Source organism: Citrobacter sp. MNAZ 1397 (genome assembly GCF_023613995.1).
In the GTDB taxonomy this organism is placed as follows: domain Bacteria; phylum Pseudomonadota; class Gammaproteobacteria; order Enterobacterales; family Enterobacteriaceae; genus Phytobacter; species Phytobacter ursingii.
This window is the reverse complement of the sequence record NZ_JAKIVH010000005.1, coordinates 1-56,161: the sequence shown is the minus strand read 5'-3', so window position 1 is coordinate 56,161 and position 56,161 is coordinate 1. Positions and strand designations below refer to the sequence as shown.

Sequence of the window (56,161 nt, the reverse complement as noted above, 5' to 3'; positions counted from 1 at the left end):
AGCCAGGAGAGAAGCAGCAACCCCAGCGAGACGGTGGTTGTCAGATGAGCTTTGCCTTTGTCCGCCAGGCTGCCAAAAGGACGCGCGCCCAGTGCACCTGCGGCTCCCACCAGCCCAAACAGGCCTATCACCCCTTCTGAGAAGTTAAAGGGGGGGGACGCAAGCAGGAAGGCCATGGAAGTCCAGAGGATGCTAAAGTTGGCGAAGGAGAGGCAGCCCAGCAGGGCGCGGGTGCGCAGCACCTTCTCTTTAGCAAACAGTGAGAAGATCGACCCCAGAAGCTGCGGGTAATTCAGGTGAGTGTCCTGTTTGACCTTTGGCAGACCACGCCACAACGCAATTGCCATGATGACCATCAGCACGCTGGCTACCCAGTAGACCGTGCGCCAGCCGCCAAGGCTTGCCAGCAAGCCGGCAACGGTTCGCGCCAGCAGAATACCCAGCAACAAGCCACTCATAATCGTGCCGATGACCTTGCCACGTTTTTCCGGTGCGGCAAGGGTAGCGGCCAGCGGGACGAGGATTTGCGCCACTACCGAGAAAAGCCCTGTCAGCGCGGTGCCAAGAACCATCATCCCCAGCGTGGAACTGCTGGCCGTGATCAACATTCCCCCCGCAGCCAGCAGGGTCATACAGACGATGAGCCGCCTGCGCTCAAACATATCGCCCAGGGGCACCAGGAACAACAAGCCTGCGGCATAGCCGAGTTGGGCTGCGGTGACAATAAAGCCAGCCTGATCGGGGGAGAGTGAGAAGGCGCGAGCTATCGCATCGAGCAGCGGCTGCGCGTAATAGTTGCTGGCGACGGAAAGACCAGTGGCGATGGACATAAGCGCTATCAGCGCCGGGCTAAGCCCATGATGGTGTTTGTTCATTTTGCTGGAATGATTCATTAACTGATTATTTTCGTGGATACCAATAATAACGAATGAAGATAAAAAGAGGGGAGGGATCGCGTGTCGGTTAGTGCGGTCAGGTGGGTGTGATGCGCTCTGATGCATTCATCCTGAGGGAGAGGTAGACCGGATAAGGCGCTTGCGCCGTATCCGGGAAGTGTCCCCGGTAACACTTCTGTATGACCGGGGCTATGGCGAAACCAGGATGCCGGGTAAACGGCGATTAAAAAACCACTTTCTTTATTTACTTCTGTGCGGCCAGCGCCTCTTTCACCCAGCCGTCAAACTGCTGCTGGTGGGCTTTGATCCAGCCATCAACATGCCCCTGAATATCTGCTTCGGAAGCGTGACCGGCATGCATCATCGCATTCTGCGCATTAATATCGGCAATCGGCAACTTCATCACGGAGAACAGTTTCGCTGCCGCCGGGTTTTTCTCGGCCCAGGCTTTATTGGCGACAATGTGCATGGTGTTCACCGGGAAACCGTAGTTCATGCCGTTAGGCAGTTTGGTGTCGATATTTTTCTGCTCGCCCGGCAGAGAAGAGAAGGGCACCTGCAGCCAGACCACATCTTTCCCCGGTTTCAGCACATCACTGACCCAGTACGGCGTCCAGGTGTAATAGAGCACGGGTTTGCCTTCTTTGAAGCGAGTGATGGTATCGGCCATCATCGCCGCATAATTGCCCTGGTTATGCACCACGGTATTGCTCAGCCCAAAGGCGTCAATCTGGTGGTTGATCACCGCTTCACAGCCCCAGCCCGGCGTACAGCCAGTCAGGTCTGCTTTGCCGTCACCGTTGGTATCAAACAGTCTGGCGATTTTGGGATCTTTAAGCTGGTCGATGCTTTTGATTTTGTACTGCTCGGCGGTTTTCTTATCGATCAGATAACCCTGCGCCGCACCGGTCACAAATGTCCCTTCACGGTAGAACTTTTTATCCCCGCCTGCCGCCGCATACATATCGTCGTGCAGTGGCTGCCAGTTCACGGCGGTAAAGGTGACATCCCCTGCGGCCATAGAGGTGTAGCCGACGTTGTAGTCCACTTCACTCGGTTTATTGACGGTATAGCCGAGTTTTTCCAGCCCGCGGCTGACTAATAAGGTCTGGAACGCTTCTTCGGAGATGGTGCTCTGAAACGGCTGCACGGTGATGCCCTTGCCTGGCAGATCGGCCGCGAATGCGCTGGTGGAGACAAGGGTGGCAAACGCTGTGGCGAGAATGATGTTCTGTCGCATCGTTGTTATTCCTTAATTTGACGCCCTTCATACTTCACGTCGCAGATGTATTGACGTTCTCGTTCACCCCGGTCACCGACTTCTGTAAGTTCCTGGAGGTTCACTGCAGCATCGCTTTCCTGCAACGTGAATGATTGTGGGCAAAAGTGTGAGCGTTAGCTCGCCCGGAAAGTCTGTGTTTCCGGGCGGCTACATCGTTACTTAATGAACGGGCGAGTAATTAACCCAAGCGGGCCGGTGCTGTACCAGCGACGATTACCCCGGCTGCGGGCATCGCGACCCATCGCCTGCGTCAGGCGGTCGAGGATGATGGCGAGGATAACAATCCCCACGCCACCGACGGTTGCCAGTCCCATATCGAGACGGCCAATACCGCGAAGTACCATCTGGCCAAGCCCGCCGACGGCGATCATCGATGCGATCACTACCATGGAGAGGGCAAGCATAAGCGTCTGGTTGATCCCCGCCATAATGGTGGGCATGGCCAGTGGTAACTGTACTTTGAACAGCATCTGACGCGGACTGGCGCCAAATGAACGTGATGCTTCAATCAAATCTTCCGGCACCTGGTTAATACCCAGGATCGTCAACCGCACCACCGGAGGAAGGGCAAAGATAATGGTCACTACCACACCCGGTACGTTGCCGATACCAAACAGCATGACAATTGGCACCAGATAGACAAACGCAGGCGTTGTCTGCATGGCATCGAGCAGGGGACGGATTATCTTCGCCGCACGTTCGCTGCGCGCCAGCCAGATACCAAGCGGTAAGCCGATAATGATGCAAAACAGCAGGGCGGTCAGTACCAGTGCCAGCGTGACCATCGCCTGCGACCAGGCGCCGATTGCGCCAATTAAAATCAGTGACACCAGCGCTGCGATGCCCATTCCGGCACTGCTGATTTGCCAGGCGATCAATGAAAAGACGATGATCGCCACCGGCGCTGGCATGCCCAGCAGTAATTGCTGAAAGGCGCTTAAAATGTAATCTACCGGTACGCGGATGCCCTGGAACACCGGACGGAAGTGGGTGACGACCCAGTCGATCCCCTGCGTGACCCAGCTGTCCAGCGGGATCAGCGTCTTATGGAACGGATCCATAATATTGAAATGCTCTGGTGCAGGCGCCGGGGCGTTGGCGAGCCAGTCGGCTCCGCTGCCGTCCGTCGGTGTGGGGGATGATCCCCATGCGTCAGTCGATTGTGCCGCGCTGTCGGTTGCCGGTGCGCTCTCCCACGGGTTATTTTGATCAGCCATTGTTTGCCCCCTCGCGATCTAAAGCCTGTAGCAGCATCCGTTTGGAGATGATGCCGACGTACTGTTGTTCTTCACCGACCACGGGTACCGCGCAGGGCGCCTGGCCAACATGAGAGAGCAATTCGCTGAGCGGCGTTTCCGCTTCTACGGCAAGCGGGGAATCGATTAACGCCGCATCGATACCCTGGTTCTGGCTCAGCGCCGTTTTCAGAGAATCGATGGAGACAATGCCGACAAATTTATTTCCGCGTTCAATGACATAACCGTACTCACGGTCTTCATCCTGCAACATTTTCAGTGCTGAGCGTGGGCCAAAACCTGGCGTTCTGCGGATAAGGCCAACTGGTGTGCGACGGGCAATATCTTTTGCGCTAAATACTTGGCTAATATCCACGCCACGGAAGAAGGTTCGCACATAATCATTTGCCGGATTATTTAATATTTCATCCGGTGTTCCGACCTGAACGACTTCGCCGTTTTGCATAATAGCAATCCGATCGCCAATACGCATTGCTTCATCCAGATCGTGGGAAATAAATACCACGGTGCGTTGATGGCGCGACTGTAATTTCACCAGCTCATCCTGCATCTCGGTACGAATTAATGGATCGAGCGCTGAGAAGGCTTCATCCATTAATAGAATATCGGGATTGATGGCTAATGCGCGGGCCAGACCCACACGCTGGCGCATACCGCCAGAGAGTTCATCAGGATAAGCATGGGCATAATTTTCCAGCCCGACCTGACGCAATGCGTCTAATGCTTTTTCCTGACGTTCGCTGGCGCTGACACCCGCTAACTCCATGCCAAACGCAGTGTTGTTTAACACTGTCAAATGCGGCATCAGGGCGAATGACTGGAAGACCATCGCAATCTTTTTCCTGCGCACCTCACGGAGTTCAGCATCAGATATTTTGGCGATATCCACGCCATCAATCAGTACCTGCCCGCGGGTGGGTTCAATCAGGCGATTGAGAAGGCGTACCATTGTGGACTTACCCGAACCGGATAATCCCATGATGACAAATATCTCGCCTTCTTCAATGGCCAGACTGGCGTCTTTGACGCCAAGCGATAGCCCTGTTTTTTCCAGAATTTGTTCTTTCGAAAGTCCTTTTTCAATATATTTGAAAGCTCGCTGTGGATGCTCACCAAATACTTTGTAAAGGTTTTTAACTTCTAATTTAATTGCCATGCAATAGAACGGTTCCTGTTATTTATTTATGTCGATATGTTACCTGATGCGAATAATTGACCGCGTATACCCTAACATACTGAGATTCTGTGACAACCCTCCATTCCCGTATTCGTGGAATTTGACAAGTGCGAAATCGCCTGAATTTCCCATGAGATAAGGGCTGAGCGGTGACTGAATTTTTATGAGATTTTTCTCGTTTTGGCGTTGAATTTTGATATTGCACACGTTGTTTCAGCAGAATATGACGGAAGAATGACGCCGGAAATAAGGGTGAATATTCGCAGAGAGGATGGGGGAATTATATTTGCCAGGTACCAGTCCCGGATAGCGGCGTAAACGCCTTATCCGGGCTACAAAACCGTAGCCCCGGTAAGCGCAGCGCCACCGGGGATATTTCAGCTTACTGGAACATTAAAAATCCCAGTCCTCGTCCTCGGTTTCCACTGCTTTGCCCATTACATAAGACGAGCCGGAACCCGAAAAGAAGTCGTGATTTTCGTCGGCTCCAGGCGAGAGCGCCGCCAGAATCGCCGGATTGACTTCCGCCATGTCCGCCGGGAATAAGGGCTCATAGCCAAGATTCATCAGCGCCTTGTTGGCGTTGTAACAGAGGAAGGCTTTAACATCCTCCGCCCAGCCGGAATTGGCGTATAAATCTTCGGTATAGGTCACTTCGTTCTCGTAGAGATCCATCATCAGATCCAGCGCGAAATTCTTGAGTTCTTCACGCTGTTCAGGGCTGACGGTTTCCAGCCCTTTCTGATATTTATATCCAATGTAATAGCCATGGACCGCCTCGTCGCGAATGATCAGACGAATCAGATCCGCCGTGTTGGTCAGCTTGCCGCGACTGGACCAGTACATCGGCAGCCAGAAGCCTGAATAGAACAGAAATGACTCCAGGAACACGCTGGCAATTTTCTTCTTCAAGGGATCATCGGCACGGTAATACTCCAGAATCAGCTGAGCTTTACGCTGTAGTGCCGTGTTTTCTTCACTCCAGGCATAGGCAGCATCCACATCTTTTGTCTGACATAGCGTGGAGAAAATCGAGCTGTAAGAGCGCGCATGCACGGCTTCCATAAAGCTGATATTCGACAAGACCGCCTCTTCATGTGGCGTCAGGGCATCGGCCATTAATGTCGGCGCGCCCACGGTATTCTGGATGGTATCAAGCAACGTCAACCCGGTAAAAACACGGATCGTCAGCTGCTGCTCCGCGTGGCTCAACGTTTGCCAGGCAGGGATATCGTTCGATAGCGGTACCTTTTCCGGAAGCCAGAAGTTACTGGTAAGGCGGTTCCAGACCTCAAGATCTTTATCATCCTGAATTTTATTCCAGTTAACTGCGCTCACCCGTGATAGTGGTTTCATCCTTTTCTCCTTACAGCGCGCAGGACACGCAGCCCTCGATTTCAGTACCTTCCAGCGCCAGCTGGCGCAGGCGGATGTAGTACAGGGTCTTGATGCCTTTTTTCCACGCATAAATTTGTGCTTTGTTGATATCGCGCGTGGTGGCGGTATCCGGGAAGAACAGCGTCAACGACAGCCCCTGATCCACATGCTTTGTGGCTTCGGCATACGTGTCGATAATCTTCTCCGGCCCGATTTCATAGGCATCCTGGTACAACGCGAGGTTTTCGTTGGTCATAAACGGGGCCGGGTAGTAAACGCGCCCGGTTTTGCCTTCCTTGCGAATTTCAATTTTCGACACGATCGGGTGAATACTCGAGGTGGCGTGATTGATGTAGGAGATGGACCCGGTAGGCGGCACCGCCTGCAGGTTCTGGTTGTAAATACCGTGGCGCATCACGTTCTCACGCAACTGCTCCCACATATTGCGATCAGGGATGGTGATGCCGCTTCGGGCAAAGAGCGCACGGACTTTCTCTGTTTTCGGCTGCCAGTCCTTTTCCAGATACGGCTGGAAATACTCCCCACTGGCATAGCGTGACTGTTCAAACCCGGCAAAACGCTGGTTGCGTTCACGGGACATCATCATTGAGGTGTTCAGCGCATGCCAGGTGATGGTGTAGAAATAAAAGTTGGTGAAATCCAGTCCCTCTTCGCTGCCGTAGGCAATGCCTTCACGCGCCAGGTAGCCGTGCAGGTTCATCTGCCCCAGGCCAATGGCATGTGATGCCGCATTTCCGGCTTCTACTGAGGGAACCGAGCGGATATGACTCATACTGGAGACTGCGCTCAGGCTACGCACCGCCGTTTCCACCGTGCGGCCAAAATCAGGCGAATCCATGGTATGAGCGATATTCAGCGAACCGAGATTACAGGAGATATCATGACCAATATCCACGTAATCCAGATTCTCACCCAGCCTGGATGGGCTGTTGACCTGCAAAATTTCGGAGCACAGGTTGCTCATATTGATACGCCCGGCAATCGGATTGGCGCGGTTCACCGTATCTTCAAACATGATGTACGGGTAGCCCGATTCGAACTGGATTTCGGCCAGTGTCTGGAAGAAATCGCGGGCATTAATGTATTTCTTGCGTACGCGATCGTCAGCAACCAACTGGTCGTACATTTCGCTTACTGCAATATCACCGAAGGGTTTGCCGTAGAGGCGTTCCACGTCATAGGGCGAGAACAGCGCCATCTCGGCATTCTCTTTCGCCAGACGGAAAGTGATATCCGGGATCACTACGCCCAGTGAGAGCGTTTTAATACGGATTTTTTCGTCGGCGTTCTCCCGTTTGGTGTCGAGGAAACGCAGAATATCCGGGTGGTGCGCGTTGAGGTAAACGGCACCGGCACCCTGACGCGCACCGAGCTGGTTGGCGTAAGAGAAGGCGTCTTCGAGCATCTTCATCACCGGAATGACGCCTGACGACTGGTTCTCAATGCGCTTAATCGGCGCGCCGGCTTCACGCAGATTAGAGAGCAAAAAAGCGACGCCGCCGCCGCGTTTGGACAACTGCAGCGCTGAGTTCACCGCGCGACCTATCGACTCCATATTGTCTTCAATACGCAGAAGGAAGCAGGAGACCAGTTCGCCTCGCTGTTTCTTGCCGCAGTTGAGGAAGGTGGGCGTCGCGGGCTGGAAACGCCCTGTAAGGATCTCATCGGTGAGTTGCTGCGCCAGGGCTTTATCACCCTGTGCAAGGGTTAGCGCCACCATGCACACCCGGTCTTCAAAGTGTTCGAGATAACGCTTGCCGTCGAAGGTTTTCAGCGTATAGCTGGTGTAGAACTTCCACGCACCGAGGAACGTCTGGAAACGGAAACCACTGGCATGTGCGCGAGCAAAAAGGTCGACCACGAAAGCGCGATCATAACGTGCCAGCACGCTTTCATCGTAATAGCCTTCCTGTACCAGATAATTCAGACGTTCATCCTCGCTGGTGAACGTGACGGTATTGGGCAATACGTGACCCGTGTAGAAGGCATCTACCGCCTGGTGATCTTTATCGAACTGAATGCGGCCCGCTTTATCGTACAGATTCAGCATGGCGTTCAGCGCATGGTAATCCGGTGCGGTTTGCATCACGCGCTCTGCGGTTGTCGTTGCCAAAATTCGCTCACTCCTTTACGCACGTTTTCAATGTCCTGTTGGGTTCCCATCAGCTCAAAACGATAGAGAAACGGCACGTCGCATTTCTGCGAGACCACATCGCCCGCTCGCCCGTAGGCCTCGCCAAAATTGCGATTGCCGGAAGCAATCACACCGCGAATCAGGGCCCGGTTATGCTGATCGTTTAAAAAGCGTATAACCTGACGCGGTACGGCACCTGCCGTACCGCCGCCGCCATAACTGGGAACGACAAGGATATAGGGGGCGTCTACCTGGATGCGCTCACGCTCATTGAGTGGAATACGCACCGCTGGCATCCCCAGCCTCTCGATAAACCGCTGCGTGTTTTCCGAGCTGCTGGAGAAGTAGACGAGGATGCTCACGCGCTGGCCACACGCGGCGCGGTATGCAGACGGTTAATCATATCCGGGCGGAAACCAGACCACCGCGTTTCACCTGCAACCACGACCGGTAACTGACGAAAACCCATTGCGCGCAGTTCATCCGCAGCCTCCGGTACCAGATCGACGTTCACCATTTCGAATTCAAGGCCACGGCTCTCCATCGCCCGTTTTGTGGCGTGGCACTGTACACAGTCATTTCGAGTGTAAATAGTAATGCGCATGATTCGTGTTTCCATTTAAAATAAGAAAACGGCGCGAAGATTCGCGTCAGTCGTGTGTTTGTTGCTAACAGGAATACTAGATGTAGTTAATAAAACTTTCAACCACACAACATATAGGAAATTAAGATAAGTTTTTCCGGGTTGATGAGCGCAACGAGGAGGGCGTGGTGTATGCGTAAAACATGCCTGCTGCAATAAAAAACCCCGCACGTGCATCACGTCCGGGGTTGAGGAGGGGAGAGTAAACGGGATTAACGGCGGTTACAAATCAGCGCGCCCAGGAAAATCCCGACGGCGGCGACGGCTCCCAGTGCATAGACCGGATTCTCTTTAACATAGGAACTTGCACAGCTTACCGCGTCACGGGCTGCCTGATGTGTAGGTGTCCGACCATGCAGACGTGCCCTGGTCTCTCTTAACAGCGCCTGCGCTTTACGACGCGCGGTATCCGCTTCGTCTTTTGCATCGCTACCCAGAGACTTCAGCACATCTTCCAGGCTATCAGCCAGTTTGTGAACATCATTCTGGATATCCTGAACGCCATCATCTACATCACTGCGATTAGGTCTGTTAAACATCGGATCCTCCTTTGTTTTCGATGTGAATTTCAGTTTAGACCATAATTTTGTGCAGCTAATCACCGAAACGGCATTTGCCCTCGTTTATGGACTTTTCTGAAAGCGTTGCTAATGCTGAGTAATGTAAGGTTGCGATGCAGTAAAAAGATGACGAGGAAAAAATATGTATTTACGACCCGATGAGGTGGCACGCGTTCTTGAGAAAGTGGGATTTAAAATGGATGTCGCTACACCGAAGACCTATGGTTATCGCCGTGGGGATAATTACGTGTATGTTAATCGAGAGGCGCGAATGGGACGTACGGCGCTCATCATTCACCCCACGCTAAAAGAACGAAGTCTGTCCCTTGCGGAACCTGCCTCGGAAATCAAGACGTGCGATCACTATCAAAACTTCCCGTTATATTTAGGCGGGGACGCGCAGGAACATTACGGTATTCCCCATGGTTTCAGTTCCCGACTGGCGCTTGAGCGTTTTTTATCGGGCCTGTTCGGCGAGTTTCAATAAACAGTGACAGGCACAGGCCTGTCACTCTACCCTCAGGCTTTCGCCTGCTGAAAGCTCACACCAAACAGACGGCGGCAGTAATCCAGGAAGTAGCCATACAGCGCGCCCATCAGCATTGACAGTACCGCATTTGAGCTCACCGCTGCGACAATTTGATGCCAGTCGGCGCCGACAGTCAGCAAAATAGCGACATATACCGGTGACTGGAAGGTGACATAGGCTACAACATCGGCCAGTGTCCGCATCCCGCTTTTCGGGCTAATACGGCGGGCATAACGCATGATCGCATCACGATACAGACCATAAGGCCAGGCAATAATAATGTTGACCGGAATAGCAACCAGACGTGATGAAAGTGACTGCTCGAAGGTCATTCCAGAGAGGAATATTTCAATGAGCATGTTCACTACCGAACAATAGACAACCATTGCAAAGGTGTCTGCCACGGCATGACGCAGGCGGGACTGCGAAGAGAACATGGTACTGCTCCTTGAAAAGATAAAATAAGCTGATACCGGACGGTAACTAGCAGTTTGCGGTAGTTCATTTGATGGTGCTAGATTATCTGTCTGGATATAAACTAACAACTAGCTAATAATTTTTATTTATTTTGTTTTTCTGGATAAATCGCTCTGCTTTTGTCTGTTTTTTGCGCATTTCATTATTTTTGTTGGGGTGGAAAATAAAAGTATTTAATATCATTAGCTTATGGCTGACTTGTGAAGTTATTCACAAAACCACGCATCGTGGCAATAACCACTTTCAGCAAACAATCCTTTCGCTGTGTTCGCAATTCAAGTAGTAGCATTTTTTATGCTAAACAAACGCTTTTGCCAGTGTTAAATGCTGTTTATCTGACTGGGTAACTATGCGGATTCTTTGCATAAAGAAAGGTGATGGAGGCTGGGAATAGAGAGTAAGTTGCGGTGAGGGGCTCACCGCAAAAAGGGGGTTAGCAGACGCCGAAATCGCCCTCTTCTTTATAAAGAGAGACGTCAGCCGTTTTGAGCGTAATTTTTTCTGCCGCGTCATTGTGCACCGGTACGGCGACAATTTGGTCCTCATGCACTTCAATGACTTTTAGCTTCGGCCCGCCGATACGCGGCTGCACAACATCACCAACACTAATCATATTGTCCTCCTTAATTCCTTGTCATTAAACCTTAGCGCGAACTGCCCACAAGGTACAGTTGGGCCTGATTATGGTTGCTATTGATGAAATGTTGTTTTGCGTAAAAGAGGGTAAAAGCACAAGGCATCGCTGGCGGCGCCATATAAAAAGACTAACCTTTAAAATTAAATGCTTTTTTTACAATCACCTGCATGTGTATCGCAATGGAGTAGTTATGGGTTTTTGGCGTATTATTTTTACAATTATTCTTCCCCCGCTGGGCGTACTCATTGGCAAAGGCTTTGGCTGGGCTTTTATTCTCAATGTTATTCTGACGCTGCTTGGCTATTTCCCCGGTTTGATTCACGCTTTCTGGGTCCAGTTACGTGACTAACAGGCGAAGGGCGAGGTCATTCGCCCTTATGTTTTCATAACTCATTGTTAAATCAGTATTTCCTCCTGTTTTTTGTGCAAATCCGTAAAGTTCTTCGCCGTTGAGACGATAAAAAATACGTTTGGCATTAATTCTAAGGAGAAGAGATGAGCATTAAGGATGTCAGTTCGATGGCCAGTTTGAGGGCTATGCCTGCTACCCGCCAGGAAACGATACATGCCATGACGGGAAAAAACGTTGATCCTGTGGATTCCTTTGAGGTTAGCCTGTCGCCGGAAGCGATGGCGCAAGCGAGGGATAATTCAACGCCGCCGACTCAGGAGGAGAGGGACGCGAGCGCCCGTGAGGTACTCAACCTGCGTAATCAGGCGATAGCGCGTATGCCAACGGGGCCGAGTCTTGCTAGTGATTTCTATACCGATCCCGCCACCGCCAATGACGCGGTCAGTTTTCAGGCCTTTTTCCAGAACGCCACGGTTAGCGCCGATGAGATGGCTGACGCACTGCATAAAGCCCTGAGCTCCCCAACCCAAAGTGGGGATTACACCACCAATGCGATGGATCTGGCCTTAACCCAGGCCAAATTGAATCTGGTGGTGCAGAAGTATGTGACGACGGATTATCAGAATGAGGCCAGCGCATTTGTTGCCCGGTTTATTGGTGAGAAGTCGTCACAGGCCGATCAGATGACCAAAGTGGTCCTCACACAGGCGAACAGATTGTCAGAAAGCCTTGGGGATCGCGACCAGGCTCAGCATCATCAGGATGCCATCGCGCAACTGACGGAAGGCACGCATCCTTCTCAGAAGATCCGCAACGAAATGCTGAGCCTCACCGCCAGCACGACAGACAGTGAGGCCTGGTTTTCATCAATTAATAACTGGGTTGAGCAAAACCGTTCGTTGCCGTACATCCTTGAAATCGAGAAAGGCCATATCAGCGCACTACATGAACAGTGGCAGAGTTTTGTCGCGGACCTGAAAACGGATGTCTAATCCACCGTCCCTCATTGACGGATGAGGGGCGATTAATATCCCACGGTATAGACGCGCCCTGTCTGCACGCCTTCAATGCTGCGGCGATAAGCCAGTGCCACCCGTGCGGCCGGCACGCTCTCAAATCCCGGAAAGAACGGGCCGTAGGCTTCTTGCGATTCGCTCAGCATGGTTGGGCTGACCACATTTATACGCTGTCCGCGTATCAGTTCGCATGCCGTGGCTTTCACAAAACCTTCCAGCGCCGCGTTAACCGTAGTGGCATTCACCCCTTGTGCGATGGGCTCCTGGCCGACAATACCGCTGGTGAGCGTAATCGAGCCTCCATCCCGTAGATAATGTTGCCCCGTCAGCGTCAGACGAACCTGGCCGAGTAATTTATCCTGCAGGCCAATCGCAAAATCCCGGGTGGTCATTTTCTCCAGCGGACCAAAGAAGAGGTTGCCGGTAGTGGCGACGATGGCATCGACCCTTCCCACATTTTCAAACAGTGCTGCCACGCTTTCATCGGACGTGATATCGACATGGACATCTCCGCTGGTGCGCCCCGCGCGGATAATTTCATGCTCACCCTGGCTCAGTTCGTACTCAACTGCCCGACCTACGGTGCCACTTGCGCCAATCAGTAAAATTTTCATCGTTATGCTCCTCGGTTGCTGGAGTGGCTATTCTTTCGCTAATTATTTATAAGATAAATGAGCTAAACGTTAATTGATTACTAAGTGTGGGTTAGTAATATGGATAAGTTGCGCAGTATGGAAGTGTTCGTTACCGTTGCGGATTGCGGCAGTTTCACCCAGGCGGCAGGCCAATTGACCCTGTCGGCGGTGATGGTGGGGAAATACATTAGTGCGCTGGAGGAGCAACTTGGCACAAGGCTGGTGGAGCGTAATACCCGGCGGCAAAGTCTGACCGACGCCGGGCGAGTCTATTATGAAGAGGCGCGCCGGGTACTTGAGCAGGTGCACATGGCGGATACCTCCATTGAACGACTGCGTGATACACCCGCCGGTACGTTGCGGGTCAGTGCCTCCACCACGTTTGGCTCCTGTGTGGTGGCTCCGCTGACGGCCACTTTTCTGAATGCGTATCCACAGGTACGCGTCGAACTGGACCTGAGCAACCGACGGGTTGATCTGGTTGAGGAAGGTTTCGATCTGGCGATCCGCATTGGCGGGTTACACAACGATGATGTGGTTGCAAAGCCACTTTGCCTTTATCGCATGGTCATTTGTGCCTCGCCCGGCTATCTGGCGCGGCACGGTGAGCCACATACGCCGGATGATTTACAGCATCATCGCTGCCTGTCGCACATGGTCTGGAATGCGAATAACGAATGGAAACTACCGGGAACGGACGGTGACATGTCCTGGCGGCGTGACCCGGTATTTCGCTGTAATGACGGTCAGGCATTACGCCTGGCCGCCGTTGCGGGAGCGGGGTTGTTACTCCAGCCGGAGATCTTACTCACCGATGAACTGGCAAACGGCAAACTGGTACGCGTGTTAACGGACTTTGCGCCGCAGCCGCGTCAGGTGTGGCTGCTTTATCGCCATCAGCGCCGCCCGTTACCTAAACTCACGCGCTATATTGCTCATTTACTCGAAAATATTAACGCGTGGGTCGAGCTTTCCTGAGGGTAACGGCCCGCAAGATATAAGGCTCAAGCAGCCGGGCGACAGCAGCAAAGACGGGCACCACCACGGAGTTACCAAACTGGCGATACGCCTGAGTGTCCGATACCGGAATACGAAATGGCTTTTCGCCTGGCTTTTCAAACCCCATCAGGCGCGCGCATTCGCGCGGTGTTAGCCTGCGCGGACGACGCTGCTGGTTGACGGCGTCGCTAAAATTGCTTTCACCCAGTGCTTTATCCCAGCCGCGATCGACCAGAATTTCTGAGCCATCTTTGTGGTAGCGGGCCGATAAGGTTCGCGCCACGCTGCCGGCATGGGTGGGATCAACCAGCCCAAATCCAAAACCGTTGCCTTTCGCTGCGTGTTTCTTCGCGTAATGGAAAAGGTAATCCCACAGCTTGAGCGACAGGACATATTTCGCATCGACGGTGGGCTCAAGGAGCTCACCAAAGGTCGGCCTGCTATGCGGATAGTAGCGGTCAATATGACGCAGGGTAAAATCTTGCTTTAGCTGTAAATCGCGACGAAAACCCACCAGTACTATCCGTTCACGGTGCTGAGGCAGAAAGTGTTTGCCATCCACAATCTTCGGATCGTCTTTACCGGTCGCTTCGGCGTCGGCCACGTCGTACCCCAGCTCATCAAGGGTATTCATGATCACCGTAAAAGTTTTCCCCTGATCGTGGCTTTTCAGGTTTTTGACATTTTCCAGTACAAAGATGGCCGGACGCTTGGCTTTGATAATTCGCGCGACATCGAAAAAGAGCGTGCCCTGCGCTTCGCATTCAAAACCGTGGGCGCGACCGAGGGCATTCTTTTTGCTCACCCCGGCTAAGCTGAATGGCTGGCACGGGAAACCTGCCAGCAGGACGTCATGATCGGGGATCTGTTCGTCGATATGCGCGTAGGCTTGCGCATCGGTGACATCCGGTTTGCCGCTCAGTGTGACTTCGCGAATATCCTGGTTAAAACGATGACTCTGTTCGTCGTTATACCAGTTGGCTTTATACGTACGCACCGCATTTTTGTTCCATTCGCTGGTAAATACACACTGCCCGCCAATCGCTTCAAAACCGTTACGGATGCCGCCAATACCGGCGAACAGGTCGATAAAGCGGAATTGATAATGCGGATGGTGCGCAGGCGGCGAGGGAAGCATTTTACGCAGCAAAGCTTCCTCAACGGCGGTAAAGGGCGTCGGGGTGCCTTTCCCATTGACCCGCCGGTTTAATTTTTCACGACTCCATTCGTTTTGACCCAGTTTGCGTAACTGTTCCGCCACATACTTTTGTCCGTAGATTTCCAGTACCCGGTCCAGCAATGCGTTGTCGTCTTCCCGTTGCCGTTTCTCTTCTGCTTCGGCCTGGCGCTGAAGCTCCTGCGCGATTGAATCAAATTCCGACATGACGTCTCCTTGGGTTAATGCGTGAAAATATATCACTCATTTGACCCAGAGGTGAGCATTACTGTTGATATCCATAAACGCCGGAACAGGACTCAAAACCGCTCTGCGCACGAATGTCATGCAACCGGAAGGATGACGGGCGTTTAAGGGCGGGGCAGCGACACCCACTTATAACCCAGCGCCATGGTGCCCAGTACGATAGTGGCCGTGGCGCTGATATGCATCAGAAAATCCAGCGCACTGACATGGGTTGGGTGACAAAGTGCGAGCAACGTCAGTGCCATGCAGGCGACGCCAGCACCGGCGGCGGCCAGGCTACGGGCGGGGAATAAGGTGCGGGTGCGACGCAGATAACCAATCACGATCGCCATCATCGGCACGCTTACTACAACCATAAAGAGATAGCAGTTTGTCCCCACTTCATTGCCTTGTACCGGGGGAAGGTGATGCAACCGCATGTTGGTAAAGGTAATAACAAGCCAGAGGCTGACCAGGGGCGCAAACCATTTCCAGCTCAGGGATTGCTGCCCCGCAATGCTCAGCAGAAAGGCGTTACGGATAGCCAGCGTGCCGGTAAGAAAGGTCAGAAATAGCTGGAAGATAACCCACGCAGCCCCTGTCTGTGACCAGTCGGTGAAGGTTCTGTGCACCAATAAACTGGCCAGCGCCCCGCAGGGCAATGCCATAACGATCCACGCCACCACCCGCCATCCAGGCTGCCACGGACGTTTTACGGGTTCGATGGTACGACTTAACTGCTCAATAAAAAGATCATGATCGGCCATGATGTGCTCCTAACCGACGAAGGTTATTTAATGCGCGATGCAGCAGAGACTTAACGGCTGCTACCGTCAGGTTGTTGCGTGTCGCGGTTTCCGAAAGGGTCATTTCGTGCAGATGAACATGTTCAATGACCTGCCGCTGGCGTGCCGGAAGCTGGTTTAACAACACGGCGAGTTCTTCCCGGGACTGGTGTTGCTCAACACTGGTGATCCGGTAACGATCCTCACTTACATACTCTGGCGCGTCGCTGTCGTCTTGTTCACGCTGGCGATAGCGACCACGACGGCGAAGCGCATCAACCGAACGGGCATGAGCAATTACCATCAGCCACGGCAAAAAAGGTGAGGCGGGATCGTAGGTATGACGGACCCTGTGCACGGTAAGCAGCACATCCTGAATCACATCTTCAATCAGTATGTCATCGTCAATCTGCTTACGTACCAGCGAGCGAATAACTGGAACCAGCGCTTTTAGCAACTGCGTGTAGGCCGCCTGATCGCCTGCCTGGGCAAGCGCCATCAATTGCGGCCACTGCTCACGTGTTGCTTCATATTTTTCCATATCCCGCCTTAATTACGGCTTCATGTCTTTTTACCGCTGGCTTGCGTCAGGGCGTTAACCACAATCGACGGAGTGAGCACCTGCGGCAAAATTTTCGGTTCGCTGCCATCTGCGGGATAGACCACATACAGCGGCAGACTGCCCTGACCCAGGGCGTTCATTGCATCATCAATATCGGCATTAAATTTGGTCGAGTCGGCCACCATATAGAGCGTGCCCGTGCGCGCCAGCGCCTCTTTTACGGCCTGCGTAGTCAGAGATGTCTTCTCGTTTACCTGACAAGTGATACACCAGGATGCAGTAAAATTGACGAAAATCGCTTTACCGTGACCACGATTATCCGCCACATTTTGCGGCGACCATTTTACCTCTTCGATATGTGCCGCCGTCTGAACAGGTGCGCCGTTTTTGATAACCGACGGCAGTGGAACAATCACCGCCAGAATCAGCACAGCGGTGACCGCAAACAACGCGAGATGCCGTTTACCGGCAAAACGCCGCTGCTGCGCCATGCCATAGAGCCAGGCGGCGAAACTCAGCACCACGGAGGCGGCCAGAATCGCAGCGAGAGCGGTGGTGCCAGCCTGCTGAGCCAGTACCCATACCAGCCAGCCGAAGGCGCCGAACATGGGAAATGCCAGGCCGCGTTTAAGCGTATTCATCCAGGCGCCGGGGCGTGGCAGCCATTTTCCCAGTGCCGGAAAGAGGGAGATAAGACTGAACGGCGCCGCGAAACCAAGGGCGAGAGCAAAGAAGATAACCAGCGCCACGGCAGGTGGTTGCACCAGAGCATAACCAATCGCACCTGCCATAAACGGGGCCGCACAAGGCGTAGCCACAATGATCGACAGTGCTCCGGTCAGCGCCGCCCGGGCAAACGCGCCGCGCTCAATAGATATTTCTCCAGCGCGCTGCATTGACAGACCCACTTCAAACACGCCGAGTAAATTCAGGGCGGCACCCAGGATAATCAGGGCGAGAAAGGCAATGACCAGTGGCGACTGGAGCTGAAAGCCCCAGCCAACGGCAGTACCACCCGCGCGCAGGGCCAGTAGAATCGCTGCCAGTATGAGCATGGTGACGACCGTGCCGAGCAAAAATCCAAGCCCTTCTTTGCGGGTCTGCGTTGTACTGTGCGAATGGCGAACCAGGCCCAGCGCCTTTAGCGAGATTATCGGGAAAACGCAGGGCATAAAATTGAGGATAATGCCGCCTGCGAAGGCGGCGAGCATAGCAGTTAACATAATGATTCCCTGAAGGCTAATGGGGTGGTTGACATCTGCCTCTTACGAATGCGAATTCGCGTACTGTTTCACCGCTTCCATTGTTTTCTGAATATGGGTTTCAGGGTTTCTGTCAGTGTAGCTCAGCAGGATCTTACCGTCCGGTGCGATAACAAACGAGGTGCGGTCAGACAGCGTTTTGCCGTTCATCTGCATCAGCGTCTGGTACTCCGCAGCGACTTTCGCGCCCGGGTCCGCGGTGACGGTGAACTTATCGCGGCACTCCAGTTTAGAAAACTCATCTACCTGGTCCACATTCCCTGCAGTCACGCCGATGACAGTCGCGCCCAGTTTCTTGAAATCATCGGTGGCTTCGGCAAAGGCGTGGGCTTCGATGGTGCAGCCTTTACTGAATGCTGCCGGGAAGAAGTAGAGGACTACGGGGCCTTTTTGCAGCGCTTGTTTCAAGGAGAATGTTAGAGGCTTGCCCGCCAGTGCGCCCTGCAACTGAAAATCGGGGGCCTGCGCGCCGGTCGGCAATGCCGCCTGGGCATTGAATATCGGCATTGAAACGCTAAGCAGTACGGCAGAGGTAAGGCTCAAAAAGAGTTTTTTCATCGGTGTCATGTTGCGCTCCACAGGATTAGATAATTTGACATACATAGACAGTTCGCTGGATGTCGTGGGAAAGTTTCGCCTGAAATAAAAAAAATGACGTGCGCGAAAAAGAGACGGGATGACCGCCCTATTTCACGATGCGGTATCGGTAGCCGGGTAACACGTCTGCGGCTGCCTGCCGTTTTACGCCGCATGATTATTTAACAGGCGGGTGCTCGCATCGGCTTGAAGAAGAACCGTGACGTAATAAGCGTAGATAACATCGGGTATTAATGTTAACGGTCCGGGGGGCAGAGACCCGCTGCGGTGTTATTGATCCGGATAAGCAGAACATTTTTTATGCTGGCGCTGCTGCTAATAATGAGAACGACTGTTTTATTGAACCGGAGGCGTCTCTATCCGTTAAAGGAACCAGCTACGACAGAGAAACATATATGTACTGAGGGCAGCATCAAGTACTGTAATGTGAGGACGCAGGCAGGAGAGTTTTTTAATTCACGGTCGCGTGTTTAAGATTATTCCGTGACCGATGGTTAACCATCGTGGGATATCGGCATAAGTGTCAGGTTACGCCAGATAAACAATTTCATCGCATTGAGGGGGAGCGTGCCTCCCCCATAGCTGGATATTAGATTGCGAAATCTTCCAGTTTTTTCCCTTTTTCAAGCGCCGAGGTAATCGCTTTAGGCGTGCGACCCTGGCCCGTCCAGGTTTTTTCGCTGCCGTCTTCGTCGATATATTTGTATTTCGCCGGGCGAGGCTCACGGGTAGATTTTGTTTTTGTCGCCTGTCCTTTTAAGGAGGAGATAAGCTCTGCCGGGTCAATGCCTTCCTCAAGAAGCTTCACGCGAAAGGCCTCGAGTTTTGCCTGTTTATCCTCGAGTTCCTTACGCTGAGAGGCTTCTTCTTCGCGGCGTTCTTCAACGATGACCGTAAATTTTTCGAGAATATCTTCAAGATATTCCAGACTAACTTCACGCGTCTGAGCACGCAGTGTGCGAATGTTGTTTAAGGCTTTCAGTGCTTCTGACATTTGCAGATCCTTTTACTTGAATTTGGTGGTGTTTCGAATGGCTTCTTTGCGAATAGTTCCTGGAAACTAAACGAGCGTATCATTTTTGTTTCTCAGTTGGACACAATGTATATACCGTGTATGCAAAATAATATATAGCAAATTATGAATAGAAATGTCTGTCTTTTAGTGTCATTACTCTTTTTTTTCTAAGTAGAGTATTTCGGTGCTCAGTAAAAAGCATAACCCCTTCCATCAACCTGAACCATTTTATGGAGTGTTACCATAGAAAACCCCTTTCATTACAGGTCTTTTTCCTGTTGATTGCCAATGCCACCCAGTATTTGGCCGTTACGTCTTGCTTATATTCGAAACAGATGGTGAATGATTTGTGCGCTTTGTCGCGAATTCTAAATCAAACCGCATCGTTTGTTGGGAGTAATCGGTTTTGTCAGAAAGGCGGGTTTTACTTGATCAATTGTAAAGGTGACCGTGTGAAATAGCGTTTTAAGAAATATCAGTTGTAGGTTGTCTTCTTTTTATGCTTTTTACTGACTGCAGTTATCCAGCTCGGCAGCAAGCCTGTTTAGCTCATCCTGAATATATTTTCGTCGTAGTTTAAACAGCAAGCCTGCAGGAATAACTCGCTCTATTATTGTCGACTTCCCGGTCACGTACTCCATTACGAGTCGTTTAACATCTTCTTCTGTCCAGCTATCCATCACCGGCGTTGGGTTGTAAAGAAGATTTGCCTGGAGGGCAGGGGCAACTTCTTCATCCAGAATCATGAAGATCTTTTCCCGGCTTAAACCGGACTCATTCAGCTTTTGTGCCATCCATCGGTAGTCGTAGTCCTGGAGTACCCGCGCAGTAAAAAGCTCAGATAACGCATGCCAGACGAGGGCACGGCTGGCCAGTTCGGCTTCGGTAATATGCATTCATTTATCCCCTGCGGTGAAACATCCAAGGCGCTAAAAGCAGTTTTACCAAACCAATGGAACGTGTCAACGCTATGCAGGATGGGGCACATACAACAAAAAAGCCCACAGGGCTTGCGCCGTGCGGGCTCTTAGGACTTCATCGGATGACTCTGGTAATCACCGATGGAGAATTTTGGTGGGCTGGCGGAGTCTGAATAAATCTCTTAACTATTTAAATAAAATGGCTTTTTATGAATTCAGTTTTCAATTATGTACCTAAACGTGTACCAATTATGAAATGTCATTGCGCTCTAGACTGCCTAAAGTCGTCGATTGTTCTTCCTCATGATCACTTTTCTGCTCTTACAAAGGCTGGCGAAAAAGTTTTTTTGGTGAAAACTGTTCACACTGTTCACTGAGGATTTTTATTATTTAATTTCAGTAGGTTATCTGGTGAATACAACGTGAACAGTGAACACTTTACTGTTCACCTCCGCAGGTTTACAGATTTAAACGTCATCGTCTGCTTTGAGCGAAGAGTCGACTTAGTGAAGAAAGCTTTATATGAGCCCATTAATAGTGTGGTTTTTTTTATTCTTCCCCTTGAAATCAGTCTGAAAAACACTGATATAAATAAAAGCAGCTGCATCGGGCACTTGCCTCTGGAGAAAATAGTAATGGAAGATTTCTACATCTCAGCAATCAAAATGGACAGTACCAATCAGCATATTGAATTTGTAAAAGTACATGAGAACAAAGGGGATATGGTCGGGCCAGCTACCGTTAATTCACGTGCTTTCGTTGGCCAACTGATCAAAACAGGGAAAATTGAGTTCAAAACTATAACCTGGAACAAAACAACAGAAAAATGGTCTGTAGGAGCAAAAGTTGAAGTGATGACTGATGGTTACATCACAACTGATCCAAACAAGACAAAACGTGACAATCTTGGCAATCTTCCCAACTTTGTCTGATACATGGAGTTTTTGTTGAAATCACAAGCCGTCATTCAAGACGGCTTTTACTTAAGCCGTAATGCCCTGATTAAAACAAAATTAACCATGCCATCTTCTGTGTTGCAGTGATTTGTCAGTACATTTTTGTTATTCGTAACTTGCCTCTACACTCTTACAAAGCCAGCTTCTGGAACTGAGTGGTCTGACACCCTTTGAGGGTAAAAAGTTTTTTCTGAAAAAACTGTTCACACTGTTCACTTGGTTTTTTTATTTCTTATTATCATAATGTTAGCGGGTGAACACATGGTGAACAGTGAACGCTTCACTGTTCACTTTTGCCGTTTGGCAGGCAAAAAAAGACCGGCTGTTGCCGGTCAGGGTAGTTCATTTCGCGGTGGGTTCATCGCACTTTGGCAGCCAGTCAGCGTTGCTTTCCTCCCGCAGTGTGAGGTTGGTCTGCATCCCCTGATTCGTCCGGCGTTTGTCATAATTCAGTCCGTACTCTTTCAGCATGGCTGAGAGTCCTTTGCCAAACATGGTGAGGCTGAGGGTGTTCTTGTAGCCGTGTGCCTCCATATACACCAGATAGGCGTGATAGAGGTACAGGCGCGGCTGACGCGGGATAATGTTGGCATTCCCCATGTACATCCCGTCAGCCTCCGGCAGGGCTTCCAGATAACCGCAAAAATCAAAGGCCGGGTCAGCGTCGCGTTTGATGCTCAGTGCCTCGTCCGAGTTCTGCTGAGACTGGAGCAGGGTGCGGGCGGTCATCGGGTCGCTGAACTGCTGCATCAACTGGCGCACAATGACGGCCAGCTCGCGGGCGATTTTGTTCTTAAGCTGCGGGTCGCGCTCCTCCGGGGCAATCTGTTCCGGGAAGTGAATAATCACCCGGCGACGGGAGACACCGCCGCTGCGGTCAGTGAAGCGCATCGGGTTGTTGTTCACGGCCAGAATCACCGCCGGGATATGTGTGGAATAGGCGTTCTGGTACTTCGGGTCAACGGAGACCGCATCGCCGCCGGTGATGGCCTTAAGCCCGGCCCCGTCACCGCTCCATTTCTCCTGGTCAGGCAGACGGATGAGTGAGAAACCAATCAGTGCCGCGCGTTCGCGGGGCGATTCCAGTGTTTCGATGGTGGCGGAGGTGGCGTTATCTTCCCCGGCGAGCATCGTGGCAATTTCGGCGAGAATACTTTTTCCGCTGCCCCCCGGCCCGGTCACTTCGAGGAAAAGCTGCCAGTCGTAGCGGTTTGCCAGCACCATAAACAGCGCCGCCAGAATCACATCGCGTTTGTCGGCGCGGCCACCGGCCGCACGGTCAAGCCAGCGCCAGAAATGCGGGGCGTGGGTTTCCAGCGTTTCCCCCGCCACCGGCGGGGTGAAATCGACATCGCACAGGGTGCGCAGCCAGTACGCTTTGTGGTGCGGGCTGAATGTCCCGCTTTTCGTGTCGAGCACGCCATTACGAAAACCAATCAGACGCCGCGCCGGGGTGTCCTGCTGCGGAATAATCAGTTTCAGTGTCTCCACGACGGAGGCAATTTTCCCCGATGAGAACGGCGCGCGCAGACGCCGGAACAGCCCGGCCACGTCACGGGCAAAATCGGACGGCGGAGTGATTTTCCAGATGCCGTTTTCATAGCGGGACAGGTGCTGGCCATTCGCGTCCACGGCCAGCGCTTCGCCGTAATGTTCATGCACCCGCATGGCCTTTTCGCTGGCGCTCATGGCGGTAAATTCCGCTTCGCTCATGGTGTCAAACGGGCTTTGTTCCGGTGGACGGATGGCGTCATATATCGCGTTACGCGTGGCCTCTTCACCCTGCCGGACAAACGCATCATTCCAGTCACCGAACACCGGCGGCAGGGCAACCGTGCCCCCACAGGCGTCTGCGGCCACTGCGGCTTTGCTCTGGCCGTTGCCGTTCAGGTCACGGTCGGCGGCGAGAACAATCTGGCAGGCCGGGTGCTTCTGACGGGCCAGGCTCGCCAGAGAAAGGAGGTTGACGGACGACAGCGCCACCATGACGGTTTCGCCGGTCAGGTGATGCACGGTGAGCGCGGTCGCATAGCCTTCCGCTATCCACAGGCGTTTTCCGGCCTGTTTTTTCCCTTCAAGGGTGTGAGAGCACCCTTTGACCGCCCCGCCTTTCAGGGTGCGCTTGTCGCCCCCGGCGTTAATGAGCTGGAGGTTAACCAGTGCACCGGACCCGTCATGCAGTGGCACCACCACATCACCGGCGCTGAACGTCACGCCGCCGGTTTTGTGCGTGGTCGTCAGCGTCAGGCATTCATGCGCGGGGAAGCCCTTGCGGGTCAGGTAGGCGTTACCGGTGGCCGTGCGGGTTTTCTCCATCAGTCTGACGGCCAGTGCAGCCGCCGCTTTACGGTCAGCTTCCGTTCCGGCCTCAGTGGCCGCAATCACCGCCGGGGCCACCGGTGGCAGGCTGCCGGTGACGGCGTTCACCTTCCGGGCGGCCTCAGCCGGTTTCACACCGAACACCTTTTCGACCAGTTTCAGGCCGTCACCCGCGCCGCACTGGTTACAGAACCAGGTGCCGCGCCCCTCTTTGTCATCAAAGCGAAAGCGGTCACTCCCGCCACAGACCGGGCAGGCCTGATGCCGGTTTTTAATGACCTTCACCCCCAGCGCCGGGAGAATGCGCGGCCAGTGGCCGCATGCCTGGTTGACGGTTTCCGTTACGTTCATGTTCATTGTTTTTTCCCTCAGTGCAGCACAGGCGTTGTGATATGACGGGCGCAAAGCTCATCCATGACGGCGAGTCCCAGAAAGGACAGTGACGGGGCGGCCTTAAGCGGCCCTGCTTCCATCAAATCTTCCAGCAGTGCACAGGCAATCTGACGGCCTTTCTCCTCGCCGTGCTGGCGCAGATAGAAGCCCTCCAGCTCGGCGGCCATCGCGCTTTCCAGTGCATCGAGGGTGAGGTGTGGATAGCGGTGCTGACGTTCGCACAGGGTCAGCCAGGCACAGGCGACGGCACGGCGGTACAGGGCGGCACGCAAGACGGGCGGTAAGGGCTGTTTCATGCGCGTACCTCCTCAGTGAGCCAGCGCGCGTTACAGCGTTCGACCACATCATCAAGCCGGGCAGTCATGAGGTGAATGACGGAAGCGAGCTGTAACTGTTGTGCCGGGTCACGACGGGAAGACATGCAGTCCTGTACCTGCATAAGTTCGCCGACCAGCTGGCCGACATTACGCAGGTGCTCAAGGTGCAGGAGGTCAGCACGGGTGATGGTCAGGGTGAGTTCGTTCATGCAAGCACCTCCGCAACCGGCAGGCGGCCAGCAAATGAAAGGACGTAATCACGGACAAGGGACAGGCGGGCGGCCTGCTCATCACCGGCCACGGTGCGGAGCATACAGATACGGGGTTTACGGTCTGCACGACGAACGGCGGCAAACACAAAGACAAACTGCGGGTGTGACGGGGTGAGGATAGTAGCCATGATGGCAGCCTCCATTGAGTAGCGGTTATTGCTACCACCGGAAACGCCAATTTCACTGGTGGCAGCCCGAACGGGGTTGGCGTAACCGGCCTCAATGGATACCGGCCAGCCCGAAGGCTGCCCCGCCCGGACTGCCATTATCAGAAACGAGCTCTGGTGTACGAATAAACACCACAGCCCTGAATATGGGTGTGTCTGAGCTACGACGAAAAAAAAGACGCGTGGCGCGTCTGGTGTCGCCATTGAGTTATTCGGAACGCCAATTCCGGCTGCCGATTTTGCGACAGCGCAGGAACTATACCCGTAAAAAACCCCGGCAGGCAAGCCAGGGAAAAGAATAATTAACACAACGGCACCTCAGCAGTCAGTGAGCGTGTCTTCCCCGGCGGGGCGGGAACGGTGATGCTTCTGCTCACCCTGTGGGGCGGCACGCTCCACACTGAATGCCGGTGAACGCACTCTGTAGCCCCGGCTGGCGCTTTTCCCTTCCGTGACAGAGGTCAGGGCAAGACTCAGCAGATGGGCATCTTCGGGGGTAAGTGTGTGTTTCTGTCCGCCAAGGGTCAGGATAATCATGCGCACATCCCTCCGTTACGACGGGCGATACAGTCCGCCATCCAGGCGCTGACCTCGGAATGTACCCAGGCGACATTCTTTCCACCGAGAGAGACCTGTTGCGGAAATTCGCTGCGGCTGATGAGGTCATAAATGGTCGAACGGGACAGGCCACAAAGATGCATCACTTCGGGCAGGCGTAAAAAGCGCTCCTGAGTCCTGTCAGGGACGGGCATTACCGGGGTGAGCGGTGCGGAAGATGGAGAAGAAAAAGCAGTGTGCATCGGGCTACCTCATTGGGTTTGTACAGCGCCGGGTATGTCTGTCCGGCTTCGGGTAGCTCCCTATTTTGTGAATATTTTGACGCAGGGCAACAAGTCATTTTGTACTGGCCCACCACACAACAGCCTGATTTTTAAGCAGTGGCAAACGTTGGCAATCTTTTGGTAAATGTTGGCAAACTGATGGCTCATTATTGATTACTTTTATTTATATATTTTCATTTTTTAATCGATAAAAAGTCTAACGATGAGGCTGAGTGAAAAATCAGGACGGTGAACAGTAGTGAACAGTCGGTGAACAGTTGCCCCCTCAACTGTTCACTCTTTAACTTACTGTATTACTTATCTTTTTATTTTCAGTGAACAGTAGTGAACAGTTATCAGTAAAAAAATAAACGGTGAGTAAGGTTTTCCTGCGACCTCTTTCTGGCGAGCCGGGGTTACATCCCTTTTGTGCCATCCCTGCCACAACCGTAATGAATCGCCCCGTTGTGTGGTGCACGGCAGAATGACCTCAGCCAACACACACGGAGAGCCTGAAATGATGAAGCCCGCAGACATTATTACCGCCGCCATGAAAGCGACAGCAGAGAAGCAGAGGGAGGAGAATGAACAGCGCGTGGCCGTTGCCCTGGAGGCGTTCACGCAGGCCCGTGACGCCCACACGGCCAGCATGAAAAAACTGTATGACACCGAGGCGGCCATTCGCCGCAGTGAACAGGAACGGCAGGCCGCGCTGAATGAAAGCGCAGAAGCGGAACAGAGCTGGCGCAGCCGGTTCCGCAGTCTGCGCGGTAACCTCACCCCGGAAATGAAAGCCGAACACTCACAGCGCATTGCGAACCGCGAACTGGCGGAAGAGTTCACCGCCCTGATTGCCGAACTGGAAGACGACAAAGACAGTGCAATGCTCGGCGCATGCGGGTCAGCGCATCAGTACACAACCGCCCACAACACCGCATTCACCACGTATGCTGACGGTGAATGGGCCTGTGCCCTTACGGCCATTGACCCGGCACTGATACGCGCTTTTGTGCTGCGCATCCGTTCGCTGGAGTTAAGCGGCAGCGAATCAGCATATGCCACTGCGGCCCGTGAGCTTGCGAACAGCCTGGGGACAATGAAGGCTGTTCACGAGTTTGATATGGCACAGGAGCCGGTATTGTCCGTCACAGGTCTGTACCGCCCGGCACTGACGGGGGTGGATATGAAGCTCTATAACAGCCCGGCCAGACGTACGCAACTCGCTCAGGCACTGGCCGCAAAAAAAGCCGCTAACGGGACGGGGGTATAAATCATGTTTCACTGCCCGTTCTGCAAACACGCCGCCCATTCGCGCACAAGCAACTATCTGTCGGAAAACGTCAAACGCCGCTATCACCAGTGCCGGAATATTGAATGCTCGGCCACGTTCCGTACCACCGAATCGGTTGACGGGGTGATACGTGCCGGGGTGCTTGTGCCGTCCCCGGAGCCGGACAGCCCGCCGGCACCGTAAATACCCCCCCCCTCATATACTGTTAAAGACCACGGAGAGAACACCGTTGACCACACTCACACCACAGCAGGCCTTTGACATCTGTCAGGCCGACAAAACCGCCTGGCTTAACCTGAAAACGGAACGGGAAAAGGCAGAGCAGGCGCTCAACGCGTATCTTTCCGGAGACAGTGAAAACTGCCCGGTCAGGGTGGCGGCACTGCGCGGGCGCATTGAGATGAATACATGGCAGATTAACCGGGCAGCCGGTCGCTATATCCGCTCGCATGAAACCTTACAGCACGTCAGCATACAAAACGGCCTTGAGGGATTTATGCAGGAACACGGGGCCACACTGGCCGCCGTGCTGGCCCCGGAATTAAAAGCGCTGAACGGCCAGCCGGACTTTATTAAACGTCGCGCCCTCGACCGCGCAACCACGTATCTGCGTGATGCGCTGGCCGCGTGGCTGAATACCGGTCAGGACATTCATTATTGTGCGCAGGATAATGACATTTTAATTGCCGCCGGACACAGGCCTGACGCGGCTTCGCGGGCAGATAATCAGGAAAAATACACACCTGTACAGCACCAGATTTATGCGCGCCGGTGTGCAGACATGGCCGCGCAGCACCCCGCCTGAAAATCCCCGTAAATCCTGCTATTTTTCCTGAATTACGCCATGCATCCCCAGGGTGCATGGTTTTGCATGTGTTTACGCACTTTTTTTACCCCTTCCCGCACCAGTCCCGGCGCGGCCTGAGCCGGTTCATGCACCTGCATTAAAACCGCCCCGTTAAGCGGGCAGGCGAGGCGGGGAAAGCACTGCGCGCTAATGGGGATTAAGCATTTGCACATTTACACACTCATAAAGAGCTAGCTAGCTCGTCATCTTGAATGACAAGTCCTTCACGATAAGCCGTCTCAAGCAACGGGCTTAATTTTTGAGTTTTCTCAGTGACAAAGGCAACCTGATACTTAGCTCTGGTAATGGCGACGTATAGTTTATTAAAAGATGAATAGTTAATGAAATGAAGTGATTCTCCATTATAATTGGACTGTTCAGGGAATTTGTCTGAATCAGCTCCAACAATTATAACCGCAGAGAATTCCAAACCTCCAATATACTCTATGCCGCCTATTATGTAGGCGTTTGTTTCGGCAGCTTTCATAACAGCAAGGTTATCACCGCGTCTTTCAATGCAAATGTGTTGTTTAGAATTTGAAACTGCGTATTCCTTAATTTCTTTTAAGATATTGTCAGTGCAGGGTACTATTAGGATGTCACTCCGTGGAATATCTGTTTTTTGCGAGATGTGATCAGCGAGAGCGAAGGTGGTTCTATAGACTTCATTTGCGTTTTGCTTGCTAATGATATATGGGATATTACATTTATCTTCAATCAGTGAAGTATGACCAGTCATCGATTCGGCAAGGGGGTTTTCCAATTCTTGAAAAAGAGTAGCGCCAGAAGCTAATACGCAGCTTGCTAAATTAATAATGTGCTCCGATGAACGGAAAACGGCATTTAATCCGTGCTCACGAGCTAAAGTAGCATCAAGCTCTTTAGCAACATCTTCTTTGGTAATGGTAGTGTCACCAGAAGCTTGGCTGCGATCCATTGTAAATACTATGTGATTTGAATTTGGCTTAAGTAAATTGTGAAATAAACTTAATTCATTGATGTTAAATAAATGTGTTTCATCAATATACATTATGTCAAAGCCGCTATTAATTCTTCTTCTTTTCCATATTGGTGTTGATGTTTCCTTTAGTGCGGATAGTGTAATGTCATCACTATCAAATAAGTTTAGAGCGATTAGCTTGTCTTGATATTTGTTATAAATTGAGAAGATCGTTTTATAATCATCCTCGATTTCAAGAGGTATGGCATTTTTGCTTCTAGAAAGAGATGTATAAGTTTTAAGATCATCTCCAGCTCTGCCCTTTATGTAGGTTGAAATTTCCTCTTGTAATAGTATTGATACACCCCACGGGTCATTATTACCAAAGAAGTTTTTTAATGCAGGTGATATAAAGTTAATAGAGCCTGCATAATCATTTATTAAAAAGTCTTCGAGCGCTTCGTTTATATATAAAAGTTGCAACTGTTTAGACTCAAATGCATCACTATCTAAGTATTCAGTGGCTTCAATCCTATTTCCAAGGTTCTTAATACACCATTCCTGTAAAGTAGTAACCTCGACGGATTGTAGATTTACTGAATCAATATATTCCGCGCCACCATTTGATGCGATCAGGTTTTCAATATTTGTTTTGGTTGCAATGCTATGTGTTATAAATATAGCCTTTAGTTGACTTCCTGTTTTTTTTGCATTGTTCAATTGAACAACACACCTTAAAATTAAGCTCAAAGTTTTACCTGTTCCTGCTGCGCCCTTTAGAATATCTGGTCCGTAGCTTTCACTGAAGACAAATCTTTTTTGACTTTCAGTCAGGTTTTTTACCCAATAATCTAGCCCCATATGTGGGTTAGAAAGATTGTCTGTATTGTCGATTTCATTGATATTGAGATAAGAGGAGGAGCTACTTTCTTCTTCTTTGGGAGCTAAAAATTGTGAAGCAACATCTAGTTCATTTATTCCTTCTTTTGCTTTACGGAAATTAGCTAATTTAGGTGGAGTGTTGTTGGTTTCGTACCCATCAAGGAAAATAAGGAAGCTACTTTCATTCCTTTTTTCTTGGCGTTCTTTATCAGGAGATTTATCGAGTATTACTTTATAAGACTTGCCTGTAGTAAATGATAATGGCAACAAAGCAATTAAAGAGGAACCATTAATTATTTTTTCACATGGGCTATGACCTATTTTATCCCAGAGTTTAATTGCAAGCCTACAGGATTTTTGAAGGATAGTAATAATTTCATTACTACTTCTTTTGAAACCGTTAAAACTTGAAGTGTCAAAAATAAGCATGTTTTTCTTATTAGGATTTTTTGTTACTATGTATATTCCTGCACCAGAAGATATCGCTTTGACATCCAAGCTAAAGTCAAAAGGTTGTTGTTCCTTTAATACATCGGCAAGTAGTTGGCCCTTATCGTAATCAGCTGATTGGAGCATTCTTTCAGCGACTATTTTACGTGCGGCATTACTTTCAATTGCTATGAAGCTCATATTTATACATCCATGATTTTGGTTAATAATGAGAGATGATGATTGTCTACGCCAACTCTAACAAAGTTATTTGTGAAACGTTGCATTAACAACTCTATAAATGGTGATTTCAGTTGGCCGACGATGCTACAGAATTTATTCGCGATATTTAAATTTAAACCTGAGTATATATTCCCATCATCAATTTCAATGCCATTTGGAATTCTTTTGGCAGTCAAAATATTTAACTCATAAATTTCTCTTAAATTAACTACTACGGATTTGTAACCAACAATCTCATCAATGAAGAAATAGTCAGGGTTTTTATTTTCAATTATGTCGCTAAGGATTTTTGAAATTTCTTCACGGAAAAATAATAATAATTCCGCATACGATTGGTTCTGTTCAATTGAATCAATTTTTTCTTTTAATGATGCCAGTCTATTTAATTGTTTGGCCTTGAGTGATTTTTTATCCGCGATTACATCGTAAATGCGATCATAACCATATGCTTCGAGATTGTCTTTTGAAAAGCCAGCCTCGTTAAGTAAGCTTAAATATTGCGAAAGTAAATTTTTATAGGTTTGTTTTTTTATGATAGGAAGAAGGTCTTTTTCTTTCCAGATGTCAAATGGAATCGCTGGTATGAAATTATAAAACTTCACCTTGTCGATATTTGCTATATCACATCGGGCTGTGATGATTAAACCTAATGTCTCGTTGTTTGGATAAGAAGCACTGTAAGCACAATTAAATATTGTACCCTGGGTTAAGCATTTATCATCCGTAACATCAACCATGTCACGTAACATTTTATCTCCTTATTTTAATGGTTCCTCACAAAATTACCCCACCATTTCATCATAGTCACGCGTCTTTCAAGGTAAATGGAGCGATTGTAAGCTCTTCTGACCTCATTTTTATCGGCATGAGCTAGAGAAACTTCAATAACATCACTGTTGAATTCTGCCTCATTTAAAGCAGTGCTCGCAATACTTCTTAAACCATGAGCAACCAGCTTACCACCGAACCCGATTCTTTTTAGTGCAGCGTTTGCGGTTTGGCTGTTCATGGGAAGTTTGGGGTTGCTTCTGCTTGGGAAAACGTGGTCTCTATGAGCACTAATAGGTTTCATCACCTCTAAAATCTCTAATGCCTGAGGGGATAAAGGAACAATGTGCTCACGTTTCGCTTTCATTCTCTCGGCTGGAATTGTCCAAATCTTAGTATCGAGATCAATCTCAGCCCATCGAGTACCTGATGCTTCAGAAGGACGAACAAGTGTTAGGAGCTGCCACTCAATTAAGCACCGAGTTGGAACAGACAGATTAGACATGGCCAAGGAACGCATTAACTTTGGCAATTCTTCTGGCCGTAACGTCGGCATGTTTTGCTTCTTGGGCTTCTCAAATGCCATACCCACACCAGATGCTGGATTTGCATCAATCAGGCCAGTGTTTACTGCGTAGATCATTATCTCGTTAACACGCTGCACCAAACGGCGAACTGTCTCGAGTGCACCACGCGCTTTGATTGGTTCAAGTGCTTCAACTATCGTTCTGGCTTTAATTTCCTGAACAGGTATAGCGCCGATTGCTGGAAACACATCCTTATCTAAAGAGCGCCAAATATCTTTCGCATAATCCTCTGTGACGCTTCTCCTTTTAATCTGGAACCAGTTAGCCGCTACTGTTGAGAAAATACTGTCCAGCTCAATCTGGCGTTGTTCTGAGGCTTGCTCTTGCTGCTGTTGTGGATCCATGCCTTGTGCGAGCGTAGTTAAATGTTGGTCGCGTATCTGACGAGCTGCTGCGAGTGTAAGGGCAGGGTATGAACCGAGACTTAGATTAGTTCGGCTGCTGCTTCCCGGTCGCTGATAACGGAAGCGCCACAGTTTTTTCCCAGAGGTTTTGACGAGTAAGAACAGGCCATCACCATCATGAAGGGTGAAGTCTTTTTCGCGGGGTTTCGCTTTTAGGATTTCGTTGTTAGTAAGTGGGCGTGTAATGCGCGCCATGTCTGGATCCCTTCCATAATTGGTACACGTTTTTGGCCCACAGTATAACGTGTACCTAAACGTGTACCAATTTTCTCTGGATTCAGCCGGATTTCCTCGGACGATTACAGACACAAAAAAAGCCCGCAGGGCTTGTGCCGTGCGGGCTTTCAGGATTTCCCCGGACGTATCCGGAAGAGTAAGTGGTGGAGCTGGCGGGAGTTGAACCCGCGTCCGAAATTTCTACATCCTCGGTACTACATGCTTAGTCCAGTCTTTACATTCGCCTGGCACCTGCGGACGGACACGCCACTACCAGACTAGCCTGATTAGTTTTAACGCTTCAACCCCAGGCAGGGCCTCCACGCGATCTCTTTTGGGTTTGACCTCTCTTTGATCCCCGTCTTAAGAGCGGAAGCTAGGGAGAGAGGGCTCAGAGCAGGTTATTAAGCTGCTAAAGCGTAGTTTTCGTCGTTTGCGACTATTTTTTGCGGCTTTTTACGAGGCAAACCGCCCCTCGGCATGCACCTTGGGTTTCGCAAATCCCGTCGAATCCAGAATCAGCCCCAAAAGTGTTGCGGCAAGTATAACAGATTTGTGACGCAGCATGCCAGTCCATATCACTGCGATGCCTTCAATCAGAGATGTCTGGCGACAATATGAGCAATTGCTACTGTTTACGCATAAAAACGCTAATAAGCTTAGCGGGAGAAGGTTCGGAGAATGCACCTGGGCGAGAAGGGTAGGACATACGAAAAATTATGATGCCAAACATTCTTTACTCTCATAGTGAGAGTGGCGGGAAAGATATTTGGCCCGGACACTCCCGCAGGGGAAGCATCCGGTGGGCGTTATTAACGGCCTGCGTTTTTCATAATGCGGGCTTTATCAAGTTGCCATTCGCGCTCTTTAAGATCGGAACGCTTATCATGCTGTTTCTTGCCTTTCGCAACGCCGATTTTGACTTTGCACCAGGCATTCTTCCAGTACAGCGAAAGGGCAACAACAGTATAACCTTCACGGTTTACGCGACCATAGAGGGCGTCCAGTTCACGCTGATTGAGCAGCAGCTTACGTGTACGGGTCGGGTCGCAAACATAGTGGCTCGAAGCCACTGCCAGCGGGGTGAAGTTGGCGCCAAACAGATATGCTTCGCCATCTTTTAGAATCACATAACTGTCGCCGATGTTAGCTTTACCCGCACGCAGGGATTTGACTTCCCAGCCCTGCAGAGACAGACCCGCCTCAAACTCTTCTTCGATAAAATATTCGTGGCGGGCGCGCTTATTCATCGCGATGGTGGCGGAACCGGGTTTGTGTACTTTTTTCTTCGTCATAAGTGTCGTGAAGCCATTGGTAATCTGATATCCAAAAAGACCTCATTGCATCCTGTGAGGTTCAACGCGTTATCTTAGCACGAGTTCCGGCGTAGCGTTTTCCTTTCATGTATGGGAAATGTTATTATTTGATGATTGTGTGATCGCAGGAAATGCTATGCCTCAGATTAGTCGCTCTGCACTGGTGCCTTACAGCGCAGAACAAATGTATGAATTGGTTAACGATGTGAAATCTTACCCACAGTTTCTGCCAGGGTGCACGGGAAGCCGCGTGCTGGAGTCCGGCCCGACGCAGATGACGGCAGCAGTGGATGTCTCGAAAGCGGGAATCAGTAAGACTTTCACAACGCGAAATACCTTAACGGCAAATCAGACCATTTTGATGCATCTTGTCGATGGTCCATTTAAGAGATTAATGGGGGGCTGGAAGTTTACGCCGCTCTCGGCGGATGCCTGCCGCATTGAATTTAATCTTGATTTCGAATTTACCAATAAGTTGATTGAGCTGGCGTTTGGGCGTGTTTTCAAAGAGCTGGCTGCCAATATGGTAGAAGCGTTTACCGTGCGTGCGAAAGAGGTTTACAGTGCCGGGTAAGATTGTGGTGGAAGTGGCGTATGCGTTGCCTGAAAAGCAGTACCTGCAGCGGGTAAACCTTGAAGACGGGGCAACTATTGAGCAAGCGATTGTTGCCTCTGGACTGCTGGAATTACGCACCGATATCGATCTCAGCCACAACAAAGTGGGCATCTATAGCCGCCCGGCGAAACTGCATGATGTGGTTGCCGATGGCGACCGTATCGAAATCTATCGCCCCCTGATTGCTGATCCGAAAGAACTGCGCAGGCAGCGCGCGGAGAGAGCGGCGAAGAAATAGCCTTGTTCAGGTTGTTGCAAGCGCTTTTAACAGGACGTTCAATCTGGCGCTGGCATTCTTGTACGGTGAGACGCTATTGAATTGAATCATACGACCTCGCGTCCATTTTCCGTACCAGAGTTGGTGGTACAATTCATCGTCGCTAAAGCCATTCACCAGAGCCACCAGTTGCTGTTGGTTCTCTTCCAGCAAATTAAGCAACATCGACCATGACGTAATATGCTGGTAATCGGCGTAGTATTTTTGCGCAAGCTTCCCCAGTTCATTCCATTTTACGCCTTTTGCCGGAAAATCGATTTGCTCGCCTGCCGCTTCCTGGTGGTGCCAGTAGAGAACTTGCTCTCCCCAGCCAATCAGGTAGCTGACAAGGTTGGCGACACTCATGCGGCTCCCGGCTACATGACCGTCAAGACATGGCTGAAAGGCCATCTCGGGAGGTATGCGGGCGAGTTTTTTGCGTAATGCGAGGGCGGATTTTTCCATTGCTTCAAGTAGGGCGGTTTTGCTTTCCGGAACAGCCATCGTTTTCATCCCCTGAAATGAAAAATGGCGCCATAAGGCGCCATTTCTGATTCTGCAATTACTCTTTTGTCAGTGCGGGTTTGTTATCAATGTTGGTTAATACGCCGCTGCTGTTAAAGGTCAGCGTCAGCGTCTGCTGGGTTGCATTTTCGTGCCCCGGCTGCTGGCGGAATACATAGAACCAGGTGCTGCTTCCAAACGGGTCGGTCATCATCGGCGTACCTAATGCGTATGCAACCTGCTGTTGCGTCATCCCTACGCGGATTTTAGAAACGTCATTCGGAGTCAGGTAGTTCCCCTGATTGATATCAGGACGGTAAACCACGCGTTCCAGAGTGGAACAGCCTGCGGTCAACATCAGAAGAACCGCTGCGGCAGCAGTCAGCATTTTACAGCGCATAATGATTTGATTCCTTTTCGGGCCCGAACAGTACGTGGCTCATTTGTAATGTGCCGATAATAATAGACCTTTAGCCAGTTTAAAACCTTTGCTACCTGGTCTGACGGCGAATTTATCGTGTACTGAGACCGTACTAATGACAAAAAGTTTACGCAGCGAGTAGCTCTTTCGCATTTGCCAGTGTATTTCGGGTGACTTCACTACCCCCTAACAGCCGTGCCAGTTCCTGTAAACGTGCGCGTTTATCCAACTGCAGCATGTGTGTTTCGGTCATTGCGCCGTCGGTCTCTTTGCTAACAAAGAAGTGATGGTGCCCACAGCCTGCAACCTGAGGCAGGTGAGTCACGCACATGACCTGGGTGGATTCGCCTAATTGACGCAGAAGTTTACCGACGACCGCCGCGGTCGGGCCGCTGATTCCCACATCCACCTCGTCGAAAATCAGCGCCGGGGTTTCCATCTTCCGGGCGGTGATGACCTGAATGGCTAGCGCAATTCGTGACAGCTCACCGCCGGAGGCGACTTTAGAAATAGCCTGTAGGGGCTGACCGGGGTTGGTTGTGACGCGGAACTCAATGCGATCGGCGCCATCAGCGGTGAGGGTATGCTCATCAAAGCTGACGTCGATATCAAATACCCCGTGCGGCATTGAAAGCATATGCATACTCTCGGTGATCAATTGCCCCAGCTCGTGCGCGTAGTGCACCCGTTGCGTATGGAGCTGGCGGGCGGCCTCAAGTGCCAGTTGGTGGTGCTTCGCCACTGCAAGCTTCAGCGTTTCCTGTGAGTCTGCCTGGTCATCAAGCTGCTGTTGCTCTTCCAGCAATGATTGATGGAATTGTGGCAAGGCTTCCGGGCTGACGTGGTGTTTACGCGCCAGCGAAATCTGTTTTGAAATACGCTGCTCAAGTTCATACAGGCGGTTCGGATCCAGTTCAAGACGGTCACAGTAATGACGCAACTCATCGCTGGCCTCGCTGACCTGAATAGCCGCTTCTTCGAGCATAATGAGGATGCCGGACAAGCTGGCATCCATCCCGGCCAGTTCGGTAACCATTTGGCGTGCGGTATAGAGCTGGCTTTGTAGATTGGCATCTTCGCCGTCTGCCAGCAAATTCAGCGCATGCTGACTGGTGCTAAGTAACTGGCCGCTGTTGGCGAGGCGTTTGTACTCTTCATCAATCTGTTCAAATTCGCCCGGCAGTGGGTTGAATTCGTTAAGCTCTTTTAATTGATAATGCAGCAGTTCGGCACGTGCGGTACGTTCCTGGCTTTGCTGTTGATGCTGCGCCAGTTCGCGGCAGCTCGTATGCCACTGGCGGTAATGTTCTGCCATCTGTTGAGTAAGTGTGTACTCACCTGCATAGCCGTCCAGCAAAGCTTTCTGATGTTCAGATTTCACTAACAGCTGATGTGCGTGCTGGCCGTGGATTTGGATCAGCAACTGCCCCAGTTCGCGCAATTGTGAAAGCGGAACTGCCGTGCCATTGATAAAACCACGAGAGCGCCCGTCGCTGCTGATAACGCGGCGAAGTAAACACTCACGTCCGTCTTCAAGCTGGTTCTCTTCCAGCCAGCGTTGTGCTGCTGGGGTGTCTTTCAGGGCAAAGCGCGCGCACAGGTCAGCGCGTGCGGCGCCCGCTCGCACCATGTCGGCCTCTGCACGACCACCCAGGCAAAGCCCCAGCGCATCAATGGCGATGGATTTACCTGCCCCGGTCTCACCCGTGATAGCCGTCATTCCGCTATGGAAGTCGATCTCAAGTTCACGAACAATCGCAAAGTTGCTGATAGTCAGTTGTGCCAACATGGTTGCTTTCCTGTATGAATAACCATAACTGTGTTTAAATACAGTATAAACTGGTTTTATATACAGTAAAGCCCCGGACTACGTTATTCAGAATAATTTTTTTGACCAGCCGAGTTTTGAGCTTAATGTATTGAAATAGCTATAATCTTTTGGGTGTATCAGATTGAGGTGATAGTCGCACCGACGAATCAGCACATCTTCGCCTTCCTGGATGGGCAGCGCGATTTGGCTATCGCAACTCACTTCCAGATCGCTGCGACGATGTGAGAAACGCAGGCGAATAGTGCTGCTGCTGTTAATGACCAGTGGGCGTGCAGAAAGCGTGTGCGGGAACATGGGCACTAGCGTGATGGCATCCAGCGAGGGGGTCAGGATTGGACCGCCCGCCGACAGCGAGTAGGCCGTGGAGCCTGTTGGCGTGGAGATGATCAGACCGTCTGAACGCTGAGAGAACGCAAAAATCTCATCGATGTAGACTTCGAACTCAATCATATGGGCGACTTTGCCGGGATGGAGAACGACTTCATTGATCGCGGTGCTGATGCGCTTCTGGCAATCCTGCTGGCAGACTTGTACTTCCAGCAAAAAACGCTTTTCGGCAATATAATAACCTTCCAGAACATCAGCCAACTGCTGCTGTGCGTTATCGGGGTCGAGGTCTGTCAGAAAACCCAGATTGCCACGGTTGATGCCAATGACTTTAATATCGTAGCGCGCCAGTGTGCGCGCGGCGCCAAGCATATTACCGTCACCGCCGACGACTACCGCGAGATCCGCCTGCTGACCAATATCTGCCAGCGTACCGGTGCGCACGTTTTTAAGCTGTAACTCTTGTGCAATCTGTTGCTCGACAATGACGTCATACCCTTTTGTACACAGCCAGCGATAGAGCATTTCATGTGTGGTCAGCGCGGTGGGGTGACGCGGATGACCGACAATACCAATACACTTGAAATGATGAGCCATTTTCTGGTGGTCCTTGTGCCAAATGAATGATGACAATCTGTCGCGTTCCCTTGAAACCCGGAAACGGATCCCCATAATAAGCGAAGTTAGCGAGATGAATGCGAAAAAACGCGGAGAAATTCATGAGTAGTAAAGAACAGAAAACGCCTGACGGGCAAGCCCCGGAAGAAATTATCATGGATCAGCACGAAGATATTGAGGCGGTTGAACCAGACGCTTCTGCTGAGCAGGTGGATCCGCGCGATGAGAAGATTGCCAACCTCGAAGCGCAACTGATTGAAGCGCAGAACCGTGAGCGTGACGGTATTCTGCGTGTTAAAGCAGAAATGGAAAACCTGCGTCGCCGTACCGAGCTGGACGTTGAGAAGGCGCATAAATTTGCGCTGGAAAAATTCATCAACGAACTATTGCCGGTGATTGATAGCCTGGATCGCGCGCTGGAAGTCGCGGACAAGAACAATGCCGACATGTCCTCGATGGTCGAAGGTATTGAACTGACGCTGAAATCTATGCTGGATGTCGTGAAAAAATTCGGTGTTGAAGTGGTAGCCGATACCAACGTTCCGCTGGATCCGAATGTGCATCAGGCTATCGCGATGGTGGAGTCAGAAGATGTGGCACCGGGCAACGTGCTGGGCGTGATGCAAAAAGGCTTTACCCTCAATGGCCGCACGATCCGCGCCGCAATGGTGACGGTCGCGAAAGCGAAGGGTTAATTTCCCTCATGTTAACCCTCACCCTGCGGGGAGAGGGTTAACATCATTATTCCGCCACGCTGTCGCGAAGGGATTTGACCGGAATAACGCGTACCTGCTTAATCATGTTGTCCTGCACATCGAGAATATCGATATCATAGTGTTCAATGCGCACGCGGGTTCCGGCTGCCGGGATCTCTTCTAGTGCCTCAAGTAACATCCCGTTAATCGTCCGGGCCTCGGCTTCCGGTAATTGCCAGTTAAAGGCTTTATTCAACTCACGCACATTGGCGCTGCCATCAATAATCACTGACCCGTCATTTTGCGGTGTCACTTCCTCGGCCAGCGACGGCGACATTGATGTCGTAAAGTCTCCGACAATCTCTTCGAGAATATCTTCAACCGTAATCAGCCCCTGAATGTCGCCGTATTCGTCCACGACCAGGCCGACTTTCTTTTTATTACGCTGAAATTTCACCAGTTGTACGCTGAGCGGCGTGCCTTCCGGCACGTAATAAATTTCATCGGCGGCGCGCAGCATGACCTCTTTGGTGAACTCTTTTTTCTCTGTCATCAGACGGTAGGCCTCGCGTACGCGTAGCATGCTGATGGTATCGTCAAGTGAATCCCGGTAGAGCACAATACGGCCATGCGGCGAATGGGTAAGCTGACGCACGATCGACTTCCAGTCGTCGTTGATATCGATACCGACGATTTCACTACGCGGCACCATGATGTCATTGACGCTTACTTTTTCCAGATCCAGTATCGACAGCAGCATATCCTGGTTGCGTCGGGAGATTTGGGAGCGGGATTCATTCACGATGGTACGCAATTCATCCTTGCTCAGTGCGCCGCTGATAACGACATCAGCCTTAATACCCACCATCCTCATCAGAACGCGCGTTACCCCATTAAGCAGCCAGACCAGCGGCATCATGATGATCTGCAACGGTACTAACAGAACACTACTGGGAAAAGCGACTTTTTCGGGATACAGGGCGGCGATGGTTTTCGGCAGGACTTCGGCAAACACCAGGACGACAAAAGTCAGCACGCCGGTTGCAATTGCCACGCCAGCGTTACCGTATAAACGCATACCAACGATGGTACCCAGCGCAGAGGCGAGGATATTGACCAGATTATTGCCAATCAATACCAGGCTGATAAGTCGGTCGGGTTTACGCAGCAGTTTTTCGACGCGCTTAGCGCTTCGATGGCCCTGCTTTGCCAGATGACGCAGGCGATAACGGTTAACGGTCATCATGCCGGTTTCAGAACCGGAGAAGTACGCCGAAATCACCACCATGATGATCAGGGTGACGATCAGCGTCGTGGTGGAAATGTGTTCCAGGGGGAACTCCTTCTTAACTTAGGATATGCTGCAGAACGCGGCTACCGAAATAGGCCAGCGTTAGAATGCCGGCGCCTGCGACGTTAAACCACACGACACGGCGCCCGCGCCACCCTTTATGGTAATGGCCCCACAGCAATACGATATAGACGAACCACGCAATGATCGACAGGACAGCTTTGTCGATATTCTCCATGCTGAACAGGTTTTTGAGGAAGAAGAGACCTGTACAGAGCGTTAATGTCAGCAGAACCACGCCAATCTGGGTGATATGAAACATTTTGCGCTCAATGCTCATTAACGGCGGCATTTCGCTGCTGAATGCCAGTCGTTTATTCTTAAGTTGATAGTCAATCCACGCCAGTTGTAGCGCATACATTGCTGCGATAATCAGCGTGGCATAGGCGAAGAGTGAAAGCCCGATATGGATCATCATACCCGGAGTGGTTTCGAGATGCGTTATGTACTCGTTTGGCACAAAAATGGCGAAGGCGAGATTGATAAGCGCAAAAGTATAGACGATGGGCAGCAGCAGCCAGCCGCGGTTTTTCGACGCCACAATGGTCATGACTGTGCAGATCATTAAGCTGACCAGCGAACCGACGTTTAATAAGCTTAAGTTTTGCCCACCATCGTCCGGGAAAATCCGTTCTTTAAGCGCGAAGCCGTGAAACATCAGCGCGACAACCGCTGATAAAATCGCCATGCGGCGCCAGCCGCTGTTTTTCTGCAACAAACCGGGAACGATCAGTGCGAGGCTGATGGAATAGGCGGCAAGAGAAATTAAGGCGAACACGGGCATAGTGGCGTCGACAGTTGACCTAAGAAGAAAGAGATGCAGTATAACGTTACGTGACTCTGGCTCCAACCGTTGCATCACATACATCACGAATGTCTTCATGTTATACTGGCGCAAATTTCTGTTATGCGTCGCCCTGGCGGCCCATCGTTTTACCTCAGGCGAGAGACAATGTTTGATAATTTAACCGATCGTTTGTCGCGCACCCTGCGCAATATCAGTGGTCGTGGACGCCTCACTGAAGACAATATTAAAGACACGCTACGCGAAGTGCGTATGGCGCTGCTGGAAGCGGACGTCGCCTTGCCGGTCGTGCGTGATTTCATCAACCGCGTAAAAGAAAAAGCGGTTGGTCATGAAGTGAATAAGAGCCTGACGCCCGGTCAGGAGTTCGTCAAAATCGTTCGTAACGAACTGGTTGCGGCGATGGGTGAAGAGAACCAAAGCCTTAATCTGGCCGCCCAGCCGCCAGCCGTTGTGTTGATGGCGGGCCTGCAGGGTGCAGGTAAAACCACCAGCGTGGGTAAACTGGGTAAGTTCCTGCGTGAAAAACACAAGAAGAAAGTGATGGTGGTTTCCGCGGACGTTTATCGCCCGGCGGCGATCAAACAGCTGGAAACCCTTGCGCAACAGGTGGACGTCGATTTCTTCCCGTCTGATGTTGCGCAAAAGCCGGTGGATATTGTTAATGCCGCGCTGAAAGAAGCGAAGCTCAAATTCTACGACGTGCTGCTGGTGGATACCGCTGGTCGCCTGCATGTCGACGAAGCGATGATGGATGAAATCAAACAGGTCCATGCCGCGATTAATCCGGTAGAAACCCTGTTTGTTGTTGACGCCATGACCGGTCAGGATGCGGCGAATACCGCGAAAGCGTTTAACGAAGCGCTGCCGCTGACGGGGGTTGTATTGACCAAAGTGGACGGCGACGCCCGCGGCGGTGCGGCGCTCTCTATTCGTCATATTACCGGCAAACCGATCAAGTTCCTGGGCGTAGGTGAGAAGACCGAAGCATTGGAGCCGTTCCATCCGGACCGTATTGCTTCGCGTATTCTTGGTATGGGCGACGTGCTGTCGCTGATCGAAGATATTGAAAGTAAGGTCGATCGCGCTCAGGCCGAGAAGCTGGCGTCCAAACTGAAAAAAGGCGACGGTTTTGATCTGACCGACTTCCTGGAACAACTGCGTCAGATGAAAAACATGGGCGGTATGGCGAGCCTGATGGGCAAGCTGCCTGGCATGGGTCAGATTCCGGATAACGTGAAAGCGCAGATGGATGACAAAGTGCTGGTGCGTATGGAAGCGATCATCAACTCGATGACCTTTAAAGAGCGTGCGAACCCTGAAATCATCAAAGGCTCCCGTAAACGCCGTATTGCTGCGGGCTGCGGGATGCAGGTGCAGGATGTTAACCGCCTTCTGAAACAGTTCGACGACATGCAGCGCATGATGAAGAAGATGAAGAAGGGCGGTATGGCGAAGATGATGAGAAGTATGAAGGGGATGATGCCGCCGGGGTTCCCTGGCCGCTAAAAACAAGGGTATAAGGCTATCTTGTTTGCCATTTTAGCCCCGGGGTGTGCTCGAAATGCTCACGTACTACGTGTACGCTCCGCTTTCTGTGCGCACGCCGTAACTAAACTGGCTGCACCGATATACGCCTTATCTCCCTTGTTTGCTATATCCTGATTGCATTTTCCCCAAAAATCAGTAAAATTTTCGGGCTTTTAATATGACACCGGGCTCCGTTCCTCGATGGGGCCCGGTTGTTTTATTCACACAAGAGGATGTTATGGTAACTATTCGTTTAGCTCGTCACGGCGCTAAAAAGCGTCCGTTCTACCAGGTTGTTGTCACCGACAGCCGTAATGCACGCAACGGTCGCTTCATTGAGCGCGTTGGCTTCTTCAACCCGATCGCGTCCGAGAAAGAAGAAGGCACCCGCCTGGATCTGGATCGTATCGCTCACTGGGTTGGCCAGGGCGCTACCGTTTCTGATCGCGTAGCTACGCTGATCAAAGAAGTAAACAAAGCAGCTTAATCTGTCACGGTGGTCATGATGAGCAAGCAACACGCCGCGCAGAGCCCTGTTAATCCTATCGTTCTGGGTAAACTGGGATCTTCTTACGGTATCCGTGGTTGGCTCAGAGTGTTTTCCTCCACCGAAGACGCCGAAAGCATTTTTGACTACCAGCCATGGTTTATTGAACGGGCGGGTCAGTGGCAGAGCATTGAGCTGGAAAGCTGGCGCTACCACAATCAGGACATTGTCATCAAACTGAAAGGTGTTGATGACAGAGATGCAGCGAATCTGCTGACCAATTGCGAAATTGTCGTAGATTCATCGCAGTTGCCGGAACTGGAAGAGGGTGACTACTACTGGAAAGACCTGATGGGCTGCCAGGTAGTGACCACCGAAGGTTATAGTCTCGGTAAAGTCATCGATATGATGGAAACCGGGTCAAATGACGTTCTCGTCATTAAGGCAAACCTGAAAGATGCATTTGGTATCAAGGAGCGGTTGGTTCCGTTCCTCGATGGGCAGGTTATCAAGAAAGTCGATCTCGCTACTCAAACCATTGAAGTAGATTGGGATCCTGGTTTTTAAACCTCCGGATATACGGTAAAAGACGGCGCTATGTGGATTGGCATAATTAGCCTGTTTCCTGAAATGTTCCGCGCGATTACCGACTACGGGGTAACTGGCCGGGCAGTAAAAAATGGCCTGCTGAGCATCCAGAGCTGGAGTCCACGTGACTTTGCTCATGACCGGCACCGTACCGTGGACGATCGTCCCTACGGCGGCGGACCGGGGATGTTAATGATGGTGCAACCTTTGCGGGACGCCATTCATGCAGCAAAAGATGCGGCCGGTGAAGGCGCAAAAGTGATTTATCTGTCACCTCAGGGGCGTAAGCTTGATCAAGCGGGCGTCAGCGAACTGGCAACGAATCAGAAACTGATTCTGGTGTGCGGGCGCTACGAAGGGATAGATGAGCGCGTAATCCAAACCGAGATTGACGAAGAATGGTCTATCGGCGATTACGTTCTCAGCGGTGGTGAGTTACCAGCCATGACGCTGATTGATTCGGTCTCCCGGTTTATTCCAGGTGTTCTGGGTCATGAAGCTTCGGCAACGGAAGATTCCTTTGCTGATGGATTACTGGACTGCCCCCACTATACTCGACCTGAGTTGTTAGAAGGTATGGAAGTACCGCCAGTATTACTGTCGGGAAATCATGCCGGGATACGTCGCTGGCGTTTGAAACAGTCGCTGGGCCGCACCTGGCTTAGAAGACCTGAACTTCTGGAAAACCTGGCTCTGACTGAAGAGCAAGCAAGGTTGCTGGCGGAGTTCAAAAAAGAACACGCACAACAGCAACATAAACATGATGGGACGGCGTAAGCCCCCAATATCAGTTTACCCAGGATAAGAGATTAAATTATGAGCAACATTATTAAGCAACTTGAACAAGAACAGATGAAGCAGGACGTACCTTCCTTCCGTCCGGGTGATACCGTGGAAGTGAAAGTATGGGTTGTTGAAGGTTCCAAAAAACGTCTGCAGGCATTCGAGGGCGTGGTTATCGCTATTCGTAACCGCGGTCTGCACTCTGCATTCACTGTTCGTAAAATTTCCAACGGCGAAGGCGTTGAGCGTGTCTTCCAGACTCACTCTCCGGTAGTTGACAGCATTGCTGTTAAACGTCGTGGTGCTGTACGTAAAGCTAAACTGTACTACCTGCGTGAGCGCACTGGTAAGTCTGCTCGTATCAAAGAGCGTCTTAACTAAGATTCGCTTTCGCGACATCCTGTTAAAAAGGGCTGGCCTGTGGGCTGGCCCTTTTTTTTATGGTCTGAAGAGGGGGAAAGCAACTGCATTTACCCGGACGATTATGAAAGGAGATGTTTATCCGGAATCTCAGCCACTAAATCACATCCTTACCTCCAGCGTGTTTACTGGCGACAGTTGCTTCGTCGTCAAAACCTGCGCAGCTTCCCTGCTATCAATGCTCGTTACCCCGGCATAATCGCTTGCCCTTCCTGATATTTTCGCGCAAGCATCTAACCTCAGACTTACTTTCTGTATGGACAGAGAGATCTTTAGGTGTAATAAATTATTTACACATTTTTCCCGATTAATGAGGCTTAAAATTGTATTGTAAAGATAAATGTACGTATTTTGGATTGAATTCTTTACTAACTATGGTATTGTGTCACCTCCTCACTGAGGAATAACTATCGCAAACGAGTCATACAGGATCACCATCATGCAAAAAGACGCGCTGAATAACGTACACATTACCGACGAACAAGTTCTGATTACTCCGGATCAATTGAAAGCCGCTTTTCCACTGAGCATTGCTCAGGAAGCGCAGATCGCGCAGTCTCGTCAGACGATTTCCAGCATCATTGCTGGCGAAGATCCTCGTTTGTTGGTCGTCTGTGGCCCTTGCTCAATTCATGATCCTGAAACCGCACTGGAATATGCTCGTCGATTTAAAGCACTTGCCGCTGAGGTCAGCGATAGCCTCTATCTGGTGATGCGCGTCTATTTTGAAAAACCCCGTACCACCGTTGGCTGGAAAGGGTTGATTAACGATCCTCACATGGATGGCTCGTTTGATGTAGAGGCCGGGCTGAAAATTGCTCGCCAGCTATTGGTGGAATTGGTCAACATGGGGCTGCCGCTGGCAACCGAAGCGCTCGACCCGAATAGTCCGCAGTACCTGGGCGACCTGTTTAGCTGGTCCGCCATTGGTGCGCGCACAACTGAGTCACAGACTCACCGTGAAATGGCCTCTGGCTTGTCGATGCCCGTGGGCTTCAAAAACGGCACTGACGGTAGCCTGGCAACGGCGATTAACGCAATGCGCGCGGCAGCAATGCCGCACCGTTTCGTCGGTATTAACCAGGCTGGTCAGGTTTGCCTGTTGCAAACGCAAGGTAATCCCGATGGCCACGTGATTCTGCGCGGCGGTAAAGCGCCAAACTACAGCCCTGCGGATGTCGCTCAGTGTGAAAAAGAGATGGAGCAGGCGGGACTCAAGCCAGCGCTGATGGTAGATTGCAGTCATGGCAATTCGAATAAAGATTACCGTCGCCAGCCTGCAGTGGCTGAGTCGGTTGTTGCGCAGATCAAAGACGGAAACCGTTCAATCATTGGCTTAATGATTGAAAGTAATATCCACGAAGGCAATCAATCTTCCGAGCAGCCGCGTAGTGAAATGAAATACGGTGTATCCGTCACCGATGCATGCATTAGCTGGGAAACCACCGAGGCGTTGCTGCGTGAAATCGGCAATGACTTGCGCAGTAGCCTTGCGGCACGTCTGGCTTAAGAGGATGTTATGGTTGCAGAACTGACCGCGTTACGCGATCAAATAGATGAAGTCGATAAAGCGTTGCTGGAACTACTGGCGCGTCGTATGTCACTGGTTGCTGAGGTCGGTGAAGTAAAAAGTAAATACGGCCTGCCGATCTATGTTCCGGAGCGTGAAGCCTCAATGCTGGCGTCCCGTCGTCAGGAAGCCGAAGCCCTGGGGGTGTCGCCGGATTTGATTGAGGATGTTCTGCGTCGCGTTATGCGTGAGTCCTATTCCAGTGAAAACGACAAAGGGTTCAAAACGCTTTGTCCTTCGCTGCGGCCGGTAGTACTTGTCGGCGGCAACGGACAAATGGGACAGTTGTTTGCCAAAATGCTGACGCTATCTGGCTACCAGGTTCGTATTCTGGAAAAAGATGACTGGTCGCAGGCGCAGGCTATCGTCGCTGATGCGGGCATGGTTATTGTGAGTGTCCCTATTCATATCACTGAAAAAGTGATCGCCCAACTCCCGCCGTTACCGGACGACTGCATCCTTGTCGACCTGGCGTCAGTAAAAAGCGGGCCGTTGCAGGCGATGCTGGAAGCTCATAAAGGGCCTGTTGTCGGTTTGCACCCGATGTTTGGTCCTGACAGCGGTAGCCTGGCGAAACAGGTTGTCGTATGGTGTGATGGCCGAAACCCGGATGCTTATCAGTGGTTTCTGGAACAAATTCAGGTATGGGGGGCGCGTCTGCATCGTATCAGCGCCGTTGAACATGACCAGAATATGGCGTTTATCCAGGCGTTACGCCACTTTGCCACCTTTGCTTATGGGCTGCATCTGGCAGAGGAGAATGTACAGCTTGAGCAGTTACTGGCACTTTCGTCGCCTATTTACCGTCTTGAACTGGCGATGGTGGGCCGTTTGTTTGCCCAGGATCCGCAGCTCTATGCCGACATTATTATGTCATCGGAGAATAACCTGGCGCTGATCAAGCGCTACTATCAGCGTTTCGGCGAGGCGATCAGTCTGCTGGAACACGGTGACAAGCAGGCGTTTATTGATAGCTTCCGGAAAGTAGAACACTGGTTTGGCGATTATGCTAAGCGCTTCCAGAGTGAAAGTCGCGTCTTGCTGCGCCAGGCGAATGACAGCCGCCAATAAATAAAAAGCCGTTTATACTGAAAAGCCAGTGGCATATACCGCTGGCTTTTTTCTTTGTAAGGGACAGATATGGCTGAACCGCAACTGCTGTTTGATTATACCGGGCACCTGCCGGAATGCCCGACATGGAGTGAGGAAGAGCAGGCGCTCTGGTGGGCCGATATTCTTGAAGGTGAGCTCCATCGCTACCACACTGACACTGGTGAACACTCGGTGCTTTGTTTTCCCGAGGAGGTTGGCTGCTTTGCATTGAGGGAGAAGGGCGGTTTTATTGTCGCGATGCGTAACGCTATCTGGCTCGCAGATAAGCGAGGGCTGCTGGTACAGAAAGTGTGCGATAATCCGTCAAACCCGCAACTGGCGCGTTTTAACGACGGCGGCACCGATCATCTTGGCCGTTTCTACGCAGGCACATTCTGGGGGCCGGGTGATTACAACGGCGCGCTACTGATGCGTATTGATAATGATCTTAAACCCACTGTTATCCAGTGTGATATCCAGGGCCATAACGGTCTGGCATTTAGCCACGACAAACAGTGGATGTTTACCTCTGATACGCCAAATGGCGTTATCTATCGAACGCCGCTGGATGAGCAGGGGGAGCCCGGCGCGCGTGAAGTGTTCCGGCGATTTCAGCCCGGTGAAGGGATCCCTGACGGTGCGGCAATGGATATGGAAGGTTGTTACTGGAGCGCTATGTTTGATGGCTGGCGTATTGCACGATTTTCGCCGCAGGGAGAGCAACTGGCGGAGTATCGTCTGCCTGTGCGTTGCCCGACAATGGTCTGCTTTGGTGGTGTTGATATGAAAACGCTGTTTATTACGACCACGCGGGAGAATATGGATGCACAGGAGGTAGCAGATTATCCACTTTCGGGGGCGATCTTCACCCTACCGGTGGAAGTGGCAGGAGTGAAGAAATCAGCCTTTATAGAACGTTAAGCCGGATCGACAGGCACGACGTTTTCGCTGGGATAACAGCCCAGCACCTTAAGCGAGCGGGTAATGGATGTCAGCTCGCGAAGGGCCTTTTGCACATCCAAAGCGTGTAAATTCGCCTGAATATCCAGGTAGAACATCTCTTCCCATGGGTTGCCGTGGATCGGGCGCGATTCGAGTTTGGTCATGATCAGATTGTGATTACGCAGCACCAGTAATGCTTCAACCAGCGCACCAGCTTGTTGGCCGGTTGCAATCAGCAGTGTGGTCTTGGCTGGCACCTGATCGGAGACATCAATCGCTTTACGGGCGAGCACCACAAAGCGAGTGATATTCTGCGCTTGGTTTGCCAGGTTACGCTCCAGTACCTGTAATCCATACAGCGCACCACCGGCTTCATTACCCAGAGCGGCCACGTGTGGAGAGTTTTCCTGCGCCACGCGTTCCATGGCGGAGGAGGTACTTTCGCAATATTCAATTTTCCAGTGCGGGTAGCGATTCAAAAACTGGCTACATTGCTGGAAAGGTTGCGGATGGCTGTAAACGGTCTGGATTTTATCCAGATCGGTTGAGCCGGATACCAGTACGCAGTGATCAATTGGCACCGTCAGCTCACCCACAATCGATAGACTGGTGTGCTGCAGCAAATCGTAAACGTCATTGATTGCCCCGGAACTGGTGTTTTCCAGCGGCACGACGGCATAGTCGGCCTGGCCGGTTTCAACCTGATTAAAGATATCGTGAAACTTAAGACAGCCACTCTCGATAAATTGCTCAAAATGGCGGGCGGCATACTGACGCGCTGCCAGATGCGAGTAAGAGCCTTTCGGGCCGAGGAAGGCGATTCGGGCTGAATGGGGATTAATTTTGTTGAGATGCTGCTGGAGTAGCGCCTGCTGCGTAAGAACGGAGTCTTCAATAATTAACTGGAACAGGCGGGTAATATAATGCGCATCAAGATGGTGCGTTTTACCTAATTCAATCAGGCGCTCCAGCAAGTCGCGTTCACGGTCAATGTCCCGCACAGGACGGTGAGAAGCCAGTTTTGCTTTACCCACCTCGACTGCCAGTTGACGCCGCTCGGCTAACAGGGAAAGTAACTGCTCATCCAGGGCGCTTATTTTTACACGTAAATCCAGTAAAGGGTTATCCGCTGTCATGTTGTTGCCTTAATTGTTATCAATAAAAAAGGCCTCCCGGAGTGGGAGGCCTTGTTGTTCGTCTTCGCATTCTTTATCACAAAACGAATCGCCTCCCGGTCAGGGGAAGGTAAAAAAGAATGCGAAGAAGAACGGAACATGTTTCATGGAGATTTCCTTTTGAGTGTGCAGACTAAAGTACCTGTACTGTTTTCTCTCTGTCAATAAAAAACGCGCCCGAAGGCGCGTTGCTGATTAACTCAATACTGTAAGGTTATTCTTCTTCAACGAAGTCCGCGTCTTTCACCGACGTTGTGGCGCGACGCGCTTCACCCTTGTGCTGCACTTTATTGAGCTGCCGTTCCAGCTTGTTGATCAAATCATTAATAGCGGTATACATATCTTCGTGTTTGGCGCTGGCGACCAGATGTCCGTTTGGCGTATTAATAGTGGCATCTGCGATGAAGCCCTGCGGTTCTTTCGACAGGATGATATGTGGATTAATAAGATGTGTTTGCCATTTATCCAGTTTGGCGAGACGGTCTGCGACATGTTGGCGAATTGCTGGGGTGATTTCCATTTGTTTGCTGGTAATGTTCACTGTCATAAATTTTACCTCTTGTCTTTCCGTCTTGGTGATTCCAGCATACCTCGGCTAATGTCAAAATGTGTGATTTAAATCACATTATTTTGTCACTTTTTGTCAAGGGCAATGTTTTGTGAGGCAGGACAGGAAGAGGGCAAATATTACTTGTCGAAGTCCGGATTACCCGTCATAGTTGATAGGATGACTTGAAGCTAAACCGCTTCAGCTCTGCCTTTCAGGCATAAAAAACGGCAGCTCAGGGCTGCCGTTTTGCGTTTAAGGATGACTCAACTGCTTTGACCGTTGCTGGCAATAATTTTTGCCACTTTGTCTGCCTGAGCGGTCATCTGCATTTCGCGGTATGCATTTTCCATCAGCGGAAGCGCATCGCGCGTTGCTTTGGTATCCGGGAAGTCACGCATCATACCTTCAACACGATTTACCACGGCGACCCATGCACCACGTTTAGTGTAGTACTCAGCAACAGAGTATTCATACTTCGCGAGGCGGTCTTTCAGGAAAACCAGTCGTTTGGTTGCATCGGTAACGTATTGACTACGTGGGTAGCCACGAACCAATTTAGAGAAATCTTTAAATGCTTCACGCGCATGTTGCGGATCGCGATCGCTGCGATCAACGCCGAAGAACCCCTGCAAGGCGCTGTCATCTAACGCCATGTTAGTCAAACCACGCATATACATGACATAATCAATGTTAGGATGGGTTGGGTTCAGACGTATAAAACGGTCGATTGCGGCCTGAGCCAGCGGGAGATCTGCATTTTTGTAATAAGCGTAGATCAGATCCAGCTGCACCTGCTGCGAGTAAGGTCCGAACGGATAACGGTTATCCAACGCTTCCAGTTGCGTTATGGCTGCCTTCCAGTTACCGTCTTGCAGTTTTTGCTGGGCAGTCGCGTAGATTTCATTTGGCGGATTATCAGGCACCACTTCCTTTGAACCGGAGCAACCCGCCAAAGCCAGGCTCAACGTGGCGGCTGCCACCAGATATTTCATGCGCGTCATGACGATTAGACTTTCCTCAGAATGTGTATGCGGGAGATTGTCTTTCCTGCTCCCGACTAAGACCAGCTACAATAGCACACTATATTAAACGGCAAAGCCGTAAAACCCAACGTTAACGAAGAAGCTGTATATGGCACAACGAGTACAACTCACCGCAACGGTTACCGAAAATCAACTCGGTCAACGCTTAGATCAGGCTTTGGCCGAATTGTTCCCGGATTATTCGCGTTCGCGTATAAAAGAATGGATTCTCGACCAGAAAGTACTGGTCAATGGCAAAATGTGTGACAAACCCAAAGAAAAAGTGTTGGGTGGAGAAAGCGTTGCTATTAACGCTGAGATTGAAGAAGAAGCGCGTTTCGAACCACAGGATATCCCGCTCAATATCGTCTATGAAGATGACGACATTATTGTAATCAACAAACCGCGTGATTTAGTCGTTCACCCGGGTGCCGGTAACCCAGACGGGACGGTACTCAATGCGTTATTGCATTATTATCCCCCTATCGCTGATGTTCCGCGCGCCGGGATTGTTCACCGTCTGGACAAAGACACGACCGGTCTGATGGTGGTGGCAAAAACGGTTCCTGCTCAGACGCGTCTGGTGGAGTCTTTGCAACTGCGTGAGATCACCCGGGAATATGAAGCGGTGGCGATCGGTCACATGACGTCTGGTGGCACGGTTGAAGAACCTATCAGCCGCCACCCGACTAAACGTACGCATATGTCCGTGCATCCGATGGGTAAACCGGCGGTGACGCACTATCGCATCATGGAACATTTCCGCATTCACACGCGTCTGCGTCTGCGTCTGGAAACCGGGCGTACCCACCAGATCCGCGTGCATATGGCACACATCACGCATCCGCTGGTGGGTGACCAGCTCTATGGTGGCCGTCCGCGTCCGCCGAAAGGTGCGTCGGAGGAGTTCATTGCTGCGTTGCGTAAGTTCGACAGACAAGCGCTGCATGCAACGATGCTTCGTCTGTACCATCCGATCACCGGCATTGAGATGGAATGGCATGCACCGATCCCTCAGGACATGATCGACCTGATTGATGCCATGCGTGCCGACTTCGAAACTCATAAGGATGATGTGGCCTGGTTATGACCAAACTGATTGTCCCTGACTGGCCGCTGCCTTCTGGCGTAGCGGCATGTAGCTCTACGCGTATTGGAGGGGTGAGCCAGCCACCTTATGACTCACTCAACCTGGGTGCGCACTGTGGCGATGACCTCGTGCATGTTGAGGAGAACCGCAAACGGATGTTCGCGGCAGGTCAGCTTCCGTCGAAACCGGTCTGGCTTGAACAAGTTCACGGTAAGGATGTCCTGAAACTTACCGGTGAGCCTTATGCCAGTAAGCGTGCCGATGCGTCGTACAGCAATACGCCGGGGACAGTTTGTGCAGTAATGACCGCGGACTGCCTGCCGGTGCTGTTTTGCAATCGTAATGGCACCGAAGTGGCAGCGGCTCACGCGGGGTGGCGTGGTCTCTGCGCCGGTGTGCTGGAAGAGACCGTCGCCTGCTTTGCTGATAAACCGGAAAATATTCTTGCCTGGCTGGGGCCTGCTATTGGGCCTGATGCTTTCGAGGTCGGCCCGGAAGTGCGCGATGCTTTTATGGCAGTTGAGGCTATTGCAGACAGGGCATTTCGTCCGGCAGGGGAAAAATATTACGCGGATATCTATACCCTCGCCCGTCAGCGCCTGACAAGCGTCGGCGTGACGCAAGTCTTCGGCGGAGATCGCTGTACCTTCAGCCAAAAGGGTGATTTTTTCTCATATCGTCGCGACAAAAACACGGGTCGTATGGCAAGTTTCATTTGGCTGATATAACCTAACGAATCAAGACGATCCGGAACGTGTAACTTTCTTTTCGCATAATTCAGGTCATTCACCTTGAATAATTGAGGGATGACCTCATTTAATCTCCAGTAGCAATTTTGACCTGTTATGGGGGGAGTTATGCGTCTGGATCGTCTTACCAATAAATTCCAGCTTGCTCTTGCCGATGCCCAGTCGCTTGCACTGGGGCACGACAACCAATTCATCGAACCTCTTCATTTAATGAGCGCCTTGCTAAATCAGGAAGGGGGATCGGTACGTCCTTTATTAACCTCTGCTGGCGTTAACGCCGGGCAATTGCGTACGGCTATTGAGCAGGCGTTAAGCCGTTTGCCTCAGGTGGAGGGCACCGGTGGCGATGTACAGCCTTCGCAAGACCTCATGCGAGTGCTGAATCTCTGCGACAAGCTGGCGCAGAAAAGAGGGGACAACTTTATTTCGTCAGAGCTTTTTATTCTGGCGGCGCTTGAATCACGCGGTTCGCTTACTGACCTGCTGAAATCAGCCGGTGCGACGACGGCAAATGTGACTCAGGCAATTGATCAAATGCGTGGAGGTGACAACGTGAACGATCAAGGGGCCGAAGATCAACGTCAGGCCTTGAAAAAATACACGGTCGATCTGACCGAGCGTGCTGAACAAGGCAAACTCGATCCGGTTATCGGGCGTGATGAAGAAATTCGCCGTACCATTCAGGTATTGCAGCGTCGTACTAAAAACAACCCTGTTCTTATTGGGGAGCCTGGCGTCGGTAAAACCGCTATTGTGGAAGGGCTGGCACAGCGTATTGTTAACGGCGAAGTCCCGGAAGGTTTAAAAGGCCGTCGGGTACTGGCGCTGGACATGGGGTCGCTGGTGGCCGGGGCGAAATACCGTGGTGAATTTGAAGAGCGCTTAAAAGGCGTGCTTAACGACCTCTCCAAACAGGAAGGTAACGTTATTCTCTTTATCGATGAGTTGCACACCATGGTGGGCGCGGGGAAAGCAGACGGCGCAATGGATGCCGGGAATATGCTGAAACCGGCGCTGGCGCGTGGTGAGCTTCACTGCGTAGGGGCAACGACGCTTGATGAGTATCGCCAGTACATCGAAAAAGACGCAGCACTGGAACGTCGCTTCCAGAAAGTGTTTGTCGCTGAGCCTTCTGTTGAAGACACCATCGCAATTCTGCGTGGCCTGAAAGAGCGTTATGAGCTGCATCATCACGTGCAGATTACTGACCCGGCGATTGTGGCTGCCGCGACGTTATCGCACCGCTATATTGCTGACCGCCAGTTACCGGATAAAGCTATCGATCTGATCGATGAAGCGGCGTCCAGCATTCGTATGCAGATTGACTCTAAGCCGGAAGAACTGGACAGACTGGATCGCCGTATTATCCAGCTCAAACTGGAGCAGCAAGCGCTGCTGAAAGAGTCGGATGATGCCAGCAAAAAACGTCTGGAGATGCTCAACGACGAGCTTTCTGATAAAGAGCGGCAATATTCCACATTGGAAGAAGAGTGGAAGGCTGAGAAAGCTTCGCTTTCTGGTACTCAAACGATTAAGGCTGAGCTTGAGCAGGCGAAAATCGCTATTGAGCAAGCGCGCCGTGTTGGCGACCTGGCGCGGATGTCTGAGTTGCAGTACGGCAAGATCCCGGAGCTGGAAAAACAGCTGGAAGCGGCTACCCAGTCTGAAGGTAAAACGATGCGTCTGTTACGTAATAAAGTGACGGATGCCGAAATTGCCGAAGTGCTGGCGCGCTGGACCGGGATTCCTGTTTCCAGAATGATGGAAGGCGAACGAGAAAAACTGCTGCGTATGGAGCAAGAACTGCATCAGCGTGTGATTGGCCAGGATGAAGCTGTTGAGGCCGTGTCGAATGCCATCCGCCGTAGCCGTGCCGGGTTGTCCGATCCAAATCGGCCGATTGGTTCCTTCCTGTTCCTTGGGCCGACCGGGGTGGGGAAAACCGAGCTGTGCAAATCGCTGGCTAATTTTATGTTTGATAGCGATGACGCCATGGTGCGTATCGATATGTCTGAGTTTATGGAAAAACATTCGGTATCGCGTCTCGTCGGTGCTCCTCCGGGATATGTTGGCTATGAAGAAGGTGGCTATCTGACAGAAGCGGTTCGCCGCCGCCCTTACTCCGTCATTTTGCTTGACGAGATTGAGAAAGCGCACCCGGATGTATTCAACATTCTGTTGCAGGTGCTGGATGATGGTCGCCTGACCGACGGGCAGGGGAGGACGGTGGACTTCCGTAACACGGTTGTCATTATGACTTCTAACCTGGGATCGGATTTAATTCAGGAGCGATTTGGCGAACTGGATTACGGTCACATGAAAGAGCTGGTGTTAGGTGTGGTCAGCCATAGCTTCCGTCCGGAATTCATCAACCGTATAGATGAAGTGGTAGTGTTCCATCCGCTTGGTGAAAAACACATTGCCTCTATTGCTCAAATCCAGTTGCAGCGTTTGTACAAACGGCTGGAAGAGCGTGGATATGAAGTGAGTCTTTCCGATGAAGCCTTGAAACTGCTGAGCGAGAATGGCTTTGATCCGGTGTATGGTGCACGGCCTTTGAAACGTGCAATTCAACAGCAGATTGAAAACCCGCTGGCGCAGCAAATTTTGTCTGGCGAACTTTTACCGGGCAAAATAATTCAGTTAGTTGTGAAAGATGATCGGATTGTGGCAGTGCAGTAAGTCACAAAACAGCAAAAACGAGCCTCCAGGGGCTCGTTTTTGTTTAAAAACCAGGCAAGAATTGCCTTTCAATATCTGTTTTGCCTGGAAAGTGAGCGAACGATAATTTTTTTGAATTTTATACTTGTCACTTCACAAGAACTCCCTATAATGCGCCTCCACTGACACGGAACAACGGCAAACAAGCCGCCGGGTCAGCGGGGTTCTCCTGAGAGTCCCGACAGAGAAAAGCGAAAATAAACGCTTGACTCTGAAAGAGGAAAGCGTAATATACGCCACCTCGCAACGGTGAGCGAAAGCCGCGTTGCACTGCTCTTTAACAATTTATCAGACAATCTGTGTGGGCACTCAAAGT

61 protein-coding genes, 1 other RNA gene and 1 other annotated feature (1 of these 63 cut by a window edge) are annotated in these 56,161 nt (G+C 51.2%); of the genes, 22 read left to right on the top strand and 40 right to left on the bottom strand.

Translation table 11 applies throughout. The features are described 5' to 3' along the window. From L2097_RS21855 to L2097_RS21815, 9 genes are all read right to left on the bottom strand, one after another. Nucleotides 1-875: the 5' portion of an MFS transporter gene (locus L2097_RS21855; protein ID WP_250353700.1), read on the bottom strand. The gene continues 310 nt to the left of window position 1, outside the view; the window shows 875 of its 1,185 coding nt (coding positions 1-875); its start codon is at nt 873-875; the stop codon falls past the left edge of the window. Nucleotides 876-1,140: 265 nt separating this feature from the next. Further along, nucleotides 1,141-2,136 carry a glycine betaine/L-proline ABC transporter substrate-binding protein ProX gene (gene proX, locus L2097_RS21850; protein ID WP_047369150.1) on the bottom strand — a complete coding sequence of 332 codons (996 nt, stop codon included), beginning with the start codon at nt 2,134-2,136 and terminating at the stop codon, nt 1,141-1,143. 197 nt (nt 2,137-2,333) lie between these two features. Continuing rightward, nucleotides 2,334-3,395 carry a glycine betaine/L-proline ABC transporter permease ProW gene (proW, locus tag L2097_RS21845; protein ID WP_250353662.1) on the bottom strand — a complete coding sequence of 354 codons (1,062 nt, stop codon included), beginning with the start codon at nt 3,393-3,395 and terminating at the stop codon, nt 2,334-2,336. After that, nucleotides 3,388-4,590: a glycine betaine/L-proline ABC transporter ATP-binding protein ProV gene (gene proV, locus L2097_RS21840; RefSeq protein WP_047369152.1), complete on the bottom strand. Its 1,203-nt coding sequence runs from the start codon at nt 4,588-4,590 to the stop codon at nt 3,388-3,390. The genes proW and proV overlap by 8 nt, the downstream gene beginning before the upstream one ends. Before the next feature lie 414 nt (nt 4,591-5,004). Then, nucleotides 5,005-5,967 (bottom strand): class 1b ribonucleoside-diphosphate reductase subunit beta, encoded by a 963-nt coding sequence (nrdF, locus tag L2097_RS21835; protein ID WP_047369153.1) that lies wholly within the window; start codon nt 5,965-5,967, stop codon nt 5,005-5,007. 10 nt (nt 5,968-5,977) lie between these two features. After that, nucleotides 5,978-8,122 (bottom strand): class 1b ribonucleoside-diphosphate reductase subunit alpha, encoded by a 2,145-nt coding sequence (gene nrdE, locus L2097_RS21830; RefSeq protein WP_250353661.1) that lies wholly within the window; start codon nt 8,120-8,122, stop codon nt 5,978-5,980. Further along, a complete protein-coding gene (gene nrdI / locus L2097_RS21825) occupies nt 8,095-8,505 on the bottom strand; it encodes a class Ib ribonucleoside-diphosphate reductase assembly flavoprotein NrdI (RefSeq protein WP_047369155.1) in 411 nt (136 codons plus the stop codon). Before nrdI ends, nrdE begins: the two co-directional genes overlap by 28 nt. Next, entirely contained in the window at nt 8,502-8,747 is a 246-nt protein-coding gene (nrdH, locus tag L2097_RS21820; RefSeq protein ID WP_047369156.1) for a glutaredoxin-like protein NrdH, read from the bottom strand. Before nrdH ends, nrdI begins: the two co-directional genes overlap by 4 nt. A gap of 251 nt (nt 8,748-8,998) precedes the next feature. Then, entirely contained in the window at nt 8,999-9,325 is a 327-nt protein-coding gene (locus L2097_RS21815; protein WP_047369157.1) for a DUF883 family protein, read from the bottom strand. 163 nt (nt 9,326-9,488) lie between these two features. Here L2097_RS21815 and L2097_RS21810 point away from each other — a divergent pair, with 163 nt between their 5' ends. Further along, the gene (locus L2097_RS21810) at nt 9,489-9,833 is read left to right on the top strand and encodes a DUF2002 family protein (protein WP_039077596.1); all 345 of its coding nucleotides are present in this window, start codon (nt 9,489-9,491) and stop codon (nt 9,831-9,833) included. 32 nt (nt 9,834-9,865) lie between these two features. On the opposite strand, the gene alaE is transcribed toward L2097_RS21810, so the two are convergent. Next, entirely contained in the window at nt 9,866-10,312 is a 447-nt protein-coding gene (gene alaE, locus L2097_RS21805) for an L-alanine exporter AlaE (RefSeq protein ID WP_047369158.1), read from the bottom strand. Nucleotides 10,313-10,785: 473 nt separating this feature from the next. Continuing rightward, entirely contained in the window at nt 10,786-10,965 is a 180-nt protein-coding gene (locus tag L2097_RS21800) for a GDFGVC terminal motif YodC-like protein (RefSeq protein WP_047369159.1), read from the bottom strand. Nucleotides 10,966-11,179: 214 nt separating this feature from the next. Here L2097_RS21800 and L2097_RS21795 point away from each other — a divergent pair, with 214 nt between their 5' ends. Both L2097_RS21795 and L2097_RS21790 read left to right on the top strand, forming a co-directional pair. After that, nucleotides 11,180-11,338 carry a YqaE/Pmp3 family membrane protein gene (locus L2097_RS21795; RefSeq protein WP_047369160.1) on the top strand — a complete coding sequence of 53 codons (159 nt, stop codon included), beginning with the start codon at nt 11,180-11,182 and terminating at the stop codon, nt 11,336-11,338. 146 nt (nt 11,339-11,484) lie between these two features. Further along, nucleotides 11,485-12,333 (top strand): hypothetical protein, encoded by an 849-nt coding sequence (locus L2097_RS21790; RefSeq protein ID WP_085006811.1) that lies wholly within the window; start codon nt 11,485-11,487, stop codon nt 12,331-12,333. Between the two features lie 32 nt (nt 12,334-12,365). Here the strand turns inward: L2097_RS21790 and L2097_RS21785 are convergent, their stop codons facing one another. Further along, nucleotides 12,366-12,971 carry a short chain dehydrogenase gene (locus tag L2097_RS21785; RefSeq protein ID WP_250353660.1) on the bottom strand — a complete coding sequence of 202 codons (606 nt, stop codon included), beginning with the start codon at nt 12,969-12,971 and terminating at the stop codon, nt 12,366-12,368. A gap of 99 nt (nt 12,972-13,070) precedes the next feature. On the opposite strand from L2097_RS21785, the gene L2097_RS21780 reads away from it, so the two are divergent. Next, complete coding sequence (locus tag L2097_RS21780) at nt 13,071-13,970, top strand: LysR substrate-binding domain-containing protein (protein ID WP_250353659.1); 900 nt, start codon at nt 13,071-13,073, stop codon at nt 13,968-13,970. On the opposite strand, the gene L2097_RS21775 is transcribed toward L2097_RS21780, so the two are convergent. From L2097_RS21775 to L2097_RS21745, 7 genes are all read right to left on the bottom strand, one after another. Then, nucleotides 13,945-15,375 (bottom strand): DNA cytosine methyltransferase, encoded by a 1,431-nt coding sequence (locus L2097_RS21775; protein WP_250353658.1) that lies wholly within the window; start codon nt 15,373-15,375, stop codon nt 13,945-13,947. The genes L2097_RS21780 and L2097_RS21775 overlap by 26 nt on opposite strands. 143 nt (nt 15,376-15,518) lie before the next feature. Next, a complete protein-coding gene (locus tag L2097_RS21770; protein ID WP_047369165.1) occupies nt 15,519-16,160 on the bottom strand; it encodes an NrsF family protein in 642 nt (213 codons plus the stop codon). Then, nucleotides 16,147-16,719 (bottom strand): RNA polymerase sigma factor, encoded by a 573-nt coding sequence (locus L2097_RS21765; protein WP_047369166.1) that lies wholly within the window; start codon nt 16,717-16,719, stop codon nt 16,147-16,149. The genes L2097_RS21770 and L2097_RS21765 overlap by 14 nt, the downstream gene beginning before the upstream one ends. A 20-nt stretch (nt 16,720-16,739) precedes the next feature. Further along, nucleotides 16,740-17,963: a protein-disulfide reductase DsbD family protein gene (locus L2097_RS21760; RefSeq protein ID WP_250353657.1), complete on the bottom strand. Its 1,224-nt coding sequence runs from the start codon at nt 17,961-17,963 to the stop codon at nt 16,740-16,742. Between the two features lie 42 nt (nt 17,964-18,005). Beyond that, a complete protein-coding gene (locus L2097_RS21755) occupies nt 18,006-18,569 on the bottom strand; it encodes a peroxiredoxin (protein WP_250353656.1) in 564 nt (187 codons plus the stop codon). A 619-nt stretch (nt 18,570-19,188) separates the two neighbouring features. Beyond that, nucleotides 19,189-19,593, bottom strand: coding sequence for an H-NS family histone-like protein (locus tag L2097_RS21750; protein WP_039077584.1), 405 nt, complete (start codon nt 19,591-19,593; stop codon nt 19,189-19,191). 527 nt (nt 19,594-20,120) lie between these two features. Further along, nucleotides 20,121-20,510, bottom strand: coding sequence for a DUF7079 family protein (locus L2097_RS21745; RefSeq protein ID WP_250353655.1), 390 nt, complete (start codon nt 20,508-20,510; stop codon nt 20,121-20,123). Nucleotides 20,511-20,956: 446 nt separating this feature from the next. Between L2097_RS21745 and L2097_RS25820 the strand changes: the two genes are divergently transcribed. Further along, nucleotides 20,957-21,466 (top strand): DUF3892 domain-containing protein, encoded by a 510-nt coding sequence (locus L2097_RS25820; protein ID WP_250353654.1) that lies wholly within the window; start codon nt 20,957-20,959, stop codon nt 21,464-21,466. A gap of 366 nt (nt 21,467-21,832) precedes the next feature. On the opposite strand, the gene L2097_RS21735 is transcribed toward L2097_RS25820, so the two are convergent. From L2097_RS21735 to L2097_RS21710, 6 genes are read right to left on the bottom strand one after another with little or no spacing between them, the layout of a single operon-like run. Further along, on the bottom strand, nt 21,833-24,166 hold the full coding sequence (locus L2097_RS21735) for a primase-helicase zinc-binding domain-containing protein (protein WP_250353653.1): 2,334 nt from the start codon (nt 24,164-24,166) through the stop codon (nt 21,833-21,835). An 11-nt stretch (nt 24,167-24,177) separates the two neighbouring features. Further along, a complete protein-coding gene (locus L2097_RS21730; protein WP_250353652.1) occupies nt 24,178-24,498 on the bottom strand; it encodes a DUF5375 domain-containing protein in 321 nt (106 codons plus the stop codon). Further along, a complete protein-coding gene (locus tag L2097_RS21725; protein WP_250353651.1) occupies nt 24,495-24,728 on the bottom strand; it encodes a hypothetical protein in 234 nt (77 codons plus the stop codon). The genes L2097_RS21730 and L2097_RS21725 overlap by 4 nt, the downstream gene beginning before the upstream one ends. Then, the gene (locus L2097_RS21720; RefSeq protein WP_502799315.1) at nt 24,725-25,267 is read right to left on the bottom strand and encodes a host cell division inhibitor Icd-like protein; all 543 of its coding nucleotides are present in this window, start codon (nt 25,265-25,267) and stop codon (nt 24,725-24,727) included. Before L2097_RS21720 ends, L2097_RS21725 begins: the two co-directional genes overlap by 4 nt. 9 nt (nt 25,268-25,276) lie before the next feature. Continuing rightward, on the bottom strand, nt 25,277-25,495 hold the full coding sequence (locus L2097_RS21715; protein ID WP_250353650.1) for a hypothetical protein: 219 nt from the start codon (nt 25,493-25,495) through the stop codon (nt 25,277-25,279). Then, nucleotides 25,492-25,758 (bottom strand): helix-turn-helix transcriptional regulator, encoded by a 267-nt coding sequence (locus L2097_RS21710; RefSeq protein ID WP_125123706.1) that lies wholly within the window; start codon nt 25,756-25,758, stop codon nt 25,492-25,494. The genes L2097_RS21715 and L2097_RS21710 overlap by 4 nt, the downstream gene beginning before the upstream one ends. Nucleotides 25,759-26,299: 541 nt before the next feature. Here L2097_RS21710 and sid point away from each other — a divergent pair. Genes sid through L2097_RS21695 form a run of 3 tightly spaced genes read left to right on the top strand, consistent with a single transcriptional unit; the run spans nt 26,300 to nt 27,875 of the window. Continuing rightward, nucleotides 26,300-27,049: a capsid size-determining scaffold Sid gene (gene sid / locus L2097_RS21705; RefSeq protein WP_250353699.1), complete on the top strand. Its 750-nt coding sequence runs from the start codon at nt 26,300-26,302 to the stop codon at nt 27,047-27,049. 3 nt (nt 27,050-27,052) lie between these two features. After that, the gene (locus tag L2097_RS21700) at nt 27,053-27,253 is read left to right on the top strand and encodes an ogr/Delta-like zinc finger family protein (protein WP_250353649.1); all 201 of its coding nucleotides are present in this window, start codon (nt 27,053-27,055) and stop codon (nt 27,251-27,253) included. A 46-nt stretch (nt 27,254-27,299) separates the two neighbouring features. After that, nucleotides 27,300-27,875, top strand: a complete 576-nt coding sequence (locus L2097_RS21695; RefSeq protein ID WP_250353648.1) for a phage polarity suppression protein — start codon at nt 27,300-27,302, stop codon at nt 27,873-27,875. Between the two features lie 223 nt (nt 27,876-28,098). On the opposite strand, the gene L2097_RS21690 is transcribed toward L2097_RS21695, so the two are convergent. The 5 genes from L2097_RS21690 to smpB form a co-directional block, all read right to left on the bottom strand. Continuing rightward, nucleotides 28,099-30,369, bottom strand: coding sequence for a UvrD-helicase domain-containing protein (locus L2097_RS21690; protein WP_250353647.1), 2,271 nt, complete (start codon nt 30,367-30,369; stop codon nt 28,099-28,101). Nucleotides 30,370-30,371: 2 nt separating this feature from the next. After that, complete coding sequence (locus L2097_RS21685) at nt 30,372-31,160, bottom strand: hypothetical protein (RefSeq protein WP_250353646.1); 789 nt, start codon at nt 31,158-31,160, stop codon at nt 30,372-30,374. A gap of 14 nt (nt 31,161-31,174) precedes the next feature. Then, nucleotides 31,175-32,365 carry an integrase domain-containing protein gene (locus tag L2097_RS21680; protein WP_250353645.1) on the bottom strand — a complete coding sequence of 397 codons (1,191 nt, stop codon included), beginning with the start codon at nt 32,363-32,365 and terminating at the stop codon, nt 31,175-31,177. 183 nt (nt 32,366-32,548) lie between these two features. Continuing rightward, nucleotides 32,549-32,912, bottom strand: a transfer-messenger RNA (tmRNA) gene (gene ssrA, locus L2097_RS21675). Nucleotides 32,913-33,198: 286 nt separating this feature from the next. Next, entirely contained in the window at nt 33,199-33,681 is a 483-nt protein-coding gene (gene smpB, locus L2097_RS21670; protein ID WP_047369172.1) for an SsrA-binding protein SmpB, read from the bottom strand. 157 nt (nt 33,682-33,838) lie between these two features. Between smpB and L2097_RS21665 the strand changes: the two genes are divergently transcribed. Continuing rightward, nucleotides 33,839-34,276 (top strand): type II toxin-antitoxin system RatA family toxin, encoded by a 438-nt coding sequence (locus L2097_RS21665; protein WP_197688005.1) that lies wholly within the window; start codon nt 33,839-33,841, stop codon nt 34,274-34,276. Further along, a complete protein-coding gene (locus tag L2097_RS21660) occupies nt 34,266-34,556 on the top strand; it encodes an RnfH family protein (protein WP_250353644.1) in 291 nt (96 codons plus the stop codon). The genes L2097_RS21665 and L2097_RS21660 overlap by 11 nt, the downstream gene beginning before the upstream one ends. Before the next feature lie 6 nt (nt 34,557-34,562). Here L2097_RS21660 and L2097_RS21655 read toward each other — a convergent pair whose 3' ends face one another. The 4 genes from L2097_RS21655 to nadK all read right to left on the bottom strand — a co-directional run bounded on the left by L2097_RS21655 (nt 34,563) and on the right by nadK (nt 38,254). After that, nucleotides 34,563-35,078, bottom strand: a complete 516-nt coding sequence (locus L2097_RS21655; RefSeq protein WP_047369175.1) for a ClbS/DfsB family four-helix bundle protein — start codon at nt 35,076-35,078, stop codon at nt 34,563-34,565. 58 nt (nt 35,079-35,136) lie between these two features. Continuing rightward, nucleotides 35,137-35,478 carry an outer membrane protein assembly factor BamE gene (gene bamE, locus L2097_RS21650; RefSeq protein WP_047369176.1) on the bottom strand — a complete coding sequence of 114 codons (342 nt, stop codon included), beginning with the start codon at nt 35,476-35,478 and terminating at the stop codon, nt 35,137-35,139. 148 nt (nt 35,479-35,626) lie between these two features. Continuing rightward, entirely contained in the window at nt 35,627-37,288 is a 1,662-nt protein-coding gene (gene recN, locus L2097_RS21645) for a DNA repair protein RecN (RefSeq protein WP_250353643.1), read from the bottom strand. 87 nt (nt 37,289-37,375) lie between these two features. Next, nucleotides 37,376-38,254 carry an NAD(+) kinase gene (gene nadK / locus L2097_RS21640; protein ID WP_250353642.1) on the bottom strand — a complete coding sequence of 293 codons (879 nt, stop codon included), beginning with the start codon at nt 38,252-38,254 and terminating at the stop codon, nt 37,376-37,378. 122 nt (nt 38,255-38,376) lie between these two features. Between nadK and grpE the strand changes: the two genes are divergently transcribed. Continuing rightward, nucleotides 38,377-38,970: a nucleotide exchange factor GrpE gene (gene grpE / locus L2097_RS21635; RefSeq protein WP_047369179.1), complete on the top strand. Its 594-nt coding sequence runs from the start codon at nt 38,377-38,379 to the stop codon at nt 38,968-38,970. 46 nt (nt 38,971-39,016) lie between these two features. Here grpE and L2097_RS21630 read toward each other — a convergent pair whose 3' ends face one another. After that, entirely contained in the window at nt 39,017-40,303 is a 1,287-nt protein-coding gene (locus L2097_RS21630; RefSeq protein WP_047369180.1) for an HlyC/CorC family transporter, read from the bottom strand. Nucleotides 40,304-40,316: 13 nt separating this feature from the next. Next, nucleotides 40,317-41,105 carry a cytochrome C assembly family protein gene (locus tag L2097_RS21625; protein WP_047369181.1) on the bottom strand — a complete coding sequence of 263 codons (789 nt, stop codon included), beginning with the start codon at nt 41,103-41,105 and terminating at the stop codon, nt 40,317-40,319. A gap of 168 nt (nt 41,106-41,273) precedes the next feature. On the opposite strand from L2097_RS21625, the gene ffh reads away from it, so the two are divergent. The 8 genes from ffh to L2097_RS21585 all read left to right on the top strand — a co-directional run bounded on the left by ffh (nt 41,274) and on the right by L2097_RS21585 (nt 48,517). Next, nucleotides 41,274-42,635, top strand: coding sequence for a signal recognition particle protein (gene ffh / locus L2097_RS21620; RefSeq protein WP_047369182.1), 1,362 nt, complete (start codon nt 41,274-41,276; stop codon nt 42,633-42,635). Between the two features lie 259 nt (nt 42,636-42,894). Then, a complete protein-coding gene (gene rpsP / locus L2097_RS21615; protein ID WP_039077560.1) occupies nt 42,895-43,143 on the top strand; it encodes a 30S ribosomal protein S16 in 249 nt (82 codons plus the stop codon). 18 nt (nt 43,144-43,161) lie between these two features. Beyond that, entirely contained in the window at nt 43,162-43,710 is a 549-nt protein-coding gene (rimM, locus tag L2097_RS21610; RefSeq protein WP_047369183.1) for a ribosome maturation factor RimM, read from the top strand. 30 nt (nt 43,711-43,740) lie between these two features. Continuing rightward, entirely contained in the window at nt 43,741-44,508 is a 768-nt protein-coding gene (gene trmD, locus L2097_RS21605; RefSeq protein ID WP_047369184.1) for a tRNA (guanosine(37)-N1)-methyltransferase TrmD, read from the top strand. Nucleotides 44,509-44,547: 39 nt separating this feature from the next. Then, nucleotides 44,548-44,895: a 50S ribosomal protein L19 gene (rplS, locus tag L2097_RS21600; RefSeq protein ID WP_002914145.1), complete on the top strand. Its 348-nt coding sequence runs from the start codon at nt 44,548-44,550 to the stop codon at nt 44,893-44,895. Nucleotides 44,896-45,373: 478 nt separating this feature from the next. Further along, nucleotides 45,374-46,444 (top strand): 3-deoxy-7-phosphoheptulonate synthase AroF, encoded by a 1,071-nt coding sequence (aroF, locus tag L2097_RS21595; RefSeq protein ID WP_047369214.1) that lies wholly within the window; start codon nt 45,374-45,376, stop codon nt 46,442-46,444. Nucleotides 46,445-46,453: 9 nt separating this feature from the next. After that, nucleotides 46,454-47,575: a bifunctional chorismate mutase/prephenate dehydrogenase gene (gene tyrA / locus L2097_RS21590; protein WP_047369215.1), complete on the top strand. Its 1,122-nt coding sequence runs from the start codon at nt 46,454-46,456 to the stop codon at nt 47,573-47,575. 69 nt (nt 47,576-47,644) lie between these two features. Further along, on the top strand, nt 47,645-48,517 hold the full coding sequence (locus L2097_RS21585) for an SMP-30/gluconolactonase/LRE family protein (RefSeq protein WP_250353641.1): 873 nt from the start codon (nt 47,645-47,647) through the stop codon (nt 48,515-48,517). Here the strand turns inward: L2097_RS21585 and pheA are convergent. The 4 genes from pheA to bamD all read right to left on the bottom strand — a co-directional run bounded on the left by pheA (nt 48,514) and on the right by bamD (nt 51,264). Further along, a complete protein-coding gene (gene pheA / locus L2097_RS21580) occupies nt 48,514-49,674 on the bottom strand; it encodes a bifunctional chorismate mutase/prephenate dehydratase (RefSeq protein ID WP_047369217.1) in 1,161 nt (386 codons plus the stop codon). The genes L2097_RS21585 and pheA overlap by 4 nt on opposite strands. Nucleotides 49,675-49,696: 22 nt before the next feature. Beyond that, nucleotides 49,697-49,822, bottom strand: a sequence feature (Phe leader region). Further along, entirely contained in the window at nt 49,774-49,821 is a 48-nt protein-coding gene (pheL, locus tag L2097_RS21575) for a pheA operon leader peptide PheL (protein ID WP_103245904.1), read from the bottom strand. (Overlaps the previous feature by 48 nt.) A 105-nt stretch (nt 49,823-49,927) precedes the next feature. Continuing rightward, a complete protein-coding gene (raiA, locus tag L2097_RS21570) occupies nt 49,928-50,260 on the bottom strand; it encodes a ribosome-associated translation inhibitor RaiA (RefSeq protein ID WP_047369218.1) in 333 nt (110 codons plus the stop codon). A 266-nt stretch (nt 50,261-50,526) separates the two neighbouring features. Next, entirely contained in the window at nt 50,527-51,264 is a 738-nt protein-coding gene (gene bamD, locus L2097_RS21565) for an outer membrane protein assembly factor BamD (protein WP_047369219.1), read from the bottom strand. Nucleotides 51,265-51,394: 130 nt separating this feature from the next. Here bamD and rluD point away from each other — a divergent pair, with 130 nt between their 5' ends. The 3 genes from rluD to clpB all read left to right on the top strand — a co-directional run bounded on the left by rluD (nt 51,395) and on the right by clpB (nt 55,806). Beyond that, nucleotides 51,395-52,375, top strand: a complete 981-nt coding sequence (gene rluD / locus L2097_RS21560; protein ID WP_047369220.1) for a 23S rRNA pseudouridine(1911/1915/1917) synthase RluD — start codon at nt 51,395-51,397, stop codon at nt 52,373-52,375. Then, entirely contained in the window at nt 52,372-53,103 is a 732-nt protein-coding gene (yfiH, locus tag L2097_RS21555) for a purine nucleoside phosphorylase YfiH (RefSeq protein WP_085006798.1), read from the top strand. The genes rluD and yfiH overlap by 4 nt, the downstream gene beginning before the upstream one ends. 129 nt (nt 53,104-53,232) lie before the next feature. Beyond that, on the top strand, nt 53,233-55,806 hold the full coding sequence (gene clpB, locus L2097_RS21550; protein WP_085006797.1) for an ATP-dependent chaperone ClpB: 2,574 nt from the start codon (nt 53,233-53,235) through the stop codon (nt 55,804-55,806). Nucleotides 55,807-56,161: the final 355 nt, after the last annotated feature.

Excerpts from the sequence above, each read along its gene's own strand:
- proX (WP_047369150.1), bottom strand. The coding sequence starts at position 2,136 with ATGCGACAGAACATCATTCTCGCCACAGCGTTTGCCACCCTTGTCTCC.
- proW (WP_250353662.1), bottom strand. The coding sequence starts at position 3,395 with ATGGCTGATCAAAATAACCCGTGGGAGAGCGCACCGGCAACCGACAGC.
- proV (WP_047369152.1), bottom strand. The coding sequence starts at position 4,590 with ATGGCAATTAAATTAGAAGTTAAAAACCTTTACAAAGTATTTGGTGAG.
- nrdF (WP_047369153.1), bottom strand. The coding sequence starts at position 5,967 with ATGAAACCACTATCACGGGTGAGCGCAGTTAACTGGAATAAAATTCAG.
- nrdH (WP_047369156.1), bottom strand. The coding sequence starts at position 8,747 with ATGCGCATTACTATTTACACTCGAAATGACTGTGTACAGTGCCACGCC.
- L2097_RS21815 (WP_047369157.1), bottom strand. The coding sequence starts at position 9,325 with ATGTTTAACAGACCTAATCGCAGTGATGTAGATGATGGCGTTCAGGAT.
- L2097_RS21810 (WP_039077596.1), top strand. The coding sequence starts at position 9,489 with ATGTATTTACGACCCGATGAGGTGGCACGCGTTCTTGAGAAAGTGGGA.
- alaE (WP_047369158.1), bottom strand. The coding sequence starts at position 10,312 with ATGTTCTCTTCGCAGTCCCGCCTGCGTCATGCCGTGGCAGACACCTTT.
- L2097_RS21800 (WP_047369159.1), bottom strand. The coding sequence starts at position 10,965 with ATGATTAGTGTTGGTGATGTTGTGCAGCCGCGTATCGGCGGGCCGAAG.
- L2097_RS21795 (WP_047369160.1), top strand. The coding sequence starts at position 11,180 with ATGGGTTTTTGGCGTATTATTTTTACAATTATTCTTCCCCCGCTGGGC.
- L2097_RS21790 (WP_085006811.1), top strand. The coding sequence starts at position 11,485 with ATGAGCATTAAGGATGTCAGTTCGATGGCCAGTTTGAGGGCTATGCCT.
- L2097_RS21785 (WP_250353660.1), bottom strand. The coding sequence starts at position 12,971 with ATGAAAATTTTACTGATTGGCGCAAGTGGCACCGTAGGTCGGGCAGTT.
- L2097_RS21780 (WP_250353659.1), top strand. The coding sequence starts at position 13,071 with ATGGATAAGTTGCGCAGTATGGAAGTGTTCGTTACCGTTGCGGATTGC.
- L2097_RS21775 (WP_250353658.1), bottom strand. The coding sequence starts at position 15,375 with ATGTCGGAATTTGATTCAATCGCGCAGGAGCTTCAGCGCCAGGCCGAA.
- L2097_RS21770 (WP_047369165.1), bottom strand. The coding sequence starts at position 16,160 with ATGGCCGATCATGATCTTTTTATTGAGCAGTTAAGTCGTACCATCGAA.
- L2097_RS21765 (WP_047369166.1), bottom strand. The coding sequence starts at position 16,719 with ATGGAAAAATATGAAGCAACACGTGAGCAGTGGCCGCAATTGATGGCG.
- L2097_RS21760 (WP_250353657.1), bottom strand. The coding sequence starts at position 17,963 with ATGTTAACTGCTATGCTCGCCGCCTTCGCAGGCGGCATTATCCTCAAT.
- L2097_RS21755 (WP_250353656.1), bottom strand. The coding sequence starts at position 18,569 with ATGACACCGATGAAAAAACTCTTTTTGAGCCTTACCTCTGCCGTACTG.
- L2097_RS21750 (WP_039077584.1), bottom strand. The coding sequence starts at position 19,593 with ATGTCAGAAGCACTGAAAGCCTTAAACAACATTCGCACACTGCGTGCT.
- L2097_RS21745 (WP_250353655.1), bottom strand. The coding sequence starts at position 20,510 with ATGCATATTACCGAAGCCGAACTGGCCAGCCGTGCCCTCGTCTGGCAT.
- L2097_RS21735 (WP_250353653.1), bottom strand. The coding sequence starts at position 24,166 with ATGAACATGAACGTAACGGAAACCGTCAACCAGGCATGCGGCCACTGG.
- L2097_RS21730 (WP_250353652.1), bottom strand. The coding sequence starts at position 24,498 with ATGAAACAGCCCTTACCGCCCGTCTTGCGTGCCGCCCTGTACCGCCGT.
- L2097_RS21725 (WP_250353651.1), bottom strand. The coding sequence starts at position 24,728 with ATGAACGAACTCACCCTGACCATCACCCGTGCTGACCTCCTGCACCTT.
- L2097_RS21715 (WP_250353650.1), bottom strand. The coding sequence starts at position 25,495 with ATGATTATCCTGACCCTTGGCGGACAGAAACACACACTTACCCCCGAA.
- L2097_RS21710 (WP_125123706.1), bottom strand. The coding sequence starts at position 25,758 with ATGCACACTGCTTTTTCTTCTCCATCTTCCGCACCGCTCACCCCGGTA.
- sid (WP_250353699.1), top strand. The coding sequence starts at position 26,300 with ATGAAGCCCGCAGACATTATTACCGCCGCCATGAAAGCGACAGCAGAG.
- L2097_RS21700 (WP_250353649.1), top strand. The coding sequence starts at position 27,053 with ATGTTTCACTGCCCGTTCTGCAAACACGCCGCCCATTCGCGCACAAGC.
- L2097_RS21690 (WP_250353647.1), bottom strand. The coding sequence starts at position 30,369 with ATGAGCTTCATAGCAATTGAAAGTAATGCCGCACGTAAAATAGTCGCT.
- L2097_RS21685 (WP_250353646.1), bottom strand. The coding sequence starts at position 31,160 with ATGTTACGTGACATGGTTGATGTTACGGATGATAAATGCTTAACCCAG.
- L2097_RS21680 (WP_250353645.1), bottom strand. The coding sequence starts at position 32,365 with ATGGCGCGCATTACACGCCCACTTACTAACAACGAAATCCTAAAAGCG.
- smpB (WP_047369172.1), bottom strand. The coding sequence starts at position 33,681 with ATGACGAAGAAAAAAGTACACAAACCCGGTTCCGCCACCATCGCGATG.
- L2097_RS21665 (WP_197688005.1), top strand. The coding sequence starts at position 33,839 with ATGCCTCAGATTAGTCGCTCTGCACTGGTGCCTTACAGCGCAGAACAA.
- L2097_RS21655 (WP_047369175.1), bottom strand. The coding sequence starts at position 35,078 with ATGGCTGTTCCGGAAAGCAAAACCGCCCTACTTGAAGCAATGGAAAAA.
- bamE (WP_047369176.1), bottom strand. The coding sequence starts at position 35,478 with ATGCGCTGTAAAATGCTGACTGCTGCCGCAGCGGTTCTTCTGATGTTG.
- recN (WP_250353643.1), bottom strand. The coding sequence starts at position 37,288 with ATGTTGGCACAACTGACTATCAGCAACTTTGCGATTGTTCGTGAACTT.
- nadK (WP_250353642.1), bottom strand. The coding sequence starts at position 38,254 with ATGGCTCATCATTTCAAGTGTATTGGTATTGTCGGTCATCCGCGTCAC.
- grpE (WP_047369179.1), top strand. The coding sequence starts at position 38,377 with ATGAGTAGTAAAGAACAGAAAACGCCTGACGGGCAAGCCCCGGAAGAA.
- L2097_RS21625 (WP_047369181.1), bottom strand. The coding sequence starts at position 41,105 with ATGCCCGTGTTCGCCTTAATTTCTCTTGCCGCCTATTCCATCAGCCTC.
- ffh (WP_047369182.1), top strand. The coding sequence starts at position 41,274 with ATGTTTGATAATTTAACCGATCGTTTGTCGCGCACCCTGCGCAATATC.
- rpsP (WP_039077560.1), top strand. The coding sequence starts at position 42,895 with ATGGTAACTATTCGTTTAGCTCGTCACGGCGCTAAAAAGCGTCCGTTC.
- rimM (WP_047369183.1), top strand. The coding sequence starts at position 43,162 with ATGAGCAAGCAACACGCCGCGCAGAGCCCTGTTAATCCTATCGTTCTG.
- trmD (WP_047369184.1), top strand. The coding sequence starts at position 43,741 with ATGTGGATTGGCATAATTAGCCTGTTTCCTGAAATGTTCCGCGCGATT.
- rplS (WP_002914145.1), top strand. The coding sequence starts at position 44,548 with ATGAGCAACATTATTAAGCAACTTGAACAAGAACAGATGAAGCAGGAC.
- aroF (WP_047369214.1), top strand. The coding sequence starts at position 45,374 with ATGCAAAAAGACGCGCTGAATAACGTACACATTACCGACGAACAAGTT.
- tyrA (WP_047369215.1), top strand. The coding sequence starts at position 46,454 with ATGGTTGCAGAACTGACCGCGTTACGCGATCAAATAGATGAAGTCGAT.
- L2097_RS21585 (WP_250353641.1), top strand. The coding sequence starts at position 47,645 with ATGGCTGAACCGCAACTGCTGTTTGATTATACCGGGCACCTGCCGGAA.
- pheA (WP_047369217.1), bottom strand. The coding sequence starts at position 49,674 with ATGACAGCGGATAACCCTTTACTGGATTTACGTGTAAAAATAAGCGCC.
- raiA (WP_047369218.1), bottom strand. The coding sequence starts at position 50,260 with ATGACAGTGAACATTACCAGCAAACAAATGGAAATCACCCCAGCAATT.
- bamD (WP_047369219.1), bottom strand. The coding sequence starts at position 51,264 with ATGACGCGCATGAAATATCTGGTGGCAGCCGCCACGTTGAGCCTGGCT.
- rluD (WP_047369220.1), top strand. The coding sequence starts at position 51,395 with ATGGCACAACGAGTACAACTCACCGCAACGGTTACCGAAAATCAACTC.
- yfiH (WP_085006798.1), top strand. The coding sequence starts at position 52,372 with ATGACCAAACTGATTGTCCCTGACTGGCCGCTGCCTTCTGGCGTAGCG.
- clpB (WP_085006797.1), top strand. The coding sequence starts at position 53,233 with ATGCGTCTGGATCGTCTTACCAATAAATTCCAGCTTGCTCTTGCCGAT.